The 55491-nt window shown below is 61.7% G+C and carries 52 protein-coding genes (2 of these 52 running past the window's edge); 25 read left to right on the forward strand and 27 right to left on the reverse strand.

The genetic code is table 11. From position 1 onward, the window contains the following. The 11 genes from purH to ACIGEK_RS06670 form a co-directional block, all read right to left on the reverse strand. Positions 1 to 1151, reverse strand: partial view of a bifunctional phosphoribosylaminoimidazolecarboxamide formyltransferase/IMP cyclohydrolase gene (purH, locus tag ACIGEK_RS06620; RefSeq protein ID WP_397492527.1) — the 5' portion only. 457 nt of this gene lie to the left of the window's left edge; only the first 1151 of its 1608 coding nucleotides appear in the window; the start codon lies at positions 1149 to 1151; its stop codon lies off the left edge, out of view. Positions 1152 to 1225: 74 nt separating this feature from the next. Continuing rightward, a complete protein-coding gene (gene fis / locus ACIGEK_RS06625; protein ID WP_160013071.1) occupies positions 1226 to 1546 on the reverse strand; it encodes a DNA-binding transcriptional regulator Fis in 321 nt (106 codons plus the stop codon). Next, positions 1543 to 2541 (reverse strand): tRNA dihydrouridine synthase DusB, encoded by a 999-nt coding sequence (dusB, locus tag ACIGEK_RS06630; protein WP_397492528.1) that lies wholly within the window; start codon positions 2539 to 2541, stop codon positions 1543 to 1545. Before dusB ends, fis begins: the two co-directional genes overlap by 4 nt. A gap of 179 nt (positions 2542 to 2720) precedes the next feature. Beyond that, positions 2721 to 4064, reverse strand: a complete 1344-nt coding sequence (locus ACIGEK_RS06635) for a DUF3426 domain-containing protein (protein ID WP_397492529.1) — start codon at positions 4062 to 4064, stop codon at positions 2721 to 2723. Positions 4065 to 4140: 76 nt separating this feature from the next. Further along, the gene (gene prmA, locus ACIGEK_RS06640; RefSeq protein WP_397492530.1) at positions 4141 to 5019 is read right to left on the reverse strand and encodes a 50S ribosomal protein L11 methyltransferase; all 879 of its coding nucleotides are present in this window, start codon (positions 5017 to 5019) and stop codon (positions 4141 to 4143) included. 143 nt (positions 5020 to 5162) lie between these two features. Then, a complete protein-coding gene (accC, locus tag ACIGEK_RS06645; protein WP_397492531.1) occupies positions 5163 to 6512 on the reverse strand; it encodes an acetyl-CoA carboxylase biotin carboxylase subunit in 1350 nt (449 codons plus the stop codon). Between the two features lie 17 nt (positions 6513 to 6529). After that, positions 6530 to 6991, reverse strand: a complete 462-nt coding sequence (accB, locus tag ACIGEK_RS06650; protein WP_304869465.1) for an acetyl-CoA carboxylase biotin carboxyl carrier protein — start codon at positions 6989 to 6991, stop codon at positions 6530 to 6532. A 22-nt stretch (positions 6992 to 7013) separates the two neighbouring features. Next, positions 7014 to 7463, reverse strand: coding sequence for a type II 3-dehydroquinate dehydratase (gene aroQ / locus ACIGEK_RS06655; protein WP_397492532.1), 450 nt, complete (start codon positions 7461 to 7463; stop codon positions 7014 to 7016). 120 nt (positions 7464 to 7583) lie between these two features. Then, entirely contained in the window at positions 7584 to 9350 is a 1767-nt protein-coding gene (dsbD, locus tag ACIGEK_RS06660; RefSeq protein WP_397492533.1) for a protein-disulfide reductase DsbD, read from the reverse strand. A 137-nt stretch (positions 9351 to 9487) separates the two neighbouring features. Beyond that, the gene (locus tag ACIGEK_RS06665) at positions 9488 to 11452 is read right to left on the reverse strand and encodes a methyl-accepting chemotaxis protein (RefSeq protein WP_397492534.1); all 1965 of its coding nucleotides are present in this window, start codon (positions 11450 to 11452) and stop codon (positions 9488 to 9490) included. Between the two features lie 160 nt (positions 11453 to 11612). Then, positions 11613 to 13232 (reverse strand): diguanylate cyclase, encoded by a 1620-nt coding sequence (locus ACIGEK_RS06670; RefSeq protein WP_397492535.1) that lies wholly within the window; start codon positions 13230 to 13232, stop codon positions 11613 to 11615. Positions 13233 to 13539: 307 nt separating this feature from the next. Between ACIGEK_RS06670 and ACIGEK_RS06675 the strand changes: the two genes are divergently transcribed. The 5 genes from ACIGEK_RS06675 to speA all read left to right on the forward strand — a co-directional run bounded on the left by ACIGEK_RS06675 (position 13540) and on the right by speA (position 17834). Continuing rightward, entirely contained in the window at positions 13540 to 14613 is a 1074-nt protein-coding gene (locus ACIGEK_RS06675) for a DUF2333 family protein (protein ID WP_397492536.1), read from the forward strand. Between the two features lie 3 nt (positions 14614 to 14616). Continuing rightward, a complete protein-coding gene (locus tag ACIGEK_RS06680; RefSeq protein WP_397492537.1) occupies positions 14617 to 15153 on the forward strand; it encodes an NUDIX hydrolase in 537 nt (178 codons plus the stop codon). Positions 15154 to 15213: 60 nt separating this feature from the next. Beyond that, positions 15214 to 15405, forward strand: coding sequence for a hypothetical protein (locus tag ACIGEK_RS06685; protein WP_397492538.1), 192 nt, complete (start codon positions 15214 to 15216; stop codon positions 15403 to 15405). A gap of 19 nt (positions 15406 to 15424) precedes the next feature. Beyond that, positions 15425 to 15796, forward strand: coding sequence for a translation initiation factor Sui1 (locus ACIGEK_RS06690; protein ID WP_275961578.1), 372 nt, complete (start codon positions 15425 to 15427; stop codon positions 15794 to 15796). Between the two features lie 124 nt (positions 15797 to 15920). After that, entirely contained in the window at positions 15921 to 17834 is a 1914-nt protein-coding gene (gene speA, locus ACIGEK_RS06695; RefSeq protein WP_397492539.1) for an arginine decarboxylase, read from the forward strand. Between the two features lie 181 nt (positions 17835 to 18015). Here speA and ACIGEK_RS06700 read toward each other — a convergent pair whose 3' ends face one another. After that, positions 18016 to 19371, reverse strand: a complete 1356-nt coding sequence (locus tag ACIGEK_RS06700) for a 3-oxoacyl-ACP reductase (protein WP_397492540.1) — start codon at positions 19369 to 19371, stop codon at positions 18016 to 18018. Between the two features lie 159 nt (positions 19372 to 19530). Between ACIGEK_RS06700 and ACIGEK_RS06705 the strand changes: the two genes are divergently transcribed. Then, the gene (locus tag ACIGEK_RS06705; RefSeq protein ID WP_397492541.1) at positions 19531 to 20808 is read left to right on the forward strand and encodes an acetyl-CoA C-acetyltransferase; all 1278 of its coding nucleotides are present in this window, start codon (positions 19531 to 19533) and stop codon (positions 20806 to 20808) included. Between the two features lie 226 nt (positions 20809 to 21034). On the opposite strand, the gene ada is transcribed toward ACIGEK_RS06705, so the two are convergent. Next, positions 21035 to 22072 (reverse strand): bifunctional DNA-binding transcriptional regulator/O6-methylguanine-DNA methyltransferase Ada, encoded by a 1038-nt coding sequence (ada, locus tag ACIGEK_RS06710; protein WP_397493094.1) that lies wholly within the window; start codon positions 22070 to 22072, stop codon positions 21035 to 21037. A 122-nt stretch (positions 22073 to 22194) separates the two neighbouring features. Between ada and ACIGEK_RS06715 the strand changes: the two genes are divergently transcribed. Both ACIGEK_RS06715 and ACIGEK_RS06720 read left to right on the forward strand, forming a co-directional pair. Continuing rightward, the gene (locus ACIGEK_RS06715) at positions 22195 to 25701 is read left to right on the forward strand and encodes a response regulator (RefSeq protein ID WP_397492542.1); all 3507 of its coding nucleotides are present in this window, start codon (positions 22195 to 22197) and stop codon (positions 25699 to 25701) included. 13 nt (positions 25702 to 25714) lie between these two features. Continuing rightward, positions 25715 to 26902 (forward strand): HD domain-containing phosphohydrolase, encoded by a 1188-nt coding sequence (locus ACIGEK_RS06720; protein WP_397492543.1) that lies wholly within the window; start codon positions 25715 to 25717, stop codon positions 26900 to 26902. Here ACIGEK_RS06720 and ACIGEK_RS06725 read toward each other — a convergent pair whose 3' ends face one another. Beyond that, positions 26903 to 27184, reverse strand: a complete 282-nt coding sequence (locus ACIGEK_RS06725; RefSeq protein WP_397492544.1) for a DUF2218 domain-containing protein — start codon at positions 27182 to 27184, stop codon at positions 26903 to 26905. It lies immediately after the preceding gene. Between the two features lie 25 nt (positions 27185 to 27209). Next, positions 27210 to 27851, reverse strand: a complete 642-nt coding sequence (locus tag ACIGEK_RS06730; RefSeq protein ID WP_397492545.1) for an NAD(P)-dependent oxidoreductase — start codon at positions 27849 to 27851, stop codon at positions 27210 to 27212. 100 nt (positions 27852 to 27951) lie between these two features. Between ACIGEK_RS06730 and ACIGEK_RS06735 the strand changes: the two genes are divergently transcribed. Continuing rightward, positions 27952 to 28842, forward strand: coding sequence for a LysR family transcriptional regulator (locus ACIGEK_RS06735; RefSeq protein WP_397492546.1), 891 nt, complete (start codon positions 27952 to 27954; stop codon positions 28840 to 28842). A gap of 36 nt (positions 28843 to 28878) precedes the next feature. Here the strand turns inward: ACIGEK_RS06735 and ACIGEK_RS06740 are convergent, their stop codons facing one another. Next, positions 28879 to 29283: a DUF2218 domain-containing protein gene (locus tag ACIGEK_RS06740; protein WP_397492547.1), complete on the reverse strand. Its 405-nt coding sequence runs from the start codon at positions 29281 to 29283 to the stop codon at positions 28879 to 28881. A gap of 348 nt (positions 29284 to 29631) precedes the next feature. Between ACIGEK_RS06740 and ACIGEK_RS06745 the strand changes: the two genes are divergently transcribed. After that, entirely contained in the window at positions 29632 to 30519 is an 888-nt protein-coding gene (locus ACIGEK_RS06745; RefSeq protein WP_339523143.1) for a PA4780 family RIO1-like protein kinase, read from the forward strand. Positions 30520 to 30606: 87 nt separating this feature from the next. On the opposite strand, the gene ACIGEK_RS06750 is transcribed toward ACIGEK_RS06745, so the two are convergent. Beyond that, a complete protein-coding gene (locus ACIGEK_RS06750) occupies positions 30607 to 31482 on the reverse strand; it encodes a neutral zinc metallopeptidase (RefSeq protein WP_397492548.1) in 876 nt (291 codons plus the stop codon). A gap of 70 nt (positions 31483 to 31552) precedes the next feature. Further along, positions 31553 to 31993, reverse strand: a complete 441-nt coding sequence (locus ACIGEK_RS06755) for a DUF411 domain-containing protein (RefSeq protein WP_397492549.1) — start codon at positions 31991 to 31993, stop codon at positions 31553 to 31555. 126 nt (positions 31994 to 32119) lie between these two features. On the opposite strand from ACIGEK_RS06755, the gene ACIGEK_RS06760 reads away from it, so the two are divergent. After that, positions 32120 to 32506 (forward strand): DUF4345 domain-containing protein, encoded by a 387-nt coding sequence (locus tag ACIGEK_RS06760; RefSeq protein ID WP_397492550.1) that lies wholly within the window; start codon positions 32120 to 32122, stop codon positions 32504 to 32506. Positions 32507 to 32508: 2 nt separating this feature from the next. Here ACIGEK_RS06760 and trmA read toward each other — a convergent pair whose 3' ends face one another. Next, positions 32509 to 33597 carry a tRNA (uridine(54)-C5)-methyltransferase TrmA gene (trmA, locus tag ACIGEK_RS06765; RefSeq protein WP_397492551.1) on the reverse strand — a complete coding sequence of 363 codons (1089 nt, stop codon included), beginning with the start codon at positions 33595 to 33597 and terminating at the stop codon, positions 32509 to 32511. Between the two features lie 140 nt (positions 33598 to 33737). Beyond that, positions 33738 to 35030, reverse strand: coding sequence for an NCS2 family permease (locus ACIGEK_RS06770; RefSeq protein ID WP_397492552.1), 1293 nt, complete (start codon positions 35028 to 35030; stop codon positions 33738 to 33740). A gap of 185 nt (positions 35031 to 35215) precedes the next feature. Here ACIGEK_RS06770 and ACIGEK_RS06775 point away from each other — a divergent pair, with 185 nt between their 5' ends. Then, positions 35216 to 35770 carry a DJ-1 family glyoxalase III gene (locus tag ACIGEK_RS06775; protein WP_397492553.1) on the forward strand — a complete coding sequence of 185 codons (555 nt, stop codon included), beginning with the start codon at positions 35216 to 35218 and terminating at the stop codon, positions 35768 to 35770. A gap of 4 nt (positions 35771 to 35774) precedes the next feature. Here ACIGEK_RS06775 and ACIGEK_RS06780 read toward each other — a convergent pair whose 3' ends face one another. Then, a complete protein-coding gene (locus ACIGEK_RS06780; protein ID WP_397492554.1) occupies positions 35775 to 37004 on the reverse strand; it encodes an MFS transporter in 1230 nt (409 codons plus the stop codon). 270 nt (positions 37005 to 37274) lie between these two features. On the opposite strand from ACIGEK_RS06780, the gene ACIGEK_RS06785 reads away from it, so the two are divergent. The 8 genes from ACIGEK_RS06785 (at position 37275) to ACIGEK_RS06820 (ending at position 46247) form a co-directional block, all read left to right on the forward strand. Further along, positions 37275 to 40103 (forward strand): xanthine dehydrogenase family protein molybdopterin-binding subunit, encoded by a 2829-nt coding sequence (locus ACIGEK_RS06785; protein WP_397492555.1) that lies wholly within the window; start codon positions 37275 to 37277, stop codon positions 40101 to 40103. Next, positions 40096 to 40635, forward strand: coding sequence for a (2Fe-2S)-binding protein (locus tag ACIGEK_RS06790; protein ID WP_397492556.1), 540 nt, complete (start codon positions 40096 to 40098; stop codon positions 40633 to 40635). Before ACIGEK_RS06785 ends, ACIGEK_RS06790 begins: the two co-directional genes overlap by 8 nt. Positions 40636 to 40637: 2 nt before the next feature. Next, positions 40638 to 41840: a cytochrome c gene (locus tag ACIGEK_RS06795; protein ID WP_397492557.1), complete on the forward strand. Its 1203-nt coding sequence runs from the start codon at positions 40638 to 40640 to the stop codon at positions 41838 to 41840. A 16-nt stretch (positions 41841 to 41856) separates the two neighbouring features. Next, positions 41857 to 42828 carry an XdhC family protein gene (locus ACIGEK_RS06800; protein ID WP_397492558.1) on the forward strand — a complete coding sequence of 324 codons (972 nt, stop codon included), beginning with the start codon at positions 41857 to 41859 and terminating at the stop codon, positions 42826 to 42828. Between the two features lies 1 nt (position 42829). Beyond that, positions 42830 to 43405 carry an NTP transferase domain-containing protein gene (locus ACIGEK_RS06805; protein WP_397492559.1) on the forward strand — a complete coding sequence of 192 codons (576 nt, stop codon included), beginning with the start codon at positions 42830 to 42832 and terminating at the stop codon, positions 43403 to 43405. A 238-nt stretch (positions 43406 to 43643) separates the two neighbouring features. After that, positions 43644 to 45083, forward strand: coding sequence for a cytochrome ubiquinol oxidase subunit I (locus tag ACIGEK_RS06810; protein WP_397492560.1), 1440 nt, complete (start codon positions 43644 to 43646; stop codon positions 45081 to 45083). A gap of 2 nt (positions 45084 to 45085) precedes the next feature. Continuing rightward, positions 45086 to 46093 carry a cytochrome d ubiquinol oxidase subunit II gene (gene cydB / locus ACIGEK_RS06815; protein WP_397492561.1) on the forward strand — a complete coding sequence of 336 codons (1008 nt, stop codon included), beginning with the start codon at positions 45086 to 45088 and terminating at the stop codon, positions 46091 to 46093. A 10-nt stretch (positions 46094 to 46103) separates the two neighbouring features. Then, a complete protein-coding gene (locus ACIGEK_RS06820) occupies positions 46104 to 46247 on the forward strand; it encodes a DUF2474 domain-containing protein (protein WP_090249480.1) in 144 nt (47 codons plus the stop codon). Between the two features lie 110 nt (positions 46248 to 46357). Here ACIGEK_RS06820 and ACIGEK_RS06825 read toward each other — a convergent pair whose 3' ends face one another. Then, a complete protein-coding gene (locus tag ACIGEK_RS06825; RefSeq protein ID WP_397492562.1) occupies positions 46358 to 47482 on the reverse strand; it encodes a methyltransferase in 1125 nt (374 codons plus the stop codon). 393 nt (positions 47483 to 47875) lie between these two features. Here ACIGEK_RS06825 and ACIGEK_RS06830 point away from each other — a divergent pair, with 393 nt between their 5' ends. Both ACIGEK_RS06830 and ACIGEK_RS06835 read left to right on the forward strand, forming a co-directional pair. Beyond that, positions 47876 to 48871 (forward strand): TRAP transporter substrate-binding protein, encoded by a 996-nt coding sequence (locus tag ACIGEK_RS06830; RefSeq protein WP_397492564.1) that lies wholly within the window; start codon positions 47876 to 47878, stop codon positions 48869 to 48871. A 110-nt stretch (positions 48872 to 48981) separates the two neighbouring features. Then, on the forward strand, positions 48982 to 49755 hold the full coding sequence (locus ACIGEK_RS06835; protein WP_397492565.1) for a ferredoxin--NADP reductase: 774 nt from the start codon (positions 48982 to 48984) through the stop codon (positions 49753 to 49755). 3 nt (positions 49756 to 49758) lie between these two features. On the opposite strand, the gene ACIGEK_RS06840 is transcribed toward ACIGEK_RS06835, so the two are convergent. The 3 genes from ACIGEK_RS06840 to ACIGEK_RS06850 all read right to left on the reverse strand — a co-directional run bounded on the left by ACIGEK_RS06840 (position 49759) and on the right by ACIGEK_RS06850 (position 52127). Next, positions 49759 to 50784, reverse strand: coding sequence for a CNNM domain-containing protein (locus tag ACIGEK_RS06840; RefSeq protein WP_397492566.1), 1026 nt, complete (start codon positions 50782 to 50784; stop codon positions 49759 to 49761). A 115-nt stretch (positions 50785 to 50899) separates the two neighbouring features. Beyond that, a complete protein-coding gene (gene mscL / locus ACIGEK_RS06845) occupies positions 50900 to 51313 on the reverse strand; it encodes a large-conductance mechanosensitive channel protein MscL (RefSeq protein WP_397492567.1) in 414 nt (137 codons plus the stop codon). A gap of 67 nt (positions 51314 to 51380) precedes the next feature. After that, complete coding sequence (locus ACIGEK_RS06850) at positions 51381 to 52127, reverse strand: EAL domain-containing protein (RefSeq protein WP_397492568.1); 747 nt, start codon at positions 52125 to 52127, stop codon at positions 51381 to 51383. 135 nt (positions 52128 to 52262) lie between these two features. On the opposite strand from ACIGEK_RS06850, the gene ACIGEK_RS06855 reads away from it, so the two are divergent. The 3 genes from ACIGEK_RS06855 (at position 52263) to radA (ending at position 54301) form a co-directional block, all read left to right on the forward strand. Further along, a complete protein-coding gene (locus tag ACIGEK_RS06855) occupies positions 52263 to 52505 on the forward strand; it encodes a YdcH family protein (protein WP_339523124.1) in 243 nt (80 codons plus the stop codon). A gap of 84 nt (positions 52506 to 52589) precedes the next feature. Further along, the gene (locus tag ACIGEK_RS06860; RefSeq protein WP_397492569.1) at positions 52590 to 52868 is read left to right on the forward strand and encodes a YdcH family protein; all 279 of its coding nucleotides are present in this window, start codon (positions 52590 to 52592) and stop codon (positions 52866 to 52868) included. A 68-nt stretch (positions 52869 to 52936) separates the two neighbouring features. After that, a complete protein-coding gene (gene radA / locus ACIGEK_RS06865; RefSeq protein ID WP_397492570.1) occupies positions 52937 to 54301 on the forward strand; it encodes a DNA repair protein RadA in 1365 nt (454 codons plus the stop codon). Between the two features lie 45 nt (positions 54302 to 54346). On the opposite strand, the gene ACIGEK_RS06870 is transcribed toward radA, so the two are convergent. Together ACIGEK_RS06870 and glyA are read right to left on the reverse strand one after the other, a co-directional pair. Then, positions 54347 to 54721 carry a PilZ domain-containing protein gene (locus ACIGEK_RS06870; RefSeq protein WP_269379944.1) on the reverse strand — a complete coding sequence of 125 codons (375 nt, stop codon included), beginning with the start codon at positions 54719 to 54721 and terminating at the stop codon, positions 54347 to 54349. 137 nt (positions 54722 to 54858) lie between these two features. Beyond that, positions 54859 to 55491, reverse strand: partial view of a serine hydroxymethyltransferase gene (gene glyA / locus ACIGEK_RS06875; RefSeq protein ID WP_397492571.1) — the 3' portion only. The gene runs 621 nt beyond the window's last position; 633 of the gene's 1254 nt are visible here — the last part of the coding sequence; the start codon falls outside the window, past its right edge; its stop codon occupies positions 54859 to 54861.

Here is a 55491-nt window from a genome sequence, read left to right on the forward strand (position 1 = left end):
TCCCAGCCAGTGCTGCGTTCGGCCGGCCACTCACCGCATTCCAGCAGGCGTACGTTGGCTTTGGCGGCGACGACATCACGGGCGGCCTGGGAAATTTTCGGGGCGATGATCACTTCGACGAACTGACGCTCGACGATGGCCTGGGCGGTGGCACCATCCAGCTCACGGTTGAAGGCGATGATGCCGCCAAATGCCGACTCGGTGTCGGTTGCGTAGGCAAGTTCATAGGCCTGGCGAATGCCGCCTTCGCTGTCCAGGGCCACGGCTACGCCGCACGGGTTGGCATGCTTGACGATCACGCAGGCGGGTTTGACGAAGCTCTTCACGCATTCCAGCGCGGCGTCGGTGTCGGCGACGTTGTTGAACGACAGTTCCTTGCCCTGCAGCTGGATGGCAGTGGCGACGCTGGCCTCACCTTTTTGCGCTTCCACGTAGAACGCCGCGCTCTGGTGCGGGTTCTCGCCGTAGCGCATTTCCTGGGCCTTGATGAACTGGCTGTTGAAGGTGCGTGGGAAGGCGCCGCGCTCTTCGGTGCTCAGGCTATCGCGGCTCTGGTCGATGGTGCCCAAATAATTGGCGATCATGCCGTCATAGGCTGCGGTGTGCTCGAAGGCTTTCAGCGCCAGGTCGAAGCGCTGGGCGTAGCTCAGGCCGCCGGCTTTCAGCGACTCGATGATGCCGGTGTAGTCGCCGGCATTGACCACGATGGCCACGTCTTTGTGGTTCTTCGCCGCGGAGCGGACCATGGTCGGGCCGCCGATGTCGATGTTCTCGATGGCGTCGGCCAGGTCACAACCCGGCTTGGCCACGGTGGCGGCGAAGGGGTAGAGGTTGACCGCGACCAGGTCGATCGGCTTGATACCGTGCTCGTCCATCACTGCGCCGTCGATGGCGCGACGGCCAAGGATGCCGCCGTGGATCTTCGGGTGCAGGGTCTTGACGCGACCGTCCATCATTTCCGGGAAACCGGTGTAGTCGGCCACTTCCACGGCGGCGATGCCGTTGTCCTTGAGCAGCTTGTAAGTGCCGCCGGTGGAGAGAATTTCCACATTCAGGGCGACGAGCTCGCGGGCAAACTCAAGGATGCCAGTCTTGTCGGAAACACTGATCAAGGCACGGCGAACGGGGAGGCGGGTGGTCTGGTCGGTCATTTCAGAGTCCATCAGAGCGGGGATATCAGCAAAAAAGGCGGCTCATGCGGGCCGCCCTTTTCGGGAGTTCGGGGTTACAGCAGGTCGTATTGCTTGAGCTTCTTGCGCAGGGTGCCGCGATTCAGGCCGAGCAGCTCGGAGGCCTTGGTCTGGTTGCCCTTGACGTAGTTCATTACGGTTTCCAGCAGTGGCGCTTCCACTTCGGTCAGCACCAGGTTGTACACGTCACTGACGTCTGCGCCCTCAAGATGGGCGAAATAATTGTGCAGAGCCTTCTCAACGCTGCCGCGCAGGGTTTGACCCTCTTCGCTTGGCGTATTGAGATGCTGCTTCAAACTGCTGTTGTCACTCACGGGAGCCATTCCACTCTCTAAGGTCTCAGTCAACATCGTCATGCGGCCACCCCTTCTCCATTGTTATGACGTTCGCTGAAGAACTCGCGAACGTTGGTGCACTGCGCGTCCGTACTGTCCAGACGATTGAATTGGGCGCGGAACTCCCTGGCGCCCGGCAAGGTTGCGAGATACCAACTGACATGCTTGCGGGCAATACGTACGCCCATTACATCGCCGTAGAAGGCGTGCAGTGCAGCCAGATGTTCAAGCAGAATGCGTTCCACTTCGAGCAGGCTAGGTGCCGGGAGCTGTTCACCGGTACGCAGGTAGTGCTCGATCTCACGGAATATCCACGGCCGGCCCTGAGCCGCGCGACCGATCAGCAGGCCATCTGCACCAGTGGCGGCGAGCACCATCTTGGCCTTCTGCGGCGAATCAATATCGCCATTGGCCAGCACCGGAATCGACACCGCCTGCTTGATCGCGGCGATGGTGTCGTACTCGGCCTCGCCCATATACAGGTCGGCGCGGGTGCGACCATGCACGGCCAGCGCAACAATACCGGCGTCTTCGGCGATTTTCGCCACGGCAATGCCGTTCTTGTTCTCACGGTCCCAGCCGGTGCGGATTTTCAGGGTCACCGGTACATCCACGGCGGCGACCACTGCCTGAAGAATCTCGCGAACCAGCGTCTCGTCTTTCAACAGGGCAGAGCCTGCGGCCTTGTTGCAGACCTTCTTGGCCGGGCAACCCATATTGATGTCGATAATCTGCGCGCCCATTTCCACGTTGCGTCGCGCAGCTTCCGCGAGCATCTCGGGATCACCACCGGCGATCTGCACCGAGCGAGGCTCGGGATCACCTGTGTGGATCATGCGCAGACTCGACTTGCGGGTGTTCCATAGACGCACATCGCTGGTGACCATTTCCGACACCACCAGACCCGCACCCATACGCTTGCACAGCTGTCGAAACGGCTGGTCAGTGACGCCCGCCATAGGGGCGAGAATCAGCGAATTTGGCAATGTGTAGGGGCCGATGCGTAGCGCCGACATAGGGCTTCTCTGCTCAAGAGACCAGCTGTTGAACAAATAGGAGAGTGCGAAAAAGGGTGGGCATGATACCCGCTCTGGATGACCGGAGAAAGGCTGTTTTGAACAAATTCTGAACAGCTCTGGGCTTATCGCGAAGGGTTTGGTTACGGCGGATTTTCAAGTAATCCGCAGCGTGCAGGCTATTCCGGCGAGTGGAAGCTCAGGCTGTAGTTCACCGCTTGGGTGCCTGGGTCGAGGATGTCCAGGGAGATGTGAATCGGCGTTTGCGGCGGCATTTCCGCGTTGCCGGCCAGCTCGCCGGCGAGGTATTCGCTGGGTTTGAAGCGGCGGCTGGCGAGCAGTTGGCCGTTGATATCGGCAAAGCGCATTTCCAGCAGCGGGAACGGCTGGGAGAACGCCGCACGGTTGTAGAGGATGGCATCGACCACCAATGCACCGCTGAATTCCGGGTGGCTGCGTACCACCAGATTGCTGCTCTTGACCTGGGTGATGTCGACCTTGGATGGCAGCTGGCAGCCGACTGCCGGACACAGTTGCTCGAACCAGGGGCGGTACTGATCCTGGCGCGCCAGTTCATTGAAGTGATACATCACGTACTGCCCAGCCAGGGCTGCTGCACCCAGGAAATTCAGGATGCCCCAGCCGATCCAGCGGCCCCAGGGCTTTTTCGGTTGTTGCCAATCCAGTTGCAGTGGCTCGTCATCCAGTTCGAACAGGTGCTCGTCGCGCAGTTCGGGCTCGCTGCGCGCGGCCTTTTTCGGCGCCGTTACGGCGGGCTCTTCATCGGCTGGGCTGTCTACCAGCGCGCCAAAGGGCTCGCGCTCGGCATGCAGCTCAATGTGCTCGATTTCCGGCTCAGGGTGGCGGCGGTCAAGGGCATTGAGGTCGAGCGCAGGCTCTTCATCGGGCTCGTTGACTGGCTCGGGTGCTACGGGTGCTGGTGGAAGCTGCGGAGTAGGCCGTACAGGTGGCCTCAGCGGTTGAGGTTTGGCACTCAGGCTGGCCGCCGGCTTGGTCAGTTCGTCCTGCAGCAGGGCTTCGGCCCAGCGTTCGTCGTGCGGGTCGTGCTCAATCGGTTCGGGTGCCAGAAAATTTTCGGCGTACTTAGGCGCGCTATCAATCGCCAGGAACTGCTTGGACAGCTGCTGTTCCTGGGCTTCGAGCTTGGCCAGCTCTTCATCCAGGTCGAGGCTGTCGAGGTCCAAGTCGTCATGAATCCACAGCGTGTCGCCGGCTTTGCTGCTGGCAGACGCCGCCGGTATTGCAGGCATGGCGCTGGGCATTGCCGGGTGTGGCGCGGGCTGTGCGGGTGGTTTGCTCGGCTGTGGGGGCTGCGTTGGAGCAGCGGCTGGCACCTCGGGTTGCGGCAGTTGCTGGCCCTGCTCGCGCAGTTGTTTCGCGGCATTGAACACATGCAGGCAGGCTCCGCAGCGCACGGCACCATGGGCGGCACCCAGCTGCGTGAGGTTCACGCGAAAGCTGGTGCGGCAATGGGGGCACTGGGTGACGAAGCTCTGGGTCATGCGGCGATCCGGCTAAACGAGGCGGCTAGTCTAACGTAAGTGCTTGGCAATGCAGCAGCTGTGCGCACTGGGGCGGTTAGCGGCGTACGCCGCTAATGCGCACCCAGCCATCTTTGTCAGCGGTCGGGTCGAGAGTAAAGGCCTCGTTATAGGCGGCGCGCACCTCTTCGGCCTGTTCGGCAAGGATGCCCGACAGCGCGAGGCGCCCGCCCGGCTTGACCAGGCTGGTGATCTGCGGCGCCAATGCCACCAGAGGACCGGCGAGGATATTGGCCACCACCACGTCGGCCGGCTGTTGCGGCATGTCGTCTGGCAAGAAAAGCGGGAAGCGCGCCGGGTCGATACCGTTGCGCCCGGCGTTATCGCGCGAGGCCTCGATGGCCTGGATATCAATATCGGTACCGACTGCCTGCGGCGCGCCGAGCAGCAGGGCGGCAATTGCCAGGATGCCCGAGCCGCAACCAAAGTCGATCACGCTGCAATCCTGCAGATTCTGGCCGTCCAGCCATTCCAGGCACAGTGCGGTGGTTGGGTGAGTGCCGGTGCCGAAGGCCAGGCCCGGATCGAGCAGCAGGTTGACAGCGTCTGGCTCCGGCGCGGCGTGCCAGCTGGGCACAATCCACAGGCGCTGACCGAAACGCATCGGCTGGAAGCCGTCCATCCAGCTGCGCTCCCAGTCCTGATCGGCGATCACTTCTTCGTGGTGCTCCGGCAACTCGGCGCCGGTCAGCAGTTGCAGGTGGGCAAATACCGTGTTGGCGTCGGTATCGGCCTCAAATAGGGCGAGCAGGTGGGTGTGCGACCACAGCGGCGTGGTGCCCAGGTCCGGCTCGAAAATTGGCTGGTCTTCGGCGTCCATAAAGGTCACCGATACCGCACCGACTTCCAGCAGCGCATCTTCGTAGGTTTCCGCTTGCTCCGGGGTGATGGCGAGACGGACTTGTAACCAGGGCATGGGAAACCTCGTGAGCGTTGTGGCGGGATGGCGCAAATTGGCGCGCAGCTTACTTGAAGCCTGGGGTTGCCTGCCACCGCCGGCAGGCCGGAAACGACAAGGGCCGCCTAATGGCAGCCCTTGTTTGTGCGCTTAGCCGAAGCTTAGTGCTTATCCATACCCAGTTTTTTCTCCAGGTAATGGATATTCACGCCGCCTTTGCAGAAGCCTTTGTCGCGCACCAGATCGCGGTGCAGCGGCACGTTGGTCTTGATGCCGTCGACGACGATCTCGTCTAGGGCGTTACGCATACGGGCCATGGCCTCGTCGCGGGTGGCGCCGTAGGTAATGATCTTGCCGATCAGTGAGTCGTAGTGCGGCGGTACGGTGTAGCCGCTATACAGGTGCGAGTCGACCCGTACACCGTTACCACCCGGGGCGTGGAAGTGCTTGACCTTGCCAGGGCAAGGCATGAAGTTGTCCGGGTCTTCAGCGTTGATTCGGCATTCCAGCGAGTGGCCACGAATCACCACGTCACTCTGCTTGAACGACAGCTTGTTGCCAGCGGCGATGCTGAGCATCTCCTTGACAATGTCGATGCCGGTGACCATTTCCGAAACCGGATGCTCAACCTGTACGCGGGTGTTCATCTCGATAAAGTAGAAATGACCATCTTCGTAGAGGAACTCGAAGGTGCCAGCGCCGCGATAACCGATCTCGATGCAGGCATCGACGCAGCGTTGCAGCACTTCGGTGCGGGCTTTTTCATCGATACCTGGTGCCGGCGCTTCTTCCAGTACCTTCTGGTGGCGGCGTTGCAGCGAGCAGTCGCGGTCACCCAGGTGGATGGCGTTGCCCTGGCCGTCGGAGATCACCTGGACTTCCACGTGACGTGGATTGCCGAGGAACTTCTCCAGATAGACCATCGGGTTGCCGAACACCGAACCGGCTTCGCTGCGGGTCAGCTTGGCCGATTTGATCAGGTCTTCTTCTTTGTAGACCACGCGCATGCCACGACCACCGCCGCCGCCAGCGGCTTTGATGATCACCGGGTAACCGACTTCGCGAGCAATCTGCAGAGCTGTTTCTTCGTCTTCCGGCAGCGGGCCGTCGGAGCCGGGCACTACGGGAACGCCTGCGCGTTTCATGGCGTCTTTGGCCGAGACTTTGTCGCCCATCAGGCGAATGGTCTCGGCTTTCGGGCCGATAAAGGCGAAGCCGGAGTTTTCCACCTGTTCGGCGAAATCGGCGTTTTCCGCAAGGAAGCCGTAGCCAGGGTGGATAGCCGTGGCGCCGGTGACTTCAGCCGCGCTGATGATCGCCGGAATATTCAGGTAGGACAGCGCGCCAGAGGCGGGGCCAATGCAGACGGATTCGTCGGCCAGGCCCAGGTGCATCAACTCGCGGTCAGCGGTGGAATGCACCGCGACGGTTTTGATGCCCAACTCTTTACAGGCGCGCAAGACGCGCAGGGCGATCTCGCCGCGGTTGGCGATCAGAACTTTTTCCAACATCGCTGGCTCTCCGTGGATCAAACGATGGTGAACAGAGGCTGGTCGTATTCCACCGGCTGACCGTTCTCACCCAGAATGGATTCGATCACGCCGCTGGTTTCGGCCTCGATGTGGTTCATCATCTTCATCGCTTCAACGATGCAGAGAATGTCGCCTTTCTTCACGCTCTGGCCGACTTCAACGAAGTTGCCCGACGTCGGGCCGGAAGCGCGGTAGAAGGTGCCGACCATCGGCGAGCGCACCACGGTGCCATTCAGCTTGGCGGCTGCAGGCGCAGCGGCTTCAGCAGCAACTGGTGCGGCAGCAACCGGAGCAGCTGCAGGCGCAGGCGCCTGGGCGTACATCGGCTGTTGCATAAAGGCTGGCTGCTTGCTGTGACGGCTGATCCGCACGGATTCTTCGCCTTCGCGAATCTCCAGCTCGTCGATACCGGATTCTTCCAGCAGCTCGATCAGTTTTTTGACTTTACGAATATCCATAGTGGTTCAACTCCCGGTGAGGTCAGGGGCGCTTAAGTTCAAGTTGTTCGAGTGCAGCCTCCAGGGCCAGTCGATAACCGCTGGCGCCAAGGCCGCAGATCACTCCCACCGCAACATCTGAAAAGTAGGAGTGATGGCGGAAAGCTTCGCGTTTGTGCACGTTGGACAAATGCACTTCGATGAATGGGATGCTCACTGCCAGCAATGCGTCACGTAATGCGACGCTGGTGTGAGTAAAAGCGGCAGGATTGATCAAGATAAAGTCGACACCTTCGCCTTTTGCGGCGTGAATACGGTCAATTAGCTCGTACTCGGCATTGCTCTGCAGGTACAGCAGATGGTGGCCTTCCTCGCGCGCGCGGCGCTCCAGGTCGAGGTTAATCTGCTCCAGGGTGACGGCGCCGTAGACCCCAGGCTCGCGGGTGCCGAGCAGGTTGAGGTTGGGGCCGTGCAGTACCAATAAGGTCGCCATGATCCTTAATCCTTGTTTTTCTACTGCGCAGGACTATGCCGCGACAGCGCGGGGCTGTCCAGTTCTCAGCAATAGTCGACACGATGACCGCAGATTGCGGCAAATATATGACTCGGGGCGTTAAAACCGTTCCCGTGCTGTGCTCAGGCGCGCAGCAAAGGTCGTTGCATCCACCTCACCTACGACACGCAAATCCAACCATTCGTCACCCTTGGCGTCGAACAGCAGAATCGCTGGAGGGCCGAACAGCTGGTAGCGGTCGAGCAGGGCGCGTTGCGCGGGGTTGCTCTCGGTGATGTCGAAACGCACCAGCTGATAGTCGCCCAGTTGGCGGCCGACCTCCGGGGCGTTGAGCACTTCGCGTTCGATCACCTTGCAACTGATGCACCAGTCGGCGTACCAGTCGAGCAGCAGCGGCTTGCCGTTGTTTTTTGCGGCGAGCAACGCTGCATCGAGTTCGGCGGGAGTGCTGATGGTTTGCCATTGGCCGGTTTGCACCTGGGTGGCTTCAGCGCTGCTGACCATCCGTCCAAGTGGACGCAGCGGGTCATCTTGGCCTTGCAGTGCGCCGACCCAGGCCACCAGGGCGTAGACCAGCAGTGGCAGACCGAGCAGTTGCGCGAGTTTCTGATGATGGGTTTTCGGCGTCAGTTCCAGCGCGCCGAGCCACAGTGCAATACCGGCGGCCAGCAAACCCCACAACGCCAAACTGACGGGGCCGGGCACCACGCGTTCAAGCAGCCAGATGGCCACGGCCATCAGCAATGCGCCGAACAGGTTGCGCACCGTGAGCATCCAAGGGCCGGACTTCGGCAGCAATGCGCCGCCACCGACGGCAAACAGCACCAGTGGTGCGCCCATCCCCAGGCCCAGGGCCAGCAGCTTGAGGCCGCCGCCGAGGGCATCACCACTGGCGCTGATATACAGCAGCGCGCCTGCCAACGGCGCAGAGACGCAAGGAGACACCAGTACGCTAGACAGCACACCCAGTGCTGCAGCGCTGAAAATTGTGCCGCCGTGCAGGCGCTGGCTCAGGGTCTGCAGCCGGCCGTCGATTGCTGCTGGCAGGCGCAGTTCGAGGAAGCCAAGGCTGGCGGCGCCGAACAGGGCGAAGAAGATCGCAAATGGCACTAGCACCCAGGGCGACTGTAAGCGTGCCTGCAGATTGAGTTCCGCGCCGAAAAGACCCATCAGCGCGCCGAGTATGGCAAAGCTCAGGGCCATCGGCAGCACGTAGGCCAGCGACAGCACCAGGCTGCGCATGCCGCCGGGTTGGCCGCGCAACACCACTCCAGTGAGGATTGGCAGCATTGGCAGCACGCAGGGGGTAAAGGTCAGCGCCAGGCCGCCGAGGAAGAACAGCGCCAGATCGGTCCAGCTCCACGGCGTTGCCGCAGCAGGCGCAGCGCTGCTGGCTACAGCGCCGCCGCCAATCGCCAGTACTTCGGTTTCCGGCGGGTAGCACAGGCCTTTATCGGCGCAGCCCTGGTAGTTGACGCTGAGGTTGAAGGGGCGATTGTCCGGGTTGTCGACCGGCACTTCGACATCCAGCACCTCGTAGTACACCTCGACATCGCCAAAGTACTCGTCATGTTTAGCCTGGCCGGCCGGTAACACGGCCTGGTCCAGGCTGATATCGGCTGGCTCGCTGCTGAAACTGAACCGGTGCCGATACAGGTAATAACCTTCGGCGGCGACAAAGCGAAGTTTCACCGACTCGCTGGAGCTGCTGATCAGGCTCAGCTTGAACGCCTCGCGTACCGGCAGAAAGTCCGCGCTGTTGTTCAGTGGCGCGCCGAATTGCGCGGGGGCGGGCGGCTTGTCGAACAGGCCGGCGCTGGCCGGCAGTACGACCAGAAGCAGAAGCAGGCAGAGTAGACGGTGCATGGCAGGCTCGTGATGCGGGAATCGCCGCATCATAGCGGAGGCCGGCAGTTCAGGGCACGACCCAGGCTGTAAGTGGTCTTGTCAGGCGGCCGGATGGTGCGCGACAGATTGCCGCGCCAGCAGCCGTTAACCGTCTGTTAAACCCTGAACGCCTGCACGGCGGTATGCAACTGACCGCCGAGCTGCTGCAGCTGTTCGCCCTGCTGACGGCCTTCGCCGATGCGCTGCAGATTGTCGCCGCCAAGTTGATGAATACGCTCGCTGTGGCCGCGAATCTCGCTGACTGCATCGCTCTGCTGGGCAGTGGCATCGGCGATACGCTCGGCCATGCTAGCAATGGTGCGGATCGCCGCAACGATTTCATCCAGCGCGCCATCGGCGGCTTCGGCTTGGCTGGCGGTCGCTTCGGCGTGCTCGACCTGGGTACGCATGGCCTGCACCGATTGCAGCGCGGCCTGTTGTAGGCGGCCGATTAGCTCCTGAATTTGCGCCGTTGCGCCGCTGGTGCGTTGCGACAGCGAGCGCACTTCATCGGCGACCACGGCAAAGCCACGGCCCAGTTCACCGGCCCGCGCCGCTTCGATGGCGGCATTCAGGGCCAGTAGATTGGTCTGCTCGGCGATGCCGCGAATGACGGTCAGTACATTGCCGATGGTCGCAGTTTCCTCGGCCAGGCGTTCGATGGCCTGGGCGTTGCCCTGCACCTCATCAACCAGCGAATGCAGGCCGGTAAGGCTGTGGCCGATCACTTGCTGGCCCTGTTCCAGGGCGCGGTTGGCGTCGCGGCTAGCGTCGGCGGCCTGGCTGGCATCACCAGCAACCTGCTGGATGGTGGCCTGCAGTTCGCCGAGGGCATCGCGGATCTGCGCGGTGTCGCCGGCCTGGCGTCCGGCGCCGCTGTGCAGGCCGCCGCTTAGGTCGGCCAGGGTTCGGCTGGAGCCGACTACCTGTTCGGCGTGCCGACGAATGGTGCCGACCAGATCGACCAGATAGGCGCGCAGGCGGTTTAGCGACTCTTCGATATCGCGCAGCTCTCGGGTGCTTGAGCCGAGATGGATATCATTGGCAAAGTCGCCAGAGGCCCATGCCGATAGGGCTGGAACCAGGCGTTCAAGCACGCGGGTGAGGCGGCGCTGGATGGTGTCTATGATCAGCGCGATCAGCAGAATCAGGCCGATCATCAGGCCAAGGATCAGCTGCACTTCGCCCTGGATGCGCCCGTGTTCGGCGCGCACTAAGGGTTCCAGCGCAGCCAGTGCTTGCTGCACCTGATCAATCTGCGTACGGGTGCTATTGGCCAGAGCGCTGCGTTGTTCGATCAGGCTGCGGGTGCGTTGCAGCTCGGCCGGGTAGCGGCTGATCAGGTTGGCCAGGTCGCGTTTGAGGGCAATGCCACGGTCTTCAGCCTGACTGCTCTCGCTGCTGGCGTCCAAGCCCAGCATGTCGGCAAACGAATCGCTGGACGATTGGCTGGCGTCGACCACGCCGAGCAGCGGCAGGTCGCTAAGCGCTTGCGCCTCTTTGCTCAGGGCAGCTAGCTCGCGCTCGACTTCGCTGGCCAGCTCACTGCGGCCGCTGCGCACCAGCTTGTCGCGGGCATGGGCCAGGCGGGTGAGATGGCGTGCCGCGCTAAACAGCGGTTTGCGGTAATTGACGGCGATGCTGGTTTCGCCGCTGTCAGCGTACTGCGCAAGTTGCTCAAGCGTTGCGTCCATTTCCCGTTCGGCTTGTAGCAGCAGGCCTTGCGGGTCGGCGGAGAGTTTGCCAGCTGCCAGTAGCTCGTTGGTGCTGAATGCTGTGAGCTCCGTCAGGCTAGGGCGCAAATCATCGGCAAGCTGTGCAGGCAATTCAGTGATGGCCTGTTCGAGGCTGGCCAGCGATTGCAGGGCAGCGCTATGGCGCAGGGCGTCTCCGCTTTCTAGGTAGACGCTGATGTTCTGCGCGGCTTCGCCCTGAAATTGCTGGGACAGGCTCAGGTAGCGCGCCATCAGTAAATAAGGGCGCTCCAGGGCGCGCTGCGACCACCAGAGCGTCACGGCCAAGGCCGCACAAACGGTGACCAGCAGCAGGGTGTTGAGGTTGGTAAGGGATTTCAGGCGCATAAGGCTCGACCGATAACGAACGGTTCCGGCCGCCGACGCATATGTCAGGCGGCTGCTAAGCCTCAGAATTTATTGCTTTTTCGTGACCGTAATATGACGGTGCCGACTGCGTCACAGTTTTCTGCCGGGTAGTCAGTGGTGCGGAGCAGGGTGAGCGTGCTCAGTTGCCCTGATAGATCGCCACCTGATTCCGCCCGCCGTGCTTGGCCACATACAACGCCAGGTCGGCCTGCTGTGAGAGCAGTTTGCCGTCCAGTTGCGGAGCCAGCTGGGCGATGCCGCAGCTGAAGGTACAGGACAGGTCATGCGGCTGCGCCGAATACTGGATTTCCGCGAAGCGCTGGCGGATTTCGTCGAGTACCCGGCGCGCCGATTCTGCGTCGGTGTCCGGCATAACCACAGCGAACTCTTCACCGCCATAACGACCGATATGGTCGCTCTTGCGCAGGCGTTGCTTGAGAAACAGCGCCAAGCTCTTGATCACGCGGTCACCCATGGGGTGGCCGTAGGTGTCGTTGACCTTCTTGAAGAAGTCGATGTCGATCATCGCAAAGCTCAGCGGCTGGCCGTCGCGTTCGGCACGAAAGCGCGCATCTTCGAGCAGTTGCAGGGTGTGGGTGTGGTTGTACAGGCCGGTCAGGCTGTCACGCACCATGCGCGCCTTGAGGCTGCGCGCGCGGGCTGCGCGGTTGCGCACGGTAGCGATCAGGTGGCGTGGCTTGATCGGCTTGGTGAGGAAGTCGTCACCGCCTTCGCTCATCGCATCGAGCTGTTTATCGAGGTCGTCTTCGGCAGACAGGTAGATGATCGGCACGCTGACGTAGCGGTCGTTGTGGCGGATCACCTGAGCCAGTTCCGGGCCGTTGCACTCGGGCATGTACATGTCGAGGATGATCAGGTCCGGCTGAAAATCGGCCAGATGGCTCATGGCCTGGATCGGCTCGATCAGGGTGCGGGTGACGATGCCGGCGCTGTTGAGTACGCGCTCGGTGTGCGTGGCCTGGGCCCGCGAATCGTCGATGATCAGCACCTTATAGGGCTCGTATTGCGAAACGTGGGTCAGCACCTCGATGCGCTCGAACAGGTTCGAAGCGTCCAGGCTGCCGGTGAAGAACTCCTGGCCGCCAGCGCGCACGGCAGACAGGCGGGTCATGGTATCGGTGTCTTCCGGGCTGAAGAACAGCAGCGGAATCTGGTGTTCCAGGCCTTCCTGTACGCTTTTCGCCAGAAGCAGCCCGCAGCCGGGGCCGGAGAAGTCGACTTCCATCAGAATCGCCGCCGGGTGGCGTTCGCGCATGGCGTTGCGAAACGCATTGGCGCTGTCCAGGGCGATGGCGTTCATGCCGAAGAACTCCAGGCGCTGCACCAGCTGTTCGGCGCGCTCCAGGTGCTGCAGGGCCAGGTACACCGGTTTGCGCAGCGGCGGCAGCACGGTTTGTTCGAAACGGTCGCCGTGGCGCAGGCCGGTGCGTGACAGGCGCTGCAGCAGTTGGTTGAGCTGGCTGATCAGTTCGCTGTTGAGGCGGCCACGGTTATCGGCCACTAGTTGCAGGCAACTGTCGATTTCCTGGGCCAGTTGGCTGTGCTCGGCCTGATCGAAGCGTTCGGCATAGCGCTGCAACAATTGCGTCGCCTCGCGCAGTTCACTCATGCCGGCTTCGTTCCACTCACTGCGCTGCAGGCGCTGCCAGACTTCCAATACCTGACGCGCCTGATTGATCACGCGCTGGGCGAAGTGCTGCTTGAGGCGGTCGCGGCTGGGGTCTTCTTGCTCGATCATGGCCCGGTTTCGATAGGTGCAGTACGAGGCTGCGGGTGATGGCTTAGTGCTAGCAATGCTAACACTCGTTTGAATTATTGCGAGCACCGTCGATCTATTGGCGTCGGCCTTCTGTCTATGACATCACAGATACGTAATCGGCTTAACCGGCGCTAAGTTTGCCCTTCAGCGCTGCGCAGTGGGTCGCGCTTCCCTTATAGTGCAAGGCAGTTGCGCAACCCTGCATGAGGGTTGTGGTCGAATGAGCGCCGCCGGTTTGTGCAGTCCGGTTGCGAGCTTGCTACTTGGGTAAAAAAAGGACATTGCCATGCTGGATTGGAAGAATCGAACTGCCGGAGCGACTGATAGCGCGGCAGGCACCGTCAAAACCTCATCGAGCACATCTACCGGAGGCCTGGCGATCCGTACGGTCGCTGGCCTGCTGGGGCTCTATCTGGTTGTGGCGCTGGTGGTCGGTTGGTACTGGAGTCAGGAGCCGGCGCAATTCTCCGTGCAGCAGCGCGCCGAGGCAGCGTCCCAGGCGCGCGGGCACAAGCTGGTGAGTGGTTACACCACTGCCGAAACCCTCAAGCAGGTGGCCAATACGTTGCTCGACAAGCCGGGCGGCTACCTGTCCAACGACCTCGCTCCGCCAGGCTTGTGGCTCGATAACATGCCGAGTTGGGAGTTTGGCGTGCTGGTGCAGGTGCGTGATATGTCCCGCGCGCTACGCAAGGATTTCACCCGCTCGCAATCGCAATCCACCGAAGACCCGGACCTGGCCAAAGCCGAACCGCGCTTTCACTTCGACAACAAGAGTTGGGCGCTGCCGGCCTCCGAGGCCGAGTACGCAGAAGGCATCAAGTCGCTGGACCGTTACCTGGCCCGCCTTGCCGATCCGAGTCAGTCCAATGCGCAGTTCTATACCCGCGCCGATAATCTGAACAACTGGCTGGGCGATGCCGCCACACGCCTGGGTTCGCTGTCACAGCGTCTCTCGGCCAGCGTTGGGCGGGTACGCTTGAATACCAACGAGGTCGATCCAGGCCTGGCTAACGGTATGGTGCAGGCCGATTTTGTCGAAGGGGTGGACTACGAAACGCCATGGCTGCAGATCGACAACGTGTTCTACGAGGCTCGCGGTCAGGCTTGGGCGCTGGCGCACCTGCTGCGTGCGATTGAGGTGGACTTTGCCGATGTACTGGCGAAGAAGAACGCCACTGTCAGCGTGCGTCAGATCATCCGTGAGCTGGAGGCAGCACAGGAACCCCTGTGGAGCCCGATGATCCTCAACGGTAGCGGTTATGGCCTGCTGGCCAACCACTCGTTGGTAATGGCCAATTACATCTCGCGCGCCAACGCCGGGCTGATCGATCTGCGCCAACTGTTGTCGCAGGGCTGATCGGTGGCCTGGTCCGAAGCCGAGGTGGCGCACCGCGCCGCCTCCGATGCTGAGCGCATTGCCTGGGTCGATGAGGACGATCGTCCGCTCGGCGGTGTGTTGCGCAGCGAGCTGCGCGCGCGGCATCTGCTCGGGCGCGGCACCTATATCCTGCTGTTCAACAGTGCCGGCTTGCTCTGCGTTCATCGCCGTACCCTGAGTAAGGCGCTGTATCCCGGTTACTGGGACGTGGCGGCCGGTGGCATGGTGCTCGAAGGCGAAAGCTATGCCGAATCCGCTGCGCGCGAGCTGGCTGAAGAGCTGGGTATCGAAGATGCGCCGCTGGTTGAGCACGCGCATTTTCTCTACGACGCGCCGGAAAGCCGCCTGTGGTGCATGGCCTACTCGGCAGTGTCCGATGCGACGCTGCGCTTGCAGCCGGAGGAAGTGTTGGAGGCGCGTTTTATCTCCATCGGCGAGGCATTGGCCGAGACGCAGCACCTGCCATATTGCCCCGACTCGTTGGCCGCTTTGCAGCGCTATCTGGCAGCCACTCGCTAGGCCCTCAATAACGACCAAACCCCGCGTCAGCCCTGGCTTTGTGCAGGATATCTGGACGTTTTGTTCGGCATCCTGAACAACGTCGCCAATCCGCCGATTAATGGCGCATTTTTACACTTAGCAGTCGCGGCTTTTGCCGTTACACTGCGCGGCCTTCAAGCCCTGGCCGTGTATCGCCAGGGTGCGCTGCCCCTGCCAGAGTGGGGCTTCGCGGTCGACTCCGAACACGCAGTCGACCAGTCGCTATCCTGACCCCTTCGAGGACCTACCGGTGGTCAAGAAAGCTTCCTCATTTGCCGCGCTCAGCGGCCTGGTGTACTCCACCGACAGCGGCCGGCATTGCCCGGACTGCAGTCAGCCGGTGGACGCCTGCATCTGTAAACAGACCCTGATCCCCGAAGGTGATGGCATCGCCCGCGTGCGCCGCGAAACCAAAGGTCGCGGCGGCAAGACGGTGACCACCATCAGCGGTGTGCCCCTGGCCGAAGAGCCGCTGAAGGACCTCGTCAGCGCGTTGAAGAAACGCTGCGGATGCGGCGGTTCGCTCAAGGATGGGGTGATCGAGATTCAGGGTGACCACGTCGAGCTGCTGATTGCCGAGCTGATCAAGCACGGCTTTAAAGCCAAGAAATCCGGCGGCTAAGCCAGTCTTTTCTAAACTTCCTCAGCTGGGCCCTGGTCACAGCTGAGCAATCGTCATTTCCAGACTTTAATCTGTACGCGTCTTGGCTGTGCCAAGGCCACTATCGCCAGCAAGGGAGACATCGATGTCTGCACGACGCACACGTAAAGATGACGGCAGCCAGTGGACCGTAGCGGACAGCCGTAGCGTCTACGGCATTCGCCATTGGGGCGCGGGTTATTTCGCGATCAATGACAAGGGCCGTGTCGAGGTGCGCCCGAATGGCCCGCAAAGCACGCCGATTGACCTCTACGAACAGCTCGATGAACTGCGTTCCAGCGGTTTGTCGTTGCCGTTGCTGGTGCGCTTCCCGGACATCCTGCAAGACCGCGTGCGCCAGCTGACTGGTGCCTTTGACGCCAATATCGCGCGCTTGGAATACCAGAGCCCCTACACCGCGCTGTACCCGATCAAGGTCAACCAGCAGGAAGCGGTGGTGGAAAACATCATCGCCACGCAGAACGTCTCCATCGGCCTGGAAGCCGGCTCCAAGCCTGAACTGATGGCCGTGCTGGCGCTGGCGCCGAAGGGCGGCACCATCGTCTGCAACGGTTACAAAGACCGCGAATTTATCAAGTTGGCGCTGATGGGGCAGAAGCTCGGTCACAACGTATTTATCGTGATCGAGAAAGAATCCGAAGTGCAGCTGGTGATCGAGGAGGCGGCCGAACTCAAGGTCGCGCCACAGATCGGTCTGCGCGTGCGTCTGTCGTCGCTGGCATCGAGCAAGTGGGCTGATACCGGCGGCGAGAAATCCAAATTCGGCCTGTCGGCGGCGCAGCTGCTGTCGGTGGTCGAGCGCTTCCGCGCGGCGGGGCTGGATCAGGGCATCCGTTTGCTGCATTTCCACATGGGCTCGCAGATCGCCAACCTGTCCGACTACCAGCACGGCTTCAAGGAAGCCATCCGCTACTACGGCGAGCTGCGTGGCCTCGGCCTGCCGGTCGACCATATCGACGTCGGTGGCGGCCTGGGTGTGGATTACGACGGTACCCACTCGCGCAACGCCAGCTCGATTAACTACGACATGGATGACTACGCCGGTGTCGTGGTCGGCATGCTCAAAGAGTTCTGTGACGCGCAAGAGCTGCCGCATCCGCACATCTTCTCCGAGAGCGGCCGCTCGCTGACTGCGCACCACGCCATGCTGGTGGTGCAGGTCACGGACGTAGAAAAACACAACGACGAGATCCCCAAGATCGAAGACGTCACCAGCCTGCCGGAAACCGTGCGTTACCTGGTTGAGCTGTTGGGCCCGACCGATATTGAGATGGTCACCGAAACCTACTGGCGCGCCACTCACTACATGAGCGATGTGGCCAGCCAGTACGCCGACGGTAAGCTCACCCTGACCGAAAAGGCTTTGGCTGAGCAGTGCTACTTCGCCGTGTGCCGCCGTCTGCATAACTCGCTGAAGGCGCGTCAGCGTTCGCACCGTCAGGTGCTGGATGAGTTGAACGACAAGCTGGCCGACAAGTACATCTGCAACTTCTCGGTGTTCCAGAGCCTGCCGGATACCTGGGCCATCGGCCAGGTGCTGCCAATTCTGCCGCTCAATCGTCTCGATGAAGAACCGATGCGCCGCGCGGTACTGCAGGATCTGACTTGCGACTCCGACGGTAAAATCCGCCAGTACGTCGATGAGCAGAGCATCGAGACCAGCCTGCCGGTGCATGAAGTGCGCGAGGGTGAGGACTACCTGCTGGGGATCTTCCTGGTCGGCGCCTATCAGGAAATTCTCGGCGATATGCACAACCTGTTCGGCGACACCGATTCGGTGAACATCTACCAGAACGCCGATGGCAGCGTGTACCACGCCGGTATCGAGACCCACGACACCATCGAGGACATGCTGCGCTACGTGCACCTGTCGCCGGAGGAGCTGATGACTCACTACCGCGACAAGGTGGCCAGCGCCAAGATCAGCCCGCGCGAACGCACCCAGTTCCTCGATGCGCTGCGTCTGGGGTTGACCCGTTCGTCTTATCTATCGACCTAAGTTCGCGCTGAATGCAAAAGGCCCCGCACTGCGGGGCCTTTTATTTTATGCCGGGCTGATCAAGAACCTAGTTCAGATGCAATGCGGGGGGGCCGCCCAGAGCGGTAGGTGTAGGGTGGATGGGTGAAGCGTCATCCACCCTACGCCAAACCCCTAGCCCGGATGCAATCTGGGGGGGCGATTAAGCTCCCAGTAGGCTCTGCCCGCATACGCGCAGCACTTGCGCGGTGGCGGCACCCGAACCTGGCTGGGCGAACCAGGCTACGGCTTCGGCGACGTCCTGCGGCAAGCCGCCCTGGCCCATGGAGTTCATCCGCCGGCCTGCTTCACGGATGGTCAGTGGGATGGCAGCGGTCATTTGGGTTTCGATAAAGCCCGGTGCCACCGCGTTGATGCTGATGCCGCGCTTTGCCAGGGTCGGCGCCCAGGCCTGGGCCAGGCCGATCACGCCGGCCTTGCTCACCGCATAGTTGGTCTGGCCCATATTGCCGGCGATGCCGCTGATCGAGGCGATCAGCACCACGCGGCCGTTGTCGTGCAGCTTGCCTGCGTCCAGCAGGGCCTGGGTCAGTACCTGCGGCGCGTTCAGGTTGACGTTGATCACCGAGTTCCAGAACTCGTCGCTCATCTTCGCCAGGGTTTTGTCGCGGGTGATGCCGGCGTTGTGCACGACGATATCGATGCCGTCCGGCAGCGCGTCAACCAGCTGCGCGGCAGCATCTGCGGCGCAGATATCTAGGGCCAGCGCACGACCGCCGAGGCGGGCCGCCAGTGCGTCGAGGGCTTCTTTGGCAGGTGGCACATCCAGCAGCACCACATCAGCACCGTCGCGGGCCAGGGTTTCGGCGATGGCTGCACCAATGCCACGGGATGCCCCGGTGACCAGAGCCTTCTTGCCAGACAGTGGGCGGGTCCAGTCTTTGACCTGCTCGGCGCAGGCATTCAGGCGCAGCACCTGGCCGGAGACATAGGCGCTTTTGGGCGAAAGGAAGAAGCGCAGCGCGCCTTCCAGCTGCGCCTCGCCGCCTTTGCCGACGTAGATCAGTTGTACGTTGCCGCCGCGGCGAATTTCCTTGCCCAGGGAACGGCTAAAGCCTTCCAGCGAGCGTTGTACGCTGGCAGCGATGGGGTCTTTTAACGATTCCGGGGCGCGGCCGAGGATCACCACGCGCGGGCATTTATCCAGGCCCTTGAAGGCTGGCTGGAAGAAATCACGCAGCTCGATCAGCTGCTCGAAGCGGGTCAGCCCGCTGGCGTCAAACACCAGTGCCTTGAGCTTGGGGCCGTGTTCGGCGGTCCAGCGCGGCAGCTCGAATTGGCCTTCGCGGGCGGCGAACAGTGCGTCGGTCAGTTTGTTGGCAAACGGCAGTACGGCGTTGGTCAGGCTGCCTTCGCCACCCAGCAGCAGAGCGCCGTCTACCGGCCGGCTGCGCCCGGCCATCCAGCGCTCCAGCAGCAGCGGCGCGGGCAGGCCGAGCGCGCTTACCAGACGGCGACCGGATGTGGAGTTGGCAAAGGCGAGATAACGGTCGGACATGGAGTGGCTCCTGCGCATGGATCAAAAGTGCGCCCACTCTACGCAGGCCGCAGAAATGCGCAATTGACCGCGCCGCCTGCTGTGCCGGCAAGGCGGCCAATGCCACACTGCAGTGACAGGTTAGCCTGTGCGCCATTCATTTCTGCTAAGGAGTCGTCCATGACCCAGCCGCGCCGCGTCGCCATCGTTGGTGGTAACCGCATTCCGTTCGCCCGCTCCAATACCGTCTATGCCACTGCGAGCAACCAGGAGATGCTGATCAGCGCGCTGGATGGCCTGGTCGAGCGCTTCAACCTGCACGGCGAACGCCTCGGTGAAGTGGTGGCCGGTGCCGTGCTCAAGCACTCGCGCGACTTCAATCTGACCCGCGAATGTGTGCTGGGCTCACGTCTGGCTCCGGAAACTTCTGCCTATGACCTGCAGCAGGCCTGCGGTACAGGCCTGGAGGCGACGTTGCTGGTGGCCAACAAAATCGCCCTGGGGCAGATCGAGTGCGGCATCGCCGGCGGCGTCGATACCACCTCGGACGCGCCGATTGGGGTCAACGAAGGGCTGCGCAAGATTCTCCTGCAGGCCAATCGCGGCAAGAGTACTGGCGACAAGCTCAAGAGCCTGTTGCAGATTCGTCCACGCCATCTGGCTCCGGCGATTCCGCGTAACGGTGAGCCGCGTACCGGGCTGTCGATGGGTGAACATTGCGAGCTGATGGCGCAGACCTGGGCCATTCCGCGTGACGAGCAGGATCAACTGGCCGTGGCCAGTCACCAGAAGCTCGCCGCCGCTTACGCCGAAGGCTGGCACGACGACCTGCTGACGCCGTTCCGTGGCCTGACCCGTGACCAGAACCTGCGCGCCGATATCAGCCTGGAAAAACTCGCCACCCTCAAGCCCTGCTTCGAGCGCAGCCCGCGCGGCACTATGACTGCCGCCAACTCCACGCCGCTCACCGATGGCGCGTCCTTGGTGCTGTTGGCCAGTGAAGACTGGGCCAAGGCCCGTGGCCTGCCAATTTTGGCTTACTGGAAGGATGGCGAAGCGGCGGCGGTGGATTTTGTCGGCGGCAAGGAAGGTCTGCTGATGGCCCCGGCCTATGCGGTGCCGCGTTTGCTGGCGCGCAACAAGCTGACGCTGCAGGATTTTGACTACTACGAAATTCACGAGGCTTTCGCCGCTCAAGTGCTCTGCACTCTGAAGGCGTGGGAAGACGCCGATTACTGCAAGACCCGTCTGGGGCTGGATGCGCCGCTGGGTTCCATCGACCGCAGCAAGATGAACGTCAAGGGCAGTTCCCTGGCGGCTGGTCACCCGTTTGCTGCCACGGGTGGGCGCATTGTTGCCAACCTGGCCAAGCTGCTGTCAGTGGCTCAGGAAGGGCGTGGACTGATCTCGATTTGCGCTGCCGGCGGTCAAGGTGTGACTGCAATCCTGGAAAAGTAATCAAACAGCCGTATCCGCGTTTTGTGCGGGTACTGATGTATGCAACTCCGTGATTTGGAGCGGCCCACGCAAGTGGCGCCGCTCTTTTTTTGTGCGCGTCATTTGATGACTGCGCGCTCCGTGGGAGGGGCTTAAGCCGCGACAGATCTTGGCGGCGCTACACGTCGCGGCTAAAGCCCCTCCCACCCAAGACTGGCATTCAACTGACAGTTCGGGCTGAGGCTGACTATTGGGCCTGGGTATCGGCTTCGCCCTTAAGCAGCGCCGCCTTGCGCGCCAGCCCCCAGCGATAACCACTGAGGCTGCCGTTGCTGGATATCACCCGGTGGCAGGGCACCAGCAGACCCAGCGGATTGCTGGCGCAGGCGCGGGCTACGGCGCGTGGATGGCTGCCCAGTTGTGCGGCCAGTTCGGCGTAGTTACGGGTCTGCCCCGACGGGATCTGCTGCAGGGCGCGCCAGACTTGCTGCTGAAAGACCGTGCCGCGAATATCCAGCGGCAACTGGGCTGCGCGCTGCGGCTCGCTGATCTGCGCCAGCACCTGGCGCAAGCTATCGCCCAGGCCTGGGTTATCCGCATGCAGCTCTGCTGCGGCAAAGCGTTGCTGTAGTTCACCCAGCAGCTGCGCCGGGTCGCCACCAAACAGCAGCGCGCAGATGCCCTTGGCACTGCTGGCCAGCAGCAAGTGTCCGAGCGGGCAGGGCGCGATGCTGTAGCGCAGCTGTTCACCTGCCGCCTGCTTGCGCCGTTGCGCCGGGCTTAGCGTGGCGGACTGCTGGTATAGCGCACGGGTGCCGGAGTAACCGGCGCTCAGCGCGGCATCCAGCACGCTATCTGCAGTCGGCAGCTGCTGCTCCAGGCGTGCGCGGCGCTGCGCCTCGCTCCAGGCTTTCGGCGTCAGCCCGGTGCGTGCCTTGAAGGCGCGTGTCAGGTGAGAAGCGGACAGGCCGATACGCGCTGCAAGCTGGGTGAGGGGCAACGGCTGCTCGCTGGTGTTGAGCAACGCGCAGGCGGCCACAACCAGCGCATCCAGTTGTTCGGCCAGGCTCTGCCCCTGCGGCGAGCAGCGTTTGCACGGGCGAAAGCCGGCGCTCGAGGCGGCGTCAGCATCAACATGGAAACTGACGTTTTCCCGCTTGGGCCGCCGCGCCGGGCAACTGGGCCGGCAATAGATGCCGGTGCTGCGCACGGCAAATACAAAACGCCCATCCTGCGCGGCATCACGGGCGCAAACGGCTTGCCAGCAGCGGTCGGCATCGAGCATGGCGCGATCCTCAATAATCATCGGTTGATTGTCGGCTGCATGGGCCAACCTGCCAATCCACATCTGACTTTCAAAGTGGTGGCTACGCTGAAGAGCACCGGATCGCCCGCAAGGATGCCGACATGTCGCGCTTCTGCTGTCTGTTGCTGTTATGCCTGCTGCCCACATTGGCGGTGGCGGCGCTGCCGTTGAACGAACAGCAGCGCGACTGGACCGCCCAGCACGCGGTGATCCGCGTGGGTATTGAGCGCAGCGGCTGGCCGCCGTTTGATGTGTTGGACAAGCAAGGTCAGCATCGCGGCCTCAGCGGCGACTACCTGGCGCTGCTCGGTCAGCGTTTGGGCCTGCGCTTTGAGCCGGTGCTGATGGACGACTGGGATAGCGCGCTGAAAGCCCTGCGCAGCGGCCAGGTCGACTTGCTGCCCTCGGTGGCCAAGACCGGCGAACGCGAAGCTTTTATGGCGTTCAGCGAGCCCTATCTGACCAGCAGCAGCCTGATCTTTACCCGCGGTGATCAGGCAGTGCAGCGCACCCGCGATCTGGCCGGCAAGCGGGTGGCCATCGAGCGCGGTTATGCGCTGCAGCAGGCCCTGCGTGAGCAAGTCGAGGGTGTGCAGCTGCTCGAGGTTGGCGACACCGAGGCAGCGCTGCGCGCGGTGTCGTCCGGGCGCGCCGACGCTTATGTCGGCGACATGATTGTGGCCAGCTACTTGATCCGCGAGTTGAACCTGACCAATCTCGAGCTGCGCGGCGAAACCGGCTTGTCATCCAGTGAGTTTCGCTTTGCCGTGCGCCCCGACTGGCCGCAGCTGGTGAGCCTGCTCAACCTGGCCATGAATGACCTGAGTGACACCGAGGAGGAGGCGATCAAGGAGCGCTGGCTGCCGCCGCTGACCGCATTCAACTGGCGGCGCCTGCTGGCCGTAGGTTGGCCCTACTTACTCGGCCTGCTGGCGTTGGTGATTTTCGTGCTGGTGTGGAACCGCCGCCTGACCGTGCAGATCGCCGAGCGTCAGCGCGCCGAGGCCGAGGCCAGCCGTCAGCGCAGCACCTTGCTGGCGTTGATCAACGCGATTCCCGATCCGATCTGGTTCAAGGACGTCGACGGTCGTTATGTTGGCATCAACCAGGCCTGCGCCACGCTGTTCGGCCAGTCGAGTGAGGCGGTGCAGGGCCAGCGTGACGAATCGCTGCTTGACCCGGCCTGGGCCGCTTCGCGCGCTGAGCATGACCGCATTGCCAGAAGTCAGGCGCAGCCTTTTGAAAGCGAGGGCTTCTCAATCTACCCGGATGGCCGGCGGGTGATCTTCGACACGCTGCGCAGCACTTTTTACGACGAGCAGGGCCAGTTGCTCGGCCTGGTGGGCATCAGTCGCGACATCACCGCACGCAAGCAGGCGGAGCAGGCCATGGCCGAGGCCAAGGAACTGGCTGAGGAGGCGGCGCGCTTGAAATCGGACTTCCTCGCCAATATGAGCCACGAAATTCGTACGCCGATGAACGCGATCATCGGCATGTCGCATCTGGCCCTGAAAACCGAGCTGACCCCGCGCCAGCGCGATTACCTGGGCAAGATCCAGCAATCCGGCCAGCACCTGCTGGGGATCATCAACGACATTCTCGACTTCTCCAAAATCGAGGCCGGTAAGTTGACCATCGAGCGCATCGACTTCGGCCTGCAGCCTGTATTGGAAAATCTCGCCAACCTGATCGGCGATAAGGTCGCGGCCAAGGGCCTGGAGTTGGTGTTCAACCTCGACCCGCAGCTGCCGCAGCAATTGGTCGGCGACCCGCTGCGCCTAGGGCAGATCCTGATCAACTACGCCAACAATGCGGTGAAGTTCACCGAACAGGGTGAAGTCGAGGTGATCCTGCGCGTCGAGCAGCATGACGCAGAGCAGGTGCTGCTGTTCCTTGGCGTGCGCGACACCGGTATCGGCCTGACGCCCGAGCAGATGGGCCGTTTGTTCGAATCCTTCCAGCAGGCCGACACCTCGACCACCCGCAAATACGGCGGCACCGGCCTCGGGTTGGCCATCTGCAAAAGCCTGGCCGAGGCCATGGAGGGCAGCGTCGGGGTCGAGAGCCTGCCGGGACAGGGCAGTCTGTTCTGGTGCCGGGTACCGCTGGGTATTGCTCGCCAGCAAACCCAGCGTCTGTTGCCGCAGGCTGATCTACGCGGGCGCAAGGTGCTGGTGGTGGATGACAACGACAGCGCACGCCAGGTGCTGCACGACATGCTGGAAAGCATGAGCTTTCGCGTCGAAGCCGTGGCCTCGGGCATGGCCGCCTTGCAGCAGGTGCAACAGGCCAGTTTGCAGCGTGAGCCGTTCGAGGTGCTGCTGGTCGACTGGCAGATGCCTGGCATGGATGGCATCGAAACCCTGCGCCGGGTGCGCGAACTCAACCTGCAACCGCCGCCGCACCTGCTGATGGTCACCGCCCATTGCCGTGAGGAGGTGCTGCTGGGGGCGGAGAAGGTCGGCGTCGAGGATGTGCTGCTCAAGCCGCTCAACCCTTCGCTGCTGTTCGATTCGCTGATTCGCAGCCTGGCCGGCGAAGGCCCGGCGCAGGGCTTTGCGCGCTTGCCGGCGGGTGAGCAGATTCCCAATTTCAGCTCCTTGCGCGTGCTGCTGGTGGAAGACAATGAGCTGAACCGCGAGGTGGCCTGCGGTCTGCTGCAGGAAAGCGGCTTGCAGATCGATCAAGCCGAGCACGGTGGCATCGCCCTCGAGTTGCTGCGCAGCCATACCGATGACTATTACGCCCTGGTGTTGATGGACATGCAGATGCCGGTGCTGGATGGCATCGCCACCACCGAGGCAATCCGCCGCGAGCCGCGCTTTGCCCAGCTGCCAATCGTCGCCATGACCGCCAACGCCATGCCTGCCGACCGCGAGCGCTGCCTGGAGGCGGGGATGAACGATCACCTGGGCAAACCGATTGAGCCGAACGAGCTGTGGCATACCCTGTCGCGCTGGATGGCGCCCCAGGCCGAGCCTCTGGCTGAGTCGCCCCGCGTAGCCGAAGCGGCGGTGGACTGGCAGCTGCCGGGCGTGGATATCGACAGCGGCCTGCGCCGGGTACTCGGTAAGCGCGAGCTGTATCAACGTTTGCTCGGCAAGTTCGCTGCCAGCCAGGCTGATTTCCCGGCGCAGCTGCGTGCCGCGCTGGCGGCTAATCAGCAGGAAAGTGCCGAGCGTCTGGCCCACAGCCTCAAGGGCCTGGCCGGCAACCTTGGTGCGACGGATCTGGCGGCTCAGGCTGCGGCCCTGGAAAGTGCGATCAAGGATGCTCGTCACGATGAGCTGGGCGGCCTGCTCGCTGAGTTGCAACAAAGCCTGGAGAGTCTGGTGGTGGCGATTAACTCGCAGTTTCCCGCCACGCAGCCGCAAGAATTGGTGGCGGTGGATGCCGAGCAGCTGCTGCAAGTATGCAGGCAGCTGCAGCGGCTGTTCGCCGAGGATGATCCGCGCGCCGGAAAACTCTTCGATGAGCAGGCTGAACTGCTGCGCAGCGCCTTTACTACTGACTACGCGGCGCTGGCTGCAGCGGTGCGTGGTTTTGACTTCGAGCAGGCGCTGGCGCTGCTGCAAGCCGCAGCCGGGCAACGGCAACTGACACTATGAGTGGGGAGTGGTGATGGACAACATACTCGACCGGCCGGATCAGCCCTTGGTGCTGGTGGTGGACGATACCCCGGAAAACCTTGAGCTGATGAGCGGGCTGCTGCTCGGTATATACCGGGTCAAGGTCGCCAGCAGTGGTGTCAAAGCGCTACGGATTGCCGCCGGTAGCCAGCAGCCGGACCTGATCCTGCTCGACATCATGATGCCGGAGATGGACGGTTACGAAGTCTGCCGCTTGCTCAAACTCAACCCGGCCACGGCGGATATTCCTGTGATATTTCTTACCGCCAAGACCGAGGTGGCTGACGAGCAACAGGGCTTTGACCTCGGCGCTGTGGACTACATCACCAAACCGATAAGCCCGCCGTTGGTACTCGCCCGCGTACACGCACATTTGCAGCTCAAGGCCGGCGCGGATTTTCTACGTGACAAGAGTGAGTACCTGGAGCTTGAGGTGCGCCGCCGCACCCGCGACATGCAGCGCCTGCAAGAAGTCACCATTGAGGCCATGGCCAGCCTCGCCGCCATGCGCGACAACCCGTGTGGCAAGCACCTGGCGCGCATCGAACCCTATATGACCACCTTGGCCACGGCGCTAGCCCATCAGCAGCCGACGCTGACCGATGAGCTGAACCGCGAACGCATCACCCAACTGGGCAAGTCGGCACTGTTGCATGGCATCGGCAAACTGGTACTGCCGGATCGCATTCTGCTCAATCCGAACCAGCAGCTACAGGGTGAGGACCTGCAACTGCTGCACCGGCATACCGAAGCTGGGCGTGATGCTCTGCTAGCTGCCGAGGCCAAGCTGGGTAACGTCACCGATTTCCTGCGCGACGCCCGCGATATCGTCTACAGCCAGCATGAATGTTGGGACGGCAGCGGCTATCCGCAGGGCTTGCTGGGCGAGCAGATTCCGCTGCCGGCGAGATTGATGGCGGTGCTCGGCGCCTATGAAGAGCTGACCAGCCACCACCTGTACCGATCGTCCTGCAGCCATGCCGACGCGCTCAAGCAGATCAGCGCGGCCAGTGGCACGCGCTTCGATCCATCGGTGGTGCTGGCCTTTATCGAAGCTGCCGATGACTTCGCCAACATCGCCCAGCGTCTGGCTGACGACGCAGCGGCGATTCATGCAGAGCTGCAGCGCCTGGATGAGTCGCTGGGGGAAAGCATCGAACTGACCTTGCCGGCGAGCTGATTACTGCCAGTCGAGGCTTAGCTCGGCTTGCCAGGCAACGCGCTCGAAGTGACTGCTCACCACTTTCTTCAGGCTTTCCAGGCCTTCGCTGCTGGCGCTTTGCACGCTGAGGCGCAAGCCGTCGGCCTCTACCTGCAACAGGGCCAGGCCGCTGTCGAACTCGATACGGCCCTGTTGTTCATCGAAACTCACCGGGATTTTGTGAGCGAAGTGTTTGCACAGCCGGCTGATATAGCGAGCTGGCGTGTCTGTGGCGACATAGGCGTTGGCGTTCAGTTGCATGGGTTTCTCCTGATTTAGGGGCGGCTTAATAGCCGACGGTAAAGCGCTGGCGCAGGTGTTGCGGGCGCTCCAGCTCATCGATGATTGCTACGGCCAAGTCAGCGATGGATATCTGAGCGGGAGCGTTGCCGTTCATCAGCAACTGGTCGCCGCCGATGCGAAACTGCCCGCTGCGCGCGCCGGGTTGTAGCAACGCGGGTGGCGAGATAAAGCTCCAGGCCAGCGCGGTTTCAGCCTTGAGCAGGTTGAGGGCCTGTCGTGCACCCTCTGCGCCTTCCTTGTATTCGGCGGGGAAGTCCGGGGTGTCGATCAACTGCAGACCCGGTGCGACATACAGGCTGCCTGCACCACCGACCACCAGCAGGCGCTGCACGCCGGCTTGTTTGCTGGCAGCGATGATCGCCTGGCTACCCTGGATAAAGCGTTGGTGAATATCCGCCGTGCCCCAGCCCGGATTGAACGCGTGGATTACCGCGTCATGGTCCTTGAGTTGCTCGGCCAATGCCTCGGTGTTGTAGACATCGCCAGCCACTGCGTTAAGCGCTGGGTGCTGCGGCAGTTTCGCGGGGTCACGGACGATGCCGCTGACCTGATGACCACGGTCTAAAGCTTCTTGCAGAACAGCTGCGCCAACAAAGCCGCTGGCGCCGATCAGAGCGAGTTTCATGGGTTTCTCCAGGTGGGATTACGTGAGAGAGATAATCGCAGATGGGTAAAGGTCAGAAAAATAGGCTAAAAAGGCTTTAACTATTAAGCAGGGCTTATGAATGGAGCAGTTAAAGCGCATGGCGGTGTTCGCCACCGTGGTCGACCGTGGCTCCATGGTGGCGGCGGCCGAGGTGTTGGGCATGACGGCCTCTGCGGTCAGCCAGCAGATTCGCAAACTCGAAGAAAGTACCCAGGTCAGCCTGCTGCACCGCACCACGCGCAAGCTGACCCTGACCGAGGCGGGCGCGACGTTTTATCAGAGCTGCGCCCAGGTCTTGGCGCTGGCGCAGCAGGCCGAGCAGCGCCTGGCAGAGTTGCGCGATGCACCGGTGGGCGAGTTGCGCATTGCCGCGCCCGTGGGCTTTTCCGGGCGGCGGCTCAGCGCGGCATTGGCGCCGCTGCTGCAAGCGCACCGCGGCCTGAGTCTCAAGCTGTTTTTCCATGATGAGCAGGTCGATCTGGTCGAGCAGCGCATCGATCTGGCGATCCGTGTCGGCCATCTGGAGGACTCCAGCCTGGTGGCGCGGCATATCGGTGATACGCGCATGCTGCTGTGCACCGCGCCGAGCTACTTGCTGGCCAAGCCACCGATCAATCACCCGCAGGATCTGATCGGTCTGGACTGGCTGATTCTGCATGGTGAGAACGCGTTCAACATGCTGGAGCTACATGGGCCGAATGCCCAGGTGGAGAAGCTGCGGGTGGAAAGCCGGGTGGGCTGCAACAATATTCTCGCCGTACGGCATTTCACCCTGGCCGGCATGGGCGTATCGCTGCAGCCGGAGCATGAGGTGCGTGAGGAATTGGCCAATGGCAGCCTGCACGAGCTGCTGCCGCACTGGCGTATGCCGCCATTCGGTATCTATCTGGTGACGCCGCGCCGCGATGCGCAACCGGCCAAGGTGCGTTACGCCATCGAAGCGCTGCGCCAGCATCTGCTGGCACCCTGAGCGCTGCGGAAAAATGGTGGTGGTTTTCGCCGCTTGCTATTGCCAGTCGAGGCTCAGCTCAGCCTGCCAGGCAAAACGCTCGAAGTGCGCGGCGATCAGGTGCTTGAGCTTGTCCAGATCTTGCGGGTTATTACTCAGGGCAGTGATATGCAGGCCGGTTCGGTCCGCATGCAGGTGCGAGAGGCCGAAGGCGAATTCGATGCGCCCGTGCTGCTCATCGAAACTGACCGGCAGTTTGTGGGCGAACTGCGTACACAGACGGCTGATATAACGCGCCGGCGTAGGGGTGGCGACATAGCTGGAGGCAATCCACGGAGCGCTGATACCGTTGCAGCGCTCAGCGTGTGCATGGCGCTGGGCGGCGAGGGTATCCAGTACGTTGCGCGGGTAGAGGCTAGGCCTCTGGGTCATGCTGCTGATGCCAGATTGGGCACGTTTCATGGTTATCTCCCCCGATCACTGCAGGCTCAGGCAAAGCGCCTTCGCGGGGTAAAGGTCAGGTCCAGTGCGTTAAGGCATGAGCGACTGGCAAATTTGTAGCCCATGGGACAGTGCTTAAAGCCTTTTGGTTGCATCGAGCACGTGCTTGTAGCGCCTGGTTTGCTTCATCTGGTTAGCCATGAAACACCGCCAGTCGGCGTGTTTGAGCGGTTTGCACGGTGTCAGACAGGCCTGGGTAGGCACCGGTATTGCGGAGCGTGCTGACAGGAGGGTGGGCGCTGCGTAAAGATTGCCGTATAACGGGCGGCAGATACGACTTGGGCAACACAGGACCCCTGATTAAAGCTGATGAAGACGCCAAAACGTATTGAGCCCCTGGTCGAAGCCGGGCTGGTCGATGAAGTGATACGCCCGCTGATGAGCGGTAAAGAAGCCGCGGTCTATGTGGTGCGCTGCGGCGAAGAACTGCGCGTCGCCAAGGTCTATAAAGAAGCCAACAAACGCAGCTTCCGCCAGGCCGCCGAGTACCAGGAAGGCCGCAAGGTGCGCAACAGCCGCGATGCTCGGGCCATGGCCAAAGGCTCGAAGTACGGTCGTAAGGGCCAGGAAGACGCCTGGCAGAATGCCGAGGTTGCTGCGCTGTTCCGCCTGGCCAACGCCGGGGTGCGGGTGCCCAAGCCGTATGACTTCCTTGAAGGCGTGCTGCTGATGGAACTGGTCGATGACGGCGAAGGCGATGCAGCACCGCGCCTTAACGATGTCGACCTACACCCGGACGATGCCCGCGAATTCCACGCCTTTATGATTCATGAAGTGGTGAAGATGCTTTGCGCCGGTCTGGTGCATGGCGACCTGTCGGAATTCAACGTACTGCTTGATCCCGGTGGCCCGGTGATCATCGACTTGCCGCAGGCGGTGGACGCTGCCGGCAACAACCATGCGTTCAAGATGCTTGAACGTGATGTCGGCAACATGTCCGCCTACTTCGGCCAGTTTGCCCCGGAATTGAAGTTCACCAAGTACGCCAAGGAAATGTGGGCGCTGTATGAGGCCGGTGAACTGACCCCGGAAACCCCGCTGACTGGCGAGTTCGATGACCCGGAAGAAGAAGCCGATATCGACGCGGTGATGCGTGAAATCAAGGCGGCACTGGCTGATGAGGAGCGGCGCCAGGCGTTGCTGAATGCCGAAGATGCGCCCAAGGGTGAAGAGCCTCCGCCACCTTGGGCGCAATAGGCTGAGAGTGCTGCTGAGAAAAATGCCGCTCACCTGACCAGGTAAGCGGCATTTTTTTGCTCTGAATTTCTAGGATGTGCGACGCGTTTAAAGCCGCGTGGCCTTGAAGGTGTCGCAACGGCCGATATCACCGCCGTCGAAACCGGTCTTGAACCAGCGCACGCGTTGTTCCGAGGTGCCGTGGGTGAAGGAGTCCGGCACCACCTGGCCGCGCGCCTGTTTCTGCAAGCGGTCATCGCCGATGGCGTTGGCGGCATTCAACGCTTCTTCGATATCGCCTGGTTCCAACCAGTCATGCCGGCGCTGGCCATGGAAGGCCCACGCGCCCGCCAGGCAGTCAGCCTGCAGCTCCTGACGCACCAGAAGCCCGCTGGCGCCTTCCACTCGTTCGCCACGTTGGCGGGCAGCGTTGACCTTGGCCGAGACGCCGAGCAGGGTTTGCACGTGGTGGCCGACTTCATGGGCAATCACATAGGCCTGGGCAAAGTCGCCGGCCGCACCAAAACGCTGTTCTAGCTCGCGAAAGAACGCCAGGTCGATATACACCCGCTGATCGCCAGGGCAATAGAACGGCCCGACCGCTGAGTTGGCGAAGCCGCAGGCGGAATTCACTCCACCGCGAAACAGCACCAGGGTCGGGTCGCGGTATTGGCGGTTGGCGCTCTGGAAGATTTCCTGCCAGGTATCCTCGGTATCGCCAAGTACCGCGCGAACAAATTCCGACTGCTCGTCATTGCTTGCCGGCGCGGAGCTTTGTGGCGCGCTGATAGAGCCGCCCTGCATGGCTTGCCCGGCCAGCTGGCCGAGGATCTGCATCGGGTCCTGGCCGCTGAGCAGGCCGATAATCACCACGATGGCCACCCCGCCGAGGGTCAGGCCTTTGCCGCCGCCCATGCGTGAGCCACTGCCGCTGCCGCGGGCGTCCACCACGTTGTCACTGCGTCTTCCGCGTTTCCAGCGCATCGCTATCGTCCTGTGTGTGCCGAGCTTGAGTGTTGTCCGCTGGCGTGAGCAGCGCCAGTTCAGTCGTTATTTATTCGATGGTGGGGTATTCGTTAATCACCCGCTCTGCGCCCTGTTTATCCAGGCCGATAACCTGATAAGCGTCGCGTACATTGCCGTATTCCATGCCCGGTGAGCCGGCGGGCATGCCGGGCACGGCCGCGCCGAGCAGATCGGGCTGCTGGCGCAGTTTGAGAATATCGGCGGCTGGTACATGGCCTTCGACAAACTGGCCGTTGATTACCCCGGTATGGCACGAGGACAGGCGCGGCGGTACGCCCAGGCGCTGTTTGACCGCACTCATATCGGTTTCGACATGATCGACCACGGTAAAGCCATTGTCCTGCAGGTGGCTGATCCAGGCCTTGCAGCAGCCGCAGTTGGCATCGCGGTGCACGTCGATGGTCAGAGGTTCGGCGGCGAAACTCAGGCTGCTGACAAGCAGCCCAGCGAGAACAAGCAACTGGCGCATGGGGGGACTCCTGGCAGGTGAAAGGCTGAGCATAGCGCCGGGCGGCCATGGCTAACCACCGTCGATTTCCGAAAGGTGCGGCGGGGGCTTATGCTGCGTGCTCGATTTCGGGGGGAGGGGGTGTCCATGCTGTTTGCACGCGTAGTACTGGTGATTCAACTGTTGGCATTGGCAGGTCTGGGCCTGGCCTATTTTGTCCAGCCCCATGAAATGGCCAACCTCAGCGGCATGCTGCTGATGTCGCCAGCGGCGGCTACCGATATGCGGGCGTTCTACGGTGGCCTGCAACTGGGCCTGGCGGCGTTTATCGGCCTGTCGCTGAGCCGGTTGGATTTCACCCGCGCCGCGCTGACCCTGCTGGTACTGCTTTACAGTGCCCTGGCGTTGGCACGCATTGGCGGCCTGTGGCTGGATGGCGGCGCGCAGCAGACCTTCAATCTCTACGCGCTGCTGCTGGAAGTGGTCTCGGTGGGGTTGTGCTTCTGGGCACTGCGTGGGTTGCAGCGCCTGTAACCTTAGCGGCGCTCCAGCAATACACCCGACTCCATATGGTGGGTGTAGGGGAACTGGTCGAACAGCGCGCAGCGAGTCACTTTATGGGTGTCGCTGAGCTGGGCGATGTTGGCGGCCAGGGTTTCCGGGTTGCAGGAGATGTAGAGGATGCGCTCGAAGCGCCGGGTCAGTTCGCAGGTGTCCGGGTCCATGCCGGCGCGTGGCGGGTCGACGAAGACACAGCCGAAGTCGTAGCTTTTCAGGTCGATGCCGGCCAGGCGGCGGAACGGGCGCACTTCATTCAGCGCCTCGGTCAGCTCCTCGGCGGACAGGCGAACCAACGTCACGTTATCCACTTGATTGTCGGCCAGGTTGGCCAGGGCTGCGTTGACCGAGGATTTGCTGATCTCGGTGGCCAGCACCTTGCGTACGCGGGTGGCCAGCGGCAAGGTGAAGTTGCCATTACCGCAGTACAGCTCCAGCAAATCGTCTGAGCGTTCACCGAGCGCTTCGTAGGCCCAGGCGAGCATCTTCTGATTCACCTCACCGTTGGGCTGAGTGAACGCGCCCTCTGGCTGGCGATAGCTGAAGGTACGGCCGGCGACCTGCAGTTTCTCCTCGACATAGTCTCTGCCGATCACGATGCGCTTGCCCTTGGAGCGGCCGATGATGCTGACCTGCAAATCGGCCGCAAGCTTCTCGGCTTCAGCTTGCCAGGCTGCATCCAGCGGGCGGTGGTAGCACAGCGTGATCAACCCGTCGCCGGCCAGGGTAGTGAGAAACTCGACCTGAAATAGCTTGAAACTCAGGGGGCTGCTGGCCTGCCATGCGGCTTTTAGGCGCGGCATCAGTGCATTTATCTGCGCGCTGGCGATAGGAAAGTCTTCGAAGAAGATCGGGTTGAGGTTATCGCCGGCCTCGAACATCGCGTAATGGCGATCCTCACCTTCACGCCACAGGCGGAATTCAGCACGCAGGCGATAGTGCTCGCGCGGCGATTCAAATACGTCCGGAGCTGGAGCGTTGAACGGTGCCAGCAGCTCGATCAGGCGCTGCTGCTTGTCAGCAAGCTGGGCGGCGTAGTTGGCGGGATCGAACTGGGAACGGCTCATGCAGGACTCTTTTCAAATTGGAGGCGGGTGAGCGATTGCTCACCCGCTAGGTCATAAACAGGCTGTAGAAAAACTATCTACGTTGCAGATGCGTCGTTAAAAACAGGCTCAGCTGCCTCGCCTACGTTTTCAACCGCCTGTTAGGCGAAGTACGCCAGTTTGATTGCAAACAGTACCGAGAGCACTACCAGCGCCGGGTTGAGGTCGCGCCAGCGGCCGGCCAGCAGCTTGATCAGGGTCCAGGCGATAAAGCCGAAGGCGATGCCATTGGCAATCGAGAAGGTCAGCGGCATGGCCAGGGCAGCTACTACCACCGGAGCGGCGACGGTGAGGTCGTCCCAGTCGATCTGCGCCAGGCTGCTCATCATCAGCACAGCGACAAACAGCAGTGCCGGCGCGGTGGCGTAGGCTGGCACGGCGCCGGCCAGCGGAGCGAAGAACAGCGCCAGGAGGAACAGAATCGCCACCACGCAGGCGGTCAGGCCAGTGCGTCCGCCAGCACTGATGCCGGCAGCGGATTCGATATAGCTGGTGGTGGTCGAGGTGCCCAATGCGGCGCCGGCCATGGTCGCGGTGCTGTCTGCCAGCAGGGCGCGGCCGAGCTTGGGCATCTTGCCGTCCTTGTCTAGCAAGTTGGCCTTCTGCGCGACGCCGACCAGGGTGCCGGAGGTGTCGAACAGGTCAACGAAGAGGAAGGCGAAGATCACGCTGACCAGGCCAATATCCAGTGCGCCCATGATGTCCAGTTGCATCAGGGTTGGCATGACCGAAGGAGGCATGGACACCACGCCATCCAGTTTGGACAGGCCGAACAGAATGGACAGGGCGGTGATCAGCAGGATGCCGATCATCACTGCGCCGGTCACGCGGCGCTGTGCCAGTGCAGCGATGACAAAGAAGCCCAGGCAGGCCAGCAGGGCACCGCCCTGGGTCATGTCGCCGAGGGTCACCAGGGTGGCCGGGTGATCGACCACGATACCGGCGTTTTTCAGGGCAATAATTGCCAGGAACAGGCCAATACCTGCAGCGATGCCGGCGCGCAGGGCCAGCGGGATGCTGTTGATGATCCACTCGCGGATCTTGAAGATCGACAACAGAAAGAAGATCACCCCGGAGAGGAATACTGCGCCCAGCGCCACCTGCCAGGTGTGGCCCATGGTCATCACCACGGTGTAGGTGAAAAAGGCGTTGAGGCCCATGCCCGGTGCCAGGGCGATTGGGTAGTTAGCCCACAGGCCCATGATCAGCGAGCCGATGGCGGCGGCCAGGCAGGTGGCGACGAATACCGCGCCATGGTCCATGCCGGTCTTGGCCAGCATCTCCGGGTTGACGAAGAGGATATAGGCCATGGTCAGAAAGGTGGTCAGCCCGGCGAGCACCTCAGTGCGCACCGTGGTGTTATGGGCTTTGAGTTGGAACAGTCTTTCCAGCATGTGGCACTCCCCGTAACGGCGTTTTTGCCGTGTTTATGCAAACCGAAAGCAAAGCACATCCACGCGTGGGTGCATGTTTTTGCTGGCGATCTGGAAAAAGGCGCGCATCATATCAGCTCGTCCGGAACGGGTGAATTTATGACCGCTTGGACAGTTTATGCACGGCCAGAACAAGGAGCGAACTGATGACTGCACGGGCCCTTATCAGCGTTGCCGATGGTGTTGAAGACCTCGAGTGCGTGACCCTGATTGATGTACTGCGGCGTGCCGAGGTTGAGGTGGTGGTGGCCAGTATCGAAAGCCGGCGGATGATCACCTGCGCCCGTGGTACTCGGCTGACCGCCGACACCATGCTGGTGGATGTACTGGCCCAACCCTTCGACTTGATCGTGCTGCCCGGCGGCATGCCCGGCGCGCAGCACCTGGCCGAGCACGAGCCGCTGGCCGAGCGGGTGCGTGAGCAGGCCAAGGCCGGTAAGTTGTTTGCCGCCATCTGCGCGGCGCCCGCAGTCGCCCTGCAACAGTACGGCGTGCTCAGGCAGCGGCGCATGACCTGCTACCCGGCGTTCAGTGATCGTCTGAGTGGCTGTGTGTTTGTCGACGAACCGGTGGTGGTCGATGGCAACTGCATCACCAGCCAGGGCCCAGGCACCGCCCTGGCGTTCGCGTTGATCCTGGTCGAGCAGCTGTGTGGCAAGGCCGTGCGCAAGCAGGTCGCCGAGGCCATGCTGGTTGGCTAGTGCTTCAGTCGCCTGCCCGCTCTGTGCCTTGCGGGTGCATGTGGTCGCGCCTGGCCAGCTCGGGGAACAGGCGAATCCATAACCCGGTGACCAGAATGGCGCCCACGCCGCCGATCAGCACCGCCGGCACCGTGCCGAACCAGGCGGCGCTGACCCCCGCGCGGAAGTCGCCGAGTTGATTGGATGCGCCGATAAACAGGCCGTTGACCGCGCCGACGCGACCGCGCATCTCGTCCGGAGTTTGCAGTTGCACGAACGCGCCGCGAATCACCATGCTGATCATGTCCGCCGCGCCTAGCAGCACCAACGTCGCCAGGCTGAACCAGAGTGAAGTGGACAGGCCGAAGCCGATGGTCGCCACGCCGAAGATCGCCACCGAAGTAAACATCACCGGGCCGACCCGTCGCTCGATGGGAAAGCGCGCCAGCCACAGCGACATCAGCAGTGCGCCCACCGCCGGCGCCGAGCGCAGCAGGCCGAGGCCCCAGGGTCCGGTGAGGAGGATGTCCTTGGCAAACACTGGCAGCAGCGCGGTGGCGCCGCTGAGCAGCACGGCGCACATGTCCATAGAGATCGCGCCGAACACGGCGGGGCGACTGCGGATAAAGCGAAAGCCGGCCAGTAGCGAATCCAGCGATACCTTCTGCTTCAGCGGCAACTGGCGCGCCGGCAGGCTCAGCATCAGGCTCAGGGCGCAGCCATATAGCAGCACCGCTGGGCCATAGACCCACTGCGTGCCGACGGCATAGAGCAAACCGCCCAGCGCTGGCGCAATAATGGTGGCGGCCTGCATCGCCGACGCCGACGCCGCCACAGCGGCGGGAAACAACCCAGGCGGCACGATATTCGGTAGCAGTGCCTGAGTGGTGGGCATCTCGAAGGCGCGCGCGGTGCCGAGTAGAAAGGCAATCACAAAGATCATTTCCCGACTGATGCCCCCTGCGCTGCTGCCGAGCAATAGGCTCAGCGCAATCAGCCCCTGTGCGCCCTGGCACAGCGCCGCCACCTTGCGCCGGTCGAAGCGGTCGGCGACATGCCCGGTGAGCAGGATAAACAGGATCTTCGGCATAAATTCGATCAGCCCGACCAGGCCAAGGTCGAGCACGTTGCCGGTCAGCGCATACATCTGCCAGCCGATGGCCACGGTAATCATCTGAAAGCCGCTGGCAGTGAATACTCGGGCAAACCAGAAGGCGAGGAATGGGCGATGGTGGCGCAGCAGAAGACTGGACATGGAGGCTGTGCTGAGGCGGCTGATCAGCTGCGCAGCCTAGCATGTAGCTGCTCGGGCGCGACGCAGGGCGCAGCATGTGCGGGTTTAAAGCTGACTAAAAAGGCAGTTTTTTATTCTGTTGTGAGGGCGACTTGAGTAGAATCTGACTTTTAGGTCAAAAAATACCTCGACTACGCTTACTCCCGATACCTACGCGCTATGCGTACGGTGCATGTATTTCGCCAATTTGTTCACACTGACGCCAGGCTGCTCTGGCCTTGAGGAACGGACATGTCCACTCCTGAGTTATCCCGTCGCGCCTTTTTGCAAGGCAGCGTTATCGCCGGTATCGGCATCAGCTTTGCGCCGCTGGGCAGTAAGGCGTTTGCCGCCCTGTTCGAAGACAAGGTGACCGCCATGCCGCAGCCCTGGTACGACGCCAGCGGCAAGGCGGTGGCGCGTATCGATGGGGTGTCTAAAGCCTGTGGGGCCAAGGTGTTTGCCCGTGATATCCGTGCCAAGGACATGCCCGGCTGGCCGCAACAGCAAGGCCATGCCCTGTTGCTCAAGGCCACGCGCACCGAACAGCTCTATCAGGGCTTCGATCTGTCGCTGTTGCCGGCTGAGTTGCAGCCTGATCGGGTGGTCACCGCCAGTGATCTGGCCAAGGATGGCATCGCCTTTCCGGATGGCCACCACCTTGATCCGCTGTTGCCGGAAGGGCAGGTGCCGATGTTTATCGGGCATCCGGTGGCGCTGCTGATCTGGAAGGATTTCGAACGCTATCGCCAGGCCAAGAACATCCTCAAGTTCAATGACAAGGTGATCCGCTACGGTGAAACAGCGCCGGCGTTCCAGTCCGACCCATACGGTAGCTTTCGCTTTGTGCGAGTCGGCGGCGCGACGCCGTTCGACCGCGACACCTTCTCCAGCCTTAAGGACAGCATGCTGTTTCCGCTGATCCATAACCGCAAGCCGGCCTGGGGCGAAGGCAAGATCAGTGGCGATCTCACCGAGCAAGGGCTGTATCACGCCGAACAGATGCAGCAGCAGTTGCAGAGCCCGCCGGATGATTGGCTGGTGTTCGATGAGCGCTTCAAAACCCAATCCATCGAGCCTTGCGCGCTGGAGGCCGATAATGGCAACGGCTGGTTTGACGCCGCTACCGGCACCCTGCATTTCGTGGTCGCCACCCAGTGCCCGTTTGAAGTGGCCGAGCAGACCGCGCACATGCTCGCGCCGTCGCGTTTTGGTGTGCAGAAGCTGAACATGCACCCCGGCTACACCGTGGGTTATGGCTCCAAGGACAACAACATTTTCGTGTTCTACGCCGCCCTGGCTGCGATTTACGGTGGCGGCATGCCGGTGCGCCTGGCCAATGACCGTTATGAGCAGTTCCAGAGCGGCATCAAGCGTCACCCCTTCGACATGCACTACCAGTTGGCGGTGAATAAGCAGGATCACAGCTTCCAGATCTTCCGTGCACACATGGATGTGGATGGCGGTGGCCGTGCCAACTACAGCTCTTCGGTGGCGGCGGTTGGTGCTACGGCGGCGCAGTCGATCTATTACCTGCCGCGCAGCGACCTGGCGGCCACCGCGTATTACTCGCGCGGTGTGGAAGCCGGTTCGATGCGTGGTTACGGCACGCTGCAAACCATGGCCGCTACCGAGATGATGGTGGACGAAGTGGCCGAGCGGCTGAGCATTGATGCCATCGAATTGCGTAAAAAGAACGTGTTCCAGTCCGGTATGAAGAACACCCAGGGCGCGATTCCGGCCGGTGCGTTGCGTCTGGACGAAATTCTCGACAAGGCCGCTCAGCACGAAATCTGGAAGAACCGCGTGGCGCGTAAACAGCGCTTCGACGCCGAAGACCCGGATAACCTGTATGGCGTCGGTTTCGCCATCTGCCAGAAGGATTTCGGCACCGGTTCCGAAGCGCCGATGGCCAGCCTGGAATTCACAGCCGATGGCCGCGTCAGCCTGCGCCATATTGCCATCGACATGGGCACCGGTATGGCCACCTCGCAGGCCTTGCTGGTCGCCGATTACCTCGGTCAGCCCGCCGACGAGATCAAGACTGGTGAAACCGAATGGGCTGAGTTGGCGCTGACTACCAGCGGCAACCCTTACATCATCAGTCAGGCTGAGCAGGACGCCGCGCTGCGCAACCCGCGCTGGGTTGGCAAGCTGGCCTCGCCGTCGTCGGCGACCAACTCGTCCTACTACTCTGGGCATGCCACCCGCGAAGCGGCGCGCGTGCTGTTTATGCATGGCTTGTGGCCGGCGGCCATGGCCATCTGGAGCCGTGGTGAGTACGGCGGCTTGGCTAATCCGTATGTGGTGCGGCGGGAAAATGCCCATTGGGTTGACGGTAAGTTGACCGCCGATGGCATGCCGCCGATTCCCTTCAAGCTGCTGGCGCACAAGGCCCACGAGTTGGGCTTGGTAACCGGCGTTAGTGTGCACGGCTTCAACCGCTGGAGCTGGGCCGAGGGCGAGTTCGATATCAACGGCCAGCGCGAGCGTGTGCCGCTGGACGCGCTGGCGGTGAAATACGGAGATGGCGCTGAGGCGGCAAAGAAGGCGCAGATGAGCCGTAACGGTTTCCACCTGCTCGACCGGGTCAGCATCAACTACCCGGTCACCCAGTTGAACAATGCCATGGTCACTTACTACAGCCCGGTGGCTACCTTGGTTGAGATCAAGGTCAACAAGGGCAGTGGCGAGGCGCGGGTGATCAATCATCATTCCTGGCTCGAATGCGGCCGGGTGATTGTCGAAGAGCTGGTACTGGGTCAGCTCGAAGGCGGCATCGCCATGGGCATCGGCCACGCACTGCTGGAAGACATGCCGCTGTATGAAGGTGGCCCCGGCGATGGCACCTGGAACTTCAATCGCTATCAATTACCGCGCGCCAAAGACTGCGCCGTGTGGGCGCAAACCGCAGAGATTCTGCCGCCGCTATCACCCAGTGATCCGGCCAAGGGCATCGCCGAGGTGGTGATGATTCCGGTGGTTGGCGCCATCGTCAACGCCGTGGCCCATGCTACCGGCAAGCGCTTGCGCGACCTTCCTCTGACTCCGGCCCGCATCAAGGAGGCCCTCCATGGCTAAGCGCATTTTGAGCATGATCATCAACAGTCAGGCCGTCGGCCCTGTTGAGGTGCCGGACGATCTGATGATGATCGACTTCCTGCATGAACACCTGAACCTCACCGGCTCGCGTCTGGGCTGTGGCCAGGGCGTGTGTCACGCCTGTGTGGCGATCCTCGACAAGGCCGACGGCACCAGCGAAGAAATCCGCACCTGCATCACCGGTGTGCACTTCTTCGATGGCAAGCGCGTGCGTACCATCGAGGGCCACGCCAAGCGTGATGCCCAGGGCGAGGTCAGCGAGCTCAACCCGATCCAGCAGAAGTTTGTCGACAAATTCGCCTTCCAGTGCAGCTACTGCACCCCTGGTTACGTCAACGCCGCCACCGTGTTGGTGGAAAAACTGCAGCGTCAGCCGGTCAAACGCAGCGAGCTGGACGGCGAGATCGAAGATGCCCTGGGCAAGCACATCTGTCGCTGCACCGGCTACGTGCGCTACTACAGTGCCGCGCGCGATGTGGTGGAGTCACTCGGCCTGGTCAAGGAGGGATGAACATGCGCGCATTTGTGCTGGCAGCCCTGCTGCCGCTCACGGCCTTTGCGGCCGACGAGCAACTGATTGAACGCGGTAAGTACCTGGCGCGTGCCGCCGATTGCGTGGCGTGCCATAGCATCGAAGGCGGCGCCGAGTACGCTGGCGGCCTGCCGTTGGAGTCGCCATTCGGCACCATCTACGGCACCAATATCACCCCGGACAAAGAGCATGGCATCGGCAATTACAGCGCTGATGATTTCTACCGAGCGGTGGCCGAGGGCGAGCGGCGTGATGGCAGCAACCTCTACCCAGCGATGCCGTATACCTCCTATCACCTGCTCAAGCGCGAAGACTCCGACGCCATCTACGCCTACCTGATGAGCCTGGAACCGATCGCCAAACCCAGCCCGCAGACTGACCTGAGCTTTCCGTTCAATCTGCGCTTCGGTCTGAGCTTCTGGAACATGCTCTATAAGGACAGCGTGCAGTTGCAGCCGGCTGAAGGCAAAAGTGAACCCTGGCAGCGCGGTCAGTATCTGGTCGAAGTGCTGGGCCATTGTGGCGAGTGCCATACCCCGCGCAATGTCATTGGTGCGTTGCAGCAGGACAAGCGTATGCAGGGTGGCGTTTTGTTAGGTTATGAAGCCCCGAGTCTGTTGGCCGACGAGCTGGCCGAGCGCGGCTGGAACCCTGAGGACTTGGCAACCTTCCTCAAACACGGCATCAGTGCGCAAGGCTCGATGTTCAACGAGATGTACCCGGTGTTTCACCACAGCACCCAGTACCTGCCTCTGGACGATCACAAGGCCATGGCCACCTACCTGCTTGGCGACCAACCGCCAGAGCCGCGCAAGGTCGCCAGCGTGGCGCTGGACCAGCTCGGCGCGAGTGCTCAGCAGGGCCGTCAGCACTACCTCAATACCTGCGCCGGTTGCCACGGTGCGGCGGGAGAGGGCATTCCCCACGTGGCCGTGGCGATGGAGGGCAACACCACTCTGCGCCTGAACGATGCGCGCAACCTGTTACGGGTGATTGATGACGGCATCAAGGAGCAGCAGTTCACCGGCTTTGAGCGCATGCAGCCAATGCCGGGCTTCAGCGACAAACTGGATGACGGGCAGATGCGCGACCTGCTGCATTACCTGCGGCAGACCTGGGGTGGCCAGGCAGCCGAGCTGAGCCCGCAGCAGGTCAGCCAGTTGCGCAGCGAGAAAGGCCACTGATGCCGAGTAAAAGCTGATGCAGCGCCTCGATCTGCTGGTGCTGCGCAAGGCGTTGCAATGGTCTGCTGGCGGGCAGCGCGTGTGGCTGTGCACGGTGCTGGCCACTTATGGTTCGGCCCCGCGCGCGCCGGGTTCGCTGTTGGCGGCCACGGCGAGCGGCGAGTGGGTTGGTTCGCTATCCGGCGGCTGCGTCGAGGATGAATTACTTGAGCAGTTGGTTGCTGGCGCCTTTCCCGAACCACTGTATCTGCTGCGTTATGGCGATGGCAGCGACCCGCGCTCGCGGATCAGCCTGCCCTGCGGCGGCGTGCTGGAAGTGCTGGTGGAAAACCTCGCGCCCGACTGCGAGGTACAGGCGCACCTGCGTGAACTGGAAAGTGCGTTGGCCGGCCAGCGCCGGCTGATCCGCGAAGTGGTGTTGCCAACCGGCGAGCGCCGCTTGCTGGCCGACAACACGCAGGGGCCACGGGTGGAGCGCCAGCCTAATCTGCTGCGCCTGCGCGTCGGCGCGGCGCAGCGCTTGCTGCTGGCGGGTTATTCCTCAGTGGCCCATGTCTGTGCCGAGTTCGCCCAGAGCCTGGGTTTCGAGGTGGTGCTCTGTGATCCGCGCGAAGAAGTGCTGCAGGGCGTCGACTTGCCAGGAGTAGAAATCCGTCGCGAGCTGCCATCGGAGGTCATCCGCCTGGGCGGCTGCCATGCCGACACCGCGGTGGTGGCGCTGACCCATGATCCACGCATCGACGACCTGGCAATGATCGAGGCCGTACGCACCGAAGCGTTCTATATCGGTGTGATGGGTTCTATGCTCACCAGTGCTAAGCGTTTCGAGCGTTTGCGCCGGGTGGGAGGGCTGGATGACACAGCGCTGGCGCGGATTATCGCGCCGATTGGCCTGAACCTGGGCAGCAAGACTCCGGCGGAAATCGCCCTGGCGGTACTCGCCGATATTCTGCGCGTGCGGAACGGCTTGCCGCGGGATGCACTCTAGAATGCCGCGCGTATTGGCACTGCTGCTGGCCGCCGGGCGCGGCCGACGCTTCGGCAGTGACAAGCGCCTGGCCCGTTTGCCGGATGGGCGCGGCCTGTTGGCGGCCAGTGCCGAGCGTGCGTTGCAGGTATTCGATGAGGTGCATGTGCTGCTGCGCGACGAGGATGATGCGCAGGCGTTAGGGCTACCGGCGGATTGCCGGATTATCCGTTGCCGTAACGCCGATCAAGGCATGGGCCACAGCCTTGCAGCCGGTGTGCAGGCCTTGGCTGGGTGCGACGCTGAAGCCATCGCCGTGCTACTCGGCGATATGCCCTGGGTAGGAGCCAACAGCCTGTGGCAGCTGTGCCAGCAGGCGGCGGCCGAACGCATCGTCTACCCGCTGTGCGATGGTCAACGTGGTCATCCGGTGCTGTTTGGCCGCGCCTTCTGGCCGCAACTGCAAGCCCTGCGCGGGGATGAAGGCGCGCGCGCGTTGCTGCAGGCGTATGCTGCCGCTTGCCAGGGCGTCGCGCTGACTGACCCCGGTGTGCTGCGCGATGTTGACCGGCCGCAGGCGCTGTTGGCGCCGACATAAGGCGCCAACCCTTGTGGCAGCCAGTCGCGCGACAATCGACCACAGCCGAACTTAGTGCGCCAAGCGCTACTCTCTGTACATACCTTGATCCGCATCAATACTGATCTTGCAGGGTTATGTGGGGCGCTTGGCCCTGCGCGATGCTATCTGAACCAGAACAATAATCCCCCGACTGAATACCCGTGACTGGCATGCGCGCCCGTGGCCGTGCCCCGTATCACCTGACTGAGGAAACGCCATGTTTGGATTGGAGGCTCTCGATCTAGCCAGAATCCAGTTCGCATTCACCATCTCGTTCCACATCATCTTCCCGGCCATCACCATTGGCCTGGCCAGTTACCTGGCGGTATTGGAAGGCTTGTGGCTGAAAACGGGACAAGAGGTGTACCGCGATCTGTACCACTTTTGGGCGAAGATTTTTGCGGTCAACTTCGGCATGGGCGTGGTCTCCGGGCTGGTCATGGCCTACCAATTCGGCACCAATTGGAGTGCATTCTCCGACTTTGCCGGGGCGGTCACCGGGCCGCTGCTGACCTATGAAGTGCTCACCGCATTCTTCCTCGAAGCGGGCTTCCTCGGGGTCATGCTGTTTGGCTGGAACCGCGTTGGCCCGGGCCTGCACTTCTTCTCCACGGTGATGGTGGCGGTCGGTACGCTGATCTCGACCTTCTGGATTCTGGCCTCCAACAGCTGGATGCACACCCCGCAGGGCTTCGAAATTATCGACGGCCGGGTGATCCCGGTGGACTGGTTTGCGGTGGTGTTCAACCCCTCATTCCCTTACCGGCTGGCACATATGGCCACGGCGGCGTTCCTTGCCACCGCCTTCTTCGTAGGCGCGTCGGCGGCCTGGCACTTGCTTCGTGGGCGTGACAACCCGGCGATCCGCAAGATGCTGTCGATGGCCATGTGGATGGCGCTGATCGTAGCGCCAATCCAAGCGGTGATCGGCGACTTCCACGGCCTGAATACTCTCAAGTATCAGCCGGCGAAGATCGCCGCGATCGAAGGCCACTGGGAAAACCATGGCGACGAACCAACTCCGCTGATCCTGTTCGGCTGGCCGGATATGGAGCGAGAAGAAACCCGCTTCAAGATCGAAATTCCCGCCCTCGGCAGCCTGATTCTGACCCACAGCCTGGACAAACAGGTGCCAGCGCTCAAGGAGTTCGCCAAGGAAGACCGAGCCAACTCGACCATCGTATTTTGGACCTTCCGGATCATGGTCGGCCTGGGCATGCTGATGATCATCACCGGCCTCTGGGGCCTCTGGTTGCGCACACGCGGCACTTTGTTCCAGAGCCGCCCGTTTCTGCACCTGGCGGTATGGATGGGCCCATCAGGGATCATCGCCATTCTCGCCGGCTGGTACACCACTGAAATCGGTCGCCAGCCCTGGATTATCCATGGCCTGATGCGCACGGCTGATGCCTCATCCGGGCACAGTTTTGCGCAGATGAGCCTGACCCTGATCCTGTTCGTGGTGGTGTATTTCGCCCTGTTCGGCGTCGGTATTGGTTACATGATGCGCCTGGTGCGCAAAGGCCCGATCACCGATGAAGGCAAGGAAGTTGCTGAGGGTGGCCCAGGCCAGAAACGCACACCATCGCGGCCATTGTCAGCGGCCGAGGAAGATCTTGACGACGGCGAGACTGATCTGCCGGCAGGGAGGAATTGAACATGGGTATTGATCTCTCGCTGATCTGGGCCGTGATCATCGCCTTCGGGGTGATGATGTATGTAGTCATGGACGGCTTCGACCTGGGCATCGGCATCCTCTTTCCCTTCGTCAAAAACGAAGGCGAGCGCGATGTAATGATGAACACCGTTGCGCCAGTCTGGGATGGCAACGAAACCTGGCTGGTACTTGGCGGCGCGGCACTGTTCGGCGCCTTTCCGCTGGCTTATGCGGTGGTGCTCAGCGCGCTCTACCTGCCGCTGATTTTTATGCTGCTAGGGCTGATCTTTCGCGGTGTGGCGTTTGAGTTTCGCTTCAAGGCCAAGGCCGCCAAACGGCATATCTGGGACAAGGCGTTTATCGGCGGCTCGCTGACCGCGACCTTCTTTCAGGGCGTGGCGCTGGGGGCTTATATAGACGGCTTCGAGGTTGTTGATCGGGTGTATGTCGGCGGCTCGCTGGACTGGTTTACCCCATTCTCGCTGTTCTGTGGTCTGGCGCTGATTGCCGCCTATGCCTTACTTGGCTGCACCTGGCTGATCATGAAGACCGAAGGCCGTTTGCAGCAGCAGATGCACGATATGGCGCGACCGCTGGTGTTCGTGCTGCTTGGTGTGACCGGCATCGTCAGCCTATGGACGCCACTAGCCCATACGGAAATCGCCGAGCGCTGGTTCAGCCTGCCAAATATCTTCTGGTTTATGCCGGTGCCGCTGCTGGTGCTGCTGTGCACTTGGGCGCTGCTGCGCGCGGTGGCACGCAACGCCAACTACGCGCCGTTTTTGCTGACCCTGACGCTGATTTTCCTCGGCTATAGCGGTCTCGGCATCAGCCTGTGGCCAAATATCATTCCGCCGTCGATCAGCATCTGGGAAGCCGCTGCACCACCGCAGAGCCAAGGCTTTATTCTGGTCGGGGCGCTGTTCATTATCCCCTTTATCCTGATGTACACCGCCTGGAGCTATTACGTGTTCCGCGGCAAGGTTACGGAAGAAGATGGCTATCACTAAGGTGCGAGTGATGAACGATGTAGAAGAGAAAAAACCGCTGTGGCAGCGGCTCGGCTGGCTGGTAGCGATCTGGGCCGGCAGCGTGCTGGCCCTGGGAGCGGTGTCCTATCTGCTGCGTCTGTTTATGCAGGCGGCGGGTATGGGCACGCCGTAAGCGCGATTCAACGTCAATCAGCGATGCACTGTAGGAGGCGCTTCAGCGGCGAGCTTGTAATGGCGGTTTATCGTGGCTGAGGCCCCTCCTACAGAGCTTCGGGGCTGTGCTTATTTGATCGCTTTCAGCACCACAAACTTCGGTGTAGCCGCCACCTGTTCTACGCCACGGAACAGCCGTTTCAGCTTGGCGTGGTAGCCCAGGTGGCGGTTGCCGACGATCCACAGTTCGCCGCCGGTTACCAAGGCTGCTCGGGCCTGCTGGAACATGCGCCAGGCGAGAAAGTCGCCGACCACCTGTTGCTGGTGGAATGGCGGGTTGCACAGCACCAGGTCCAGCGAATCCTCCGCCTGCTCGGCCAGACCATCGCCTGCGCGAATCTCTACCGGGCGCTCACCCAGCGCAGCGCGCCAGTTCTCTTGGGTCGATTGCACCGCCATATACGACTCATCAACCAGCGTCAGCTCGGCCTGTGGGCTGCCCAGTGCATAGGCAATACCGAGCACGCCGTTGCCGCAACCAAGATCGGCAACGCGCATTCGACTTAGGTGTTTTGGTAGGTGCGGGAGGAAGGCGCGGGTGCCGATATCCAGGTCTTCACGGCAGAACACGTTGGCGTGGTTAAGCAGCTCGATAGCCGGCTTTTCCAGGCGATAACGCGTCGGATAGGGCGATACGGGCGCGGCTTTGGCTGCCGGCGTGGCAAACAGCAGGCGGGCTTTTTTCACCGCCAGCGAGGCTTGCACCGGGCCGATATATTGCTCCAGCAGATCACCGGCTGCACGCGGCAGGTGCTTGATCATGGCCGCTGCAATCACCTGCGCGCCGGGGGCAAGCTGGCCGTGCAGACGGATCAGCTGTTCTTCCAGCAGTGCCAGGGTTTTCGGTACGCGAATCAGCACCACATCAAACGGCCCTTGGGCGACTGCGCTGGCCGGCACAAACGTCACGGCATCTGCCGGCAGCTGGTTACGCAGCAGGTTGACCTGCAAACCCAGATGGCCGAGGTGGGAGTCGCCGCTGCTGGTCACCTGCGCCTGTCCAGCCAGGCTCGCCGCCAGTGCGCCGAAGCTGTCGTTCAGCACCAATACCCGCACGCTGCTCGTCAGCCCTTGTTCATGTAGATGGTTGAGCAGGTACTCGTCCGCAGCATCGAACGCCTGCAGCGGCTCGTGGGGCTGGTCGGGTTGGCGAAGCAGATCGAGCTGGGCGAATGGGGTGCTGAATACAGGCATGGGAAACTCGGGTAACAGCCCGCAAGGGCGCGATAGAAAGTGCAGTTGGTCGCTATTGTCGGTGCAAGTGGCGGAAAAGTCTCGGAACTGCGAGCTGGTTCAGTAAATCGCGGTTGTGCCACACGCGGCTTTGCCGAAGAATGCCGCCCCCTTGCGGATCTGCCCAGTCGTGTCTGATACCCGTCAGTCAGCAGGCATGAGTCAGCAAGGTCGGCATTCAAATAATAACCAGGCCCCGAGCATTACGCCCGGCTGCGATCTGGTAGCGCCTGATGATCAGGACCGCGCCGCTGCTTTGCCGCGTGCGCCGAATCATCCATAGCCCACACCCCCCAATTAATGAGGCCTGCTTATGCAGGCTTCACGGCGTTCTATTTGCAAAAAGGTATGTCCATGTTCAAGTCCCTGCTGTCTTTAACCTTCACTGCGTTGCTGGTCGCGGCAAGTCCGACCCAGGCGGAAGGCAAGGCGCCCATCGTGATCAAGTTCTCCCATGTGGTGGCCGAGGACACGCCCAAGGGCAAGGGTGCGCTGCTGTTCAAAAAGCTGGTGGAAGAACGCCTGGCCGGCCAGATTGTGGTTGAGGTTTACCCGAACTCGACGCTGTTCGGCGATGGCGAGGAGATCAACGCGTTGCGCGAGGGCAAGGTGCAGATGTTGGCGCCTTCGCTGTCCAAGTTCGAGGCTTATACCAAACAGCTACAGGTGTTTGACCTGCCGTTTCTGTTCGACGACCTAGAGGCGGTCAAACGCTTCCAGAAACGTGACAAGAGCCGCGAGCTGCTGCATTCCATGTCCAGCCACGGCATCTACGGCCTGGCCTACTGGAATAACGGCATGAAGCAGCTGACCTCCAACCGCGAGCTGCGCAAGCCCGAAGATGCCAAGGACCTAGCCTTCCGTATTCAACCCTCGTCGGTGCTGGAGGCGCAGTTCCGTCAGCTTGGCGCCAAGACCGTGAAGATGCCGTTTGCAGAGGCATTCAAGGCGCTGCAGGCCGGCACCATTCAGGGCACCGAAGGGCCGTGGTCGAACATCGCCAGCCAGAAGGTCGACACCGTGCAGCCGTTTATCAGCGAGCTCAACCACGGCTCGCTGAGCTATATGCTGATCAGCAGCAAAGAGTTCTGGACCAGCATTCCCTACAAGACCCGCACCGAACTGGAAGCGATCATCGAAGAGGTCTCTTTCTCGGTGAACAAGGATGCCGAAGCGCTGAACAGCAATGATCGCGAGCGCATCATCAGCGCTGGCAATGCCCAAGTGGTCACCCTTACGGCAGATGAACGTGCTGCCTGGCGCACGGCACTGAGCCCGCTATGGAAAACCTTCGAAGCTGAAATCGGTGCCGATGTACTGCGTGCCGCGCAGGCGGTCAATCGCCGCTAAGAGCCGGTTCTAAGGGATACAGGCCAAGAGCCCCCAGGTTTTACCGGTGTTTGTCCGGCCGGCGTTGCGCCACACTGGGCCTGTGCAATCCGCATAGGTCCGGTGCTCGCATGGTCAGTGACGACAAGTTCACCCAGCAAACCCTCACCTCTATCCAAGTCTGGTCGCCCAGCCTGTTCAGCCTGCGCTGTACGCGTGATGCGGGCTTTCGCTTCCAGGCCGGGCAGTTTGCCCGGCTGGGTGTGCAGAAGGCCGATGGCTCGGTTGTCTGGCGTGCCTATTCGATGGTCTCGGCGCCCCACGATGAGTTTCTCGAATTCTTCTCCATCGTCGTGCCGGGTGGCGAATTCACCTCCGAGCTGAGCCGGCTGCAGGTCGGCGACAGCCTACTGGTGGAAAAGCAGGCGCTGGGCTTTCTAACCCTTGATCGCTTTGCCGATGGCCGCGACCTCTGGCTGCTGGCTAGCGGCACCGGGCTCGCGCCATTTCTTTCGATCCTGCAGGGGCTGGAGGTGTGGCAGCGCTTTGCGCGTGTGGTGCTGGTGTATAGCGCGCGTACGGCCAGCGAGTTGGCCTATCAGCCGCTGATCCACGACCTGATGCAGCAGGAGCATCTGCAGGAATACGCCGAGCGCTTTGTCTATCTGCCGTTGGTCACCCGCGAGGAGGTGCCCGGTTGCCTGCATGGGCGCATCACCAGCTTGCTGGAAAGTGGCGAACTGGAGCGCGCCGCCGATCTGAGCCTGGACCCTGCCTATTCGCGGCTGATGATCTGCGGCAACCCGCAGATGATCGACGATACCCGCGCGCTGCTGAAGCAACGTGATATGCAGCTCAGCCTAACCCGTCGGCCGGGGCAGGTGGCGGTGGAGAACTACTGGTAGCGGTTATTCCTCACGGATGGCCTTGATTCGGTGTTCCCATCGGCGCTTGGCGAAGCGGCGCATATTCGGGATATCGTCAGTTTCGTCGAGGATCGGCTTGCCGATAATGGTTTCCATGATGTCCTCCATGGTCACCAGGCCACGCCAGCTGCCGAACTCATCGTACACCAGGCACATGTGCTGACGCTCATGCATCATCTGGGTCATCAGGCTTTCGACGTTCATGCTGTCGGAGACAACCTTGAGCGGTTTGAGGATGCTCGATACCGGCGCCTCATCCGCTTCCGCACCCAGGGCGTCATAGCGGAACACCACGCCCAGTGGTGACTCATCCTCACCGATGACCGGATAGCGGGAGAACTGGCTTTCTTTCACGCGCGCTTTGAACGCTCCTAGCGTGTCATCGGGTGCCGCAAACTCGCAGACAATCCGTGGCGTCATGATGTCGCGTAGCTTGATTTCATGCAGGTCGAGGATATTGCTGATGACGCGCTGTTCGTCTTCATCCAGCTTGCCGACTTCGCGGCCCAGCAGGGTCAGCGCCTTGATCTCCTGGCGGATATCGTGCTCAGGCTCTTTGCCACCAAACAGTCGCATGATCAGGTCGGACATCAAGATGAACGGCTTGAGCAGTGCAATCATGCCGCCCAGCAGGCTAGGCAGGTACGGAGCCAGGGTTGGCCAGTAACGTGCACCAATGGTCTTGGGCAGAATTTCCGAGAGAACCAAGATCAGTAGGGTCATCACCGCCGAGGCGATGCCCAGATAACCGTCACCAAATACCACCGTGACCTGCGCACCCACGCCTGTGGCGCCGACCGTGTGGGCCACGGTATTAAGCGTAAGAATTGCGGCAAGTGGCTGGTCGATCTTGTCTTTCAGCCCTTTCAAGCGCTCGTAAAGCTTGGGCTTGGTGGCCTTCTGCTGGGCGATGTAGCTGGGCGTCAGGGAAAGCAACGCAGCTTCAAGAATGGAACAGATAAAGGAGACGAGGATGGATAGAACAGCGAACGCAATCAGGAGGGTCATTGAGGGGGGAAAGTAGCCAAGGGGCGATCAATTTACACGAGCGTGTTGAAAGCGAGCGCGCTGTCCTGCAACAAATCATGTACGGGAGGGCGCTCGGCCCTCCGCGTGGGTGCATTCAGTCTCTGCTTTGTTGCGTCTTGAGCAGGTCGCGGATTTCGCTGAGCAGCTCCTGCTCCTTGGTCGGTGCGGCGGGAGCAGCAGGGGCGGCTTCTTCTTCGCGCTTGAGTTTGTTGAGCACCTTGATGCCCATAAAGATGGCGAAGGCGACGATCAGGAAATCGAGCACGGTCTGGATAAATTTGCCGTAAGCCAGGGTGACTGCAGCGACATCGCCTTCGGCAGCTTTCAGCACAATCGCCAGGTCGGAGAAGTCCACGCCGCCAATCAGCACACCCAGTGGCGGCATCACCACGTCACCGACAAAGGATGAGACGATCTTGCCGAACGCCGCGCCGATGATGATGCCCACGGCCATGTCGACCACGTTGCCTTTGACCGCAAAGGCTTTGAATTCACTGAGTATGCTCATGCTGCGTTCCCTGGTAGGTGAGGTTGCGCTGAGTGTAATCCAGCGCGCGCCGCTTGCCAGCTACTTCTCAGGCCGGGTAGTGAACCTCGGGCAGCGACTCGAACGCCGGTTTGGCCAGCAGGTAACCCTGAAATAGCTCCACGCCCATGTCGCGCAAGGCACGTAATTCGCCCAGGCTTTCGATGCCTTCGGCAATTACTCGGATATCCAATTTGCGGCACATCTGCAGTGCCGCTTCGACCAGAATCTGCCGTACGCTGTCCTGCTCGATATTGCGGATCAGCTGCATGTCCAGCTTGATCAGGTCAGGCTGAAAGTCGGCCAGCAGATTGAGCCCGGCATAGCCTGCGCCGAAGTCATCAATTGCCGTCATAAAGCCCTGCTTGCGGTACGCACGCAGGATGCCGGTGAGGTGGTCGATATCCAGCACCTGTTCCTGCTCGGTGACCTCGAAGATGATCCGCTGCAGCGGAAAGTTGAAGCGTGTGGCCGCCTCCAGCGTGGCGCGGATGCAGGTCTCAGGCTTGTACACCGCATTGGGCATAAAGTTGATCGAGACCATGGCCGGTACTTGCAGCTTGGCTGCCCATTCCAGCGCGGTAATCCGGCAAGCCTGGTCGAATGGGTAGAGATTATCCGCGTTGAGCTTGCTCAGCAGGCTGCCCGCCGATTCGCCGGCTGTACCGCGTACCAGCGCTTCGTGGGCAAATATGGTCTCAGTACTCAGGTTGATAATGGGCTGAAAGGCCATGCTGATGGGAAACCCCAACCCTTGGCCGTCACGGCAAGCCGAACATCCTGATGCTGTACTCATAACCTGTTCTCTTGTTGGTTCCTGGAGCCTGGAGAAAGATAGCAGAAGTTGCCTGGGCCTTGTGTAGCAAGGCCTTTAGGCAGAGCCGGCGCGACTGGGCTAGGCTCAATGAAGGCCCGCCATGAGGATGCCGTTATGCCACTGGAACATCATCCGCTGCACCGCGAGTTTCCCGAGTTCAAAACGCAGCTGCACGCCTTGTTGTCCAGTGATGGGCATTTCGCTCGGTTGGCCGAGGAGTATGAAGAACTCGACAAACGTATCTATGAGGCGGAAAGCGGCCGGGTGGCCATGGATGAGATGCTGCTGCTGGGCCTGAAGATGCAGCGCGTCAGCCTCAAGGACGAACTGGCCGGCTTTCTCGGTGGTGCGTCATAGCGTGATGGGCTTGATCCGGGTCAAGTGTCGGCCCCGGCTCAGGGGGTAGTCTGCAGGCAGTGACTATCCCAGAGGAACGCCCGCATGCATGTTGAACACCATCCGCTGATCAAGGACTTCCCCGAACTGCGCGGCGCGCTGCATGAGCTGCGCCTCGGCGATGCCGACTTTGCCCGCCTGGCAGACACCTACGAAACCCTGGATAAACGTATCTGCCGGATCGAAGCGGGTAGCGAGCTGCTGGCTGACGATGCGTTGCTTGCACTCAAGCAGGAACGTGTCGGCATCAAGGATGATCTCGCACGCCGGCTTAAACGTGCTGCCGGGCAGTGTTGTGGCTGTGGTAACGGTTGCAAGGGATAGCTGCGCGGGACTGTAAATATATCCAGCTATTTCGTATGATCCGGGCTCAGTGTTTATAGGAGTCCGGCATGGCCAAGGCCAAGCGCATGTATGGCTGCACCGAGTGCGGCGCCACCTTCCCGAAATGGGCCGGCCAGTGCGGCGAGTGCGGCGCCTGGAATACCCTGGTCGAAACCCTGCTCGAAGCCAATTCGGCCACCCCCAGTGGCCGCGCGGGTTGGGCCGGTGAGCAGGCGCAGCTTAAGACCCTGGCCGAGGTCAGCGTCGAGGAAGTGCCGCGTTTCTCCACCGCCTCCGGCGAGCTGGACCGCGTGCTCGGCGGCGGCCTGGTGGATGGTTCAGTGGTGCTGATCGGCGGCGACCCCGGTATCGGCAAGTCGACCATCCTCTTGCAGACCCTGTGCAATATAGCCACGCGCTTTCCCGCGCTGTATGTCACCGGCGAGGAATCCCAGCAGCAGGTGGCCATGCGCGCCCGCCGCCTGGGTTTGCCGGAAGACAAGCTCAAGGTAATGACCGAGACCTGCATCGAGAGCATCATCGCCACCGCACGGCTGGAAAAGCCCAAGGTGATGGTGATCGACTCGATCCAGACCATCTTTACCGAACAACTTTCCTCGGCACCCGGTGGCGTGTCTCAGGTGCGCGAAAGTGCGGCGCTGCTGGTGCGTTATGCCAAGCAGAGCGGTACAGCAATATTTCTGGTTGGCCACGTGACCAAGGAAGGCTCGCTGGCCGGGCCGCGTGTGCTTGAACACATGGTCGACACCGTGCTGTATTTCGAGGGCGAGTCTGATGGTCGTCTGCGTCTGCTGCGCGCGGTAAAGAACCGCTTTGGTGCGATCAACGAACTGGGCGTGTTCGGCATGACCGACAAGGGGCTGAAAGAGGTCACCAACCCCTCGGCGATCTTCCTCACCCGCGCTCAGGAAGAAGTGCCGGGCAGCGTGGTGATGGCCACCTGGGAAGGCACCCGGCCGATGCTGGTGGAGGTGCAGGCGCTGGTCGATACCAGCCATATGGCCAACCCACGCCGCGTGACTCTGGGCCTGGATCAGAACCGCCTGGCCATGCTTCTGGCCGTATTGCATCGGCATGGCGGCATTCCCACCTACGACCAGGACGTATTCCTCAACGTGGTCGGCGGGGTCAAAGTGCTGGAAACTGCATCCGACCTGGCGCTGATGGCGGCGGTGATTTCCAGCCTGCGCAACAAGCCGCTGCCGCATGATCTACTGGTATTTGGTGAGGTTGGCTTGTCGGGTGAAATCCGTCCGGTGCCGAGCGGTCAGGAGCGTCTGAAAGAGGCGGCCAAACACGGCTTCAAACGGGCCATCGTGCCCAAGGGCAATGCGCCGAAAGATCCGCCGCCGGGTTTGCAGGTGATTGCCGTTACACGCCTGGAGCAGGCGCTGGATGCTCTGTTCGAGTAGCTGAGCAGCGGGTATGAAAAAAGGAGGCCTAGGCCTCCTTTTTGTTTATTCGTCGTCTTCGCCCAGGGCAGCAAGTTCGCGTTCCAGCAGGCTGTCATCGCCGAGGTTGAGTTCAACCAGGCGGCGCAGGTGACTGATCGAGTCGAGATCGATATGTCGGCAAACAAAGCCGAGCAGATCCGACTGGGTGCGGGTCAGTACCACTTCCATCAGCACGCGGGTGTCGTCGGCCAGTTGGATATTGGCTTCGAACGGCTGATTAGGGTCGCCGTTCCAGCCGTTGGGGCGCTTGATCAGCAGGCCTTTCAGCGATACGTCATGCAGTTCGACCGCCCAGCGCCGTTCCCCTTGCACTATCTCGGTGGGGGCGTCGAAAGCGATGCGGTGAAAGCGCCGACGCTCATTGGCTGTTTCGCTCATGCAAAGAAACTCCTGCGAGGTTTTATCCACTATAGCCAAGGCTGCTGACGATGGCTTGGTTTTATCTGTGCTGCGGGTGGCTCGGCAGATAAAAAAAGCCCGCCAAGTGGCGGGCTTTTAAGCAGCAGGTCAGATACTCAGTTGCCGTAAACCGGGAACTTGGCGCAAACCACTTTGACTTGTTCACGGATGCGCGCTTCAACCGCATCGTCGCCCAGGTTGGCGAGGATCTCACAGATCCAGCCAGCCAGTGCGCGGCACTCGTCTTCCTTGAAGCCGCGAGTGGTTACGGCTGGGGTGCCGATACGCAGGCCGGAGGTGACGAATGGCGAACGTGGGTCGTTCGGTACGCTGTTCTTGTTCACGGTGATAAAAGCGCGACCCAGGGCGGCGTCAGCATCTTTACCAGTGATGTCTTGCTTGATCAGCGAGAGCAGGAACAGGTGGTTCTCGGTACCGCCAGAAACTACGTCGTAGCCGTTCTCAATAAACACGCTGGCCATGGCCTGAGCGTTCTTGATCACTTGCTGCTGGTAGGCCTTGAACTCAGGTTGCAGGGCTTCCTTGAAGCACACGGCCTTGGCAGCGATTACGTGCTCCAGCGGGCCACCTTGGCCGCCTGGGAATACCGCGGAGTTGAATTTCTTCTCCAGCGCTTCGTTGGCGCGAGCGAGGATCAGGCCACCGCGCGGGCCGCGCAGGGTTTTATGGGTGGTGGTGGTGACCACGTCGGCGAACGGCACTGGGTTCGGGTATACCCCAGCAGCAAC

This window comes from Pseudomonas sp. NPDC079086 (assembly GCF_044542155.1).
In the GTDB taxonomy this organism is placed as follows: domain Bacteria; phylum Pseudomonadota; class Gammaproteobacteria; order Pseudomonadales; family Pseudomonadaceae; genus Aquipseudomonas.

Excerpts from the sequence above, each read along its gene's own strand:
- fis (WP_160013071.1), bottom strand. The coding sequence starts at position 1,546 with ATGACGATGTTGACTGAGACCTTAGAGAGTGGAATGGCTCCCGTGAGT.
- dusB (WP_397492528.1), bottom strand. The coding sequence starts at position 2,541 with ATGTCGGCGCTACGCATCGGCCCCTACACATTGCCAAATTCGCTGATT.
- ACIGEK_RS06635 (WP_397492529.1), bottom strand. The coding sequence starts at position 4,064 with ATGACCCAGAGCTTCGTCACCCAGTGCCCCCATTGCCGCACCAGCTTT.
- prmA (WP_397492530.1), bottom strand. The coding sequence starts at position 5,019 with ATGCCCTGGTTACAAGTCCGTCTCGCCATCACCCCGGAGCAAGCGGAA.
- accC (WP_397492531.1), bottom strand. The coding sequence starts at position 6,512 with ATGTTGGAAAAAGTTCTGATCGCCAACCGCGGCGAGATCGCCCTGCGC.
- accB (WP_304869465.1), bottom strand. The coding sequence starts at position 6,991 with ATGGATATTCGTAAAGTCAAAAAACTGATCGAGCTGCTGGAAGAATCC.
- aroQ (WP_397492532.1), bottom strand. The coding sequence starts at position 7,463 with ATGGCGACCTTATTGGTACTGCACGGCCCCAACCTCAACCTGCTCGGC.
- dsbD (WP_397492533.1), bottom strand. The coding sequence starts at position 9,350 with ATGCACCGTCTACTCTGCCTGCTTCTGCTTCTGGTCGTACTGCCGGCC.
- ACIGEK_RS06665 (WP_397492534.1), bottom strand. The coding sequence starts at position 11,452 with ATGCGCCTGAAATCCCTTACCAACCTCAACACCCTGCTGCTGGTCACC.
- ACIGEK_RS06670 (WP_397492535.1), bottom strand. The coding sequence starts at position 13,232 with ATGATCGAGCAAGAAGACCCCAGCCGCGACCGCCTCAAGCAGCACTTC.
- ACIGEK_RS06675 (WP_397492536.1), top strand. The coding sequence starts at position 13,540 with ATGCTGGATTGGAAGAATCGAACTGCCGGAGCGACTGATAGCGCGGCA.
- speA (WP_397492539.1), top strand. The coding sequence starts at position 15,921 with ATGTCTGCACGACGCACACGTAAAGATGACGGCAGCCAGTGGACCGTA.
- ACIGEK_RS06700 (WP_397492540.1), bottom strand. The coding sequence starts at position 19,371 with ATGTCCGACCGTTATCTCGCCTTTGCCAACTCCACATCCGGTCGCCGT.
- ACIGEK_RS06705 (WP_397492541.1), top strand. The coding sequence starts at position 19,531 with ATGACCCAGCCGCGCCGCGTCGCCATCGTTGGTGGTAACCGCATTCCG.
- ada (WP_397493094.1), bottom strand. The coding sequence starts at position 22,072 with ATGCTCGATGCCGACCGCTGCTGGCAAGCCGTTTGCGCCCGTGATGCC.
- ACIGEK_RS06715 (WP_397492542.1), top strand. The coding sequence starts at position 22,195 with ATGTCGCGCTTCTGCTGTCTGTTGCTGTTATGCCTGCTGCCCACATTG.
- ACIGEK_RS06720 (WP_397492543.1), top strand. The coding sequence starts at position 25,715 with ATGGACAACATACTCGACCGGCCGGATCAGCCCTTGGTGCTGGTGGTG.
- ACIGEK_RS06725 (WP_397492544.1), bottom strand. The coding sequence starts at position 27,184 with ATGCAACTGAACGCCAACGCCTATGTCGCCACAGACACGCCAGCTCGC.
- ACIGEK_RS06730 (WP_397492545.1), bottom strand. The coding sequence starts at position 27,851 with ATGAAACTCGCTCTGATCGGCGCCAGCGGCTTTGTTGGCGCAGCTGTT.
- ACIGEK_RS06735 (WP_397492546.1), top strand. The coding sequence starts at position 27,952 with ATGGAGCAGTTAAAGCGCATGGCGGTGTTCGCCACCGTGGTCGACCGT.
- ACIGEK_RS06740 (WP_397492547.1), bottom strand. The coding sequence starts at position 29,283 with ATGAAACGTGCCCAATCTGGCATCAGCAGCATGACCCAGAGGCCTAGC.
- ACIGEK_RS06745 (WP_339523143.1), top strand. The coding sequence starts at position 29,632 with ATGAAGACGCCAAAACGTATTGAGCCCCTGGTCGAAGCCGGGCTGGTC.
- ACIGEK_RS06750 (WP_397492548.1), bottom strand. The coding sequence starts at position 31,482 with ATGCGCTGGAAACGCGGAAGACGCAGTGACAACGTGGTGGACGCCCGC.
- ACIGEK_RS06755 (WP_397492549.1), bottom strand. The coding sequence starts at position 31,993 with ATGCGCCAGTTGCTTGTTCTCGCTGGGCTGCTTGTCAGCAGCCTGAGT.
- ACIGEK_RS06760 (WP_397492550.1), top strand. The coding sequence starts at position 32,120 with ATGCTGTTTGCACGCGTAGTACTGGTGATTCAACTGTTGGCATTGGCA.
- trmA (WP_397492551.1), bottom strand. The coding sequence starts at position 33,597 with ATGAGCCGTTCCCAGTTCGATCCCGCCAACTACGCCGCCCAGCTTGCT.
- ACIGEK_RS06770 (WP_397492552.1), bottom strand. The coding sequence starts at position 35,030 with ATGCTGGAAAGACTGTTCCAACTCAAAGCCCATAACACCACGGTGCGC.
- ACIGEK_RS06775 (WP_397492553.1), top strand. The coding sequence starts at position 35,216 with ATGACTGCACGGGCCCTTATCAGCGTTGCCGATGGTGTTGAAGACCTC.
- ACIGEK_RS06780 (WP_397492554.1), bottom strand. The coding sequence starts at position 37,004 with ATGTCCAGTCTTCTGCTGCGCCACCATCGCCCATTCCTCGCCTTCTGG.
- ACIGEK_RS06785 (WP_397492555.1), top strand. The coding sequence starts at position 37,275 with ATGTCCACTCCTGAGTTATCCCGTCGCGCCTTTTTGCAAGGCAGCGTT.
- ACIGEK_RS06790 (WP_397492556.1), top strand. The coding sequence starts at position 40,096 with ATGGCTAAGCGCATTTTGAGCATGATCATCAACAGTCAGGCCGTCGGC.
- ACIGEK_RS06795 (WP_397492557.1), top strand. The coding sequence starts at position 40,638 with ATGCGCGCATTTGTGCTGGCAGCCCTGCTGCCGCTCACGGCCTTTGCG.
- ACIGEK_RS06800 (WP_397492558.1), top strand. The coding sequence starts at position 41,857 with ATGCAGCGCCTCGATCTGCTGGTGCTGCGCAAGGCGTTGCAATGGTCT.
- ACIGEK_RS06805 (WP_397492559.1), top strand. The coding sequence starts at position 42,830 with ATGCCGCGCGTATTGGCACTGCTGCTGGCCGCCGGGCGCGGCCGACGC.
- ACIGEK_RS06810 (WP_397492560.1), top strand. The coding sequence starts at position 43,644 with ATGTTTGGATTGGAGGCTCTCGATCTAGCCAGAATCCAGTTCGCATTC.
- cydB (WP_397492561.1), top strand. The coding sequence starts at position 45,086 with ATGGGTATTGATCTCTCGCTGATCTGGGCCGTGATCATCGCCTTCGGG.
- ACIGEK_RS06820 (WP_090249480.1), top strand. The coding sequence starts at position 46,104 with ATGAACGATGTAGAAGAGAAAAAACCGCTGTGGCAGCGGCTCGGCTGG.
- ACIGEK_RS06825 (WP_397492562.1), bottom strand. The coding sequence starts at position 47,482 with ATGCCTGTATTCAGCACCCCATTCGCCCAGCTCGATCTGCTTCGCCAA.
- ACIGEK_RS06830 (WP_397492564.1), top strand. The coding sequence starts at position 47,876 with ATGTTCAAGTCCCTGCTGTCTTTAACCTTCACTGCGTTGCTGGTCGCG.
- ACIGEK_RS06835 (WP_397492565.1), top strand. The coding sequence starts at position 48,982 with ATGGTCAGTGACGACAAGTTCACCCAGCAAACCCTCACCTCTATCCAA.
- ACIGEK_RS06840 (WP_397492566.1), bottom strand. The coding sequence starts at position 50,784 with ATGACCCTCCTGATTGCGTTCGCTGTTCTATCCATCCTCGTCTCCTTT.
- mscL (WP_397492567.1), bottom strand. The coding sequence starts at position 51,313 with ATGAGCATACTCAGTGAATTCAAAGCCTTTGCGGTCAAAGGCAACGTG.
- ACIGEK_RS06850 (WP_397492568.1), bottom strand. The coding sequence starts at position 52,127 with ATGAGTACAGCATCAGGATGTTCGGCTTGCCGTGACGGCCAAGGGTTG.
- ACIGEK_RS06855 (WP_339523124.1), top strand. The coding sequence starts at position 52,263 with ATGCCACTGGAACATCATCCGCTGCACCGCGAGTTTCCCGAGTTCAAA.
- ACIGEK_RS06860 (WP_397492569.1), top strand. The coding sequence starts at position 52,590 with ATGCATGTTGAACACCATCCGCTGATCAAGGACTTCCCCGAACTGCGC.
- radA (WP_397492570.1), top strand. The coding sequence starts at position 52,937 with ATGGCCAAGGCCAAGCGCATGTATGGCTGCACCGAGTGCGGCGCCACC.
- ACIGEK_RS06870 (WP_269379944.1), bottom strand. The coding sequence starts at position 54,721 with ATGAGCGAAACAGCCAATGAGCGTCGGCGCTTTCACCGCATCGCTTTC.